This is a genomic window from Halanaerobium congolense (assembly GCF_004366375.1).
In the GTDB taxonomy this organism is placed as follows: Bacteria; Bacillota; Halanaerobiia; order Halanaerobiales; family Halanaerobiaceae; genus Halanaerobium; species Halanaerobium congolense.
In genome coordinates, this window is record NZ_SOEF01000023.1 from 1 (window position 1) to 52748 (window position 52748).

The window sequence follows — 52748 nt, forward strand, 5'->3', positions numbered from 1 at the left end:
CAACTCAAAAAGTTATTATTTAGTTCTTAAATTAGATAATTTTAGAGTTAAACCAGAGGAAAATTATATTTCGTGGTTGCTATGAATAATTCAGGTCTAAATAACTTTTCATTTCCTGCAGCTTTTTTTGATCTTTATCTAATTTAACTAATTGATTATAATGTTCTCCCCAGCTATCTACATGATCTCTGAATTCTGCAAAATCTTTTTCTAAGATTTCAAACAATTTTAAAGCTGTAGGATGAACATTTTTATTTTTAAATTTCAATAAATATTCTTTTTGCTTGCTATATTTATCATCAGCCTGATTCAACTTTAAATTATCTATTTTAAGCTCTAAAACCTCTAATATATTTGTAAATTCTTTTTCTAGATTATTTAGAATTATTTTTCCAGAACCATAGATCACTTTATTTAATTTCATTTTTAATTGATTTTTTAAGGATTTATTATAGTTAAAGGCATTAACAATTTTGTTAACAATTGAATTCACTTTTTTCGCCTTGTCTTCTATTTTTATTTCAGGCAAATTATTATCTATAAAATTAGCAGCAAAATTATCCCATTTGACAATAAGTTCTTTTTGAATAATTTTGCTTTCAATATATGCTTTAATCTTTTTCCAAGTCTCTTTTGTTTCTGGAAGTTCCTGATTTAAACGGACAGATTTAATAGCCTCTTTCTGCCCCTTATCTAATAGACCAAAGAAGCTTAAAACATTCCAGGCATTTTTCCCATTTTCAACTCTCTCAAGAGCCTGATCAATAAACTTCTGATAACTCTCGTAATCATATTTATCATTAAGCTCTATATTATCTGTAAAACTTAATTTTTCTGCCTCTTTTTGCATTTTATTATTTAACTCATTTATTTCTTTTAAACTTTTTTCAATATTATCCATCTCTTTTTTATTGTTTTCAATAAACTCCAGAGCCCAGCTTTCTTCAATATCAGAATAAATCTCATTTACTTCTTGAGTAAAATTATATGCTTCTTTTAAATCATCTAAATTATTTTTTAACTCTAAGCCCTCAAAATATTTATTAATATCTGCTTCTTTTTTTGCAATTTCATACTTGTTTTCTGCAATCTTTTCAAATTCTGCTTTGGTTATTATTTGATTTAGATCAGGTAGCTTATAATTTACCAAATCTTCCAGATTATCTTCAATATCTTTTCTAATTTTTAAAGCTTCACTGAGACTTTCAGCTGAAGGAATATTTGTCGAATGTAGTTTTATGATCTCTTCAAATTTAGTTCTTTTTTCTTCTATTTCATAGGCAGGAAAATCATTAAACCATTCATATTTATGTTCTTCATTTTTAACAAATCTCTGAGCATCAGCTGGATATAATTCTTTATCCATTGGTTCTATAAATACTGCCTTATCAGCATTAGATAATTTTTTCATATCTGCTTTGATAGACTCTAATTTCTTTCTTTTATGTTCAAATGATTTTTCCAGATTTGATCTCTTTTCAAATAATTGGGCTTCAGATGAGTTGGAAACTATATTAGTGATATTATCTATTACTCTTTCCAGCCTCTTAATCCTGTCATCATCATTTGATAAAACAGTCATACTTAATTTTTCAACAGCATCAGGCAGCATATCAGATAACACTCTTAAAGCCTGTTCTTTTTCACTGGTCACTAATACTCTTTTCCCACTGGCGACAAAATGAGAGACAAGATTGGCAATCGTGTGACTTTTACCAGTACCAGGAGGTCCCTGGACTACAACTCCCTGACTCTGCTGCAGATAATCTAAAATCCGTACCTGTTCTTGGTTGATTTTCTTAGGAAATAAGACCTTCTTATCCAAAGTGCTGTCCCACTCGGTGTGGGTATCAATTTGACTGTGATCAATTTTTTTATCTTCCGGTGGAGTTAAAATTTGTTCTAAAATTGGATTATCAATAGCTGAAGCATTTTTTATTTCCTTTTTAAATTCATCAATATCCTTTATCTGTTCAACAATTGTTTTTTTGCGGGTAAATAAAAGCCAGCCGTCAAAAATTTTTAAATCCTGACTAATCTTAGCTGAATCTAATTTGTCTATTTTTTTGACTTCCGCACCTGGAGCCAGTCCTTTTAAAAAATATAATAAATCAAGAAATCCCTCTTCAGTAGGATCTGAACTTACTAATTCATTGAAGACCTTTTTTATACTTTCTCTTTCTGACATAGATGTAAATTCTGAAAGTTGCTCGTCCTGTAACATCCAGCTTGCATCATCTGGATATGTAATTTTTATTTCATTTGATTTACCATCATAATTAATAGTCATATTGTGGGTAATAACTGGATAATTGAGGAATGAATTATCTTTCTGCCACTGCATTAAACCATAACCAACTACAAACTCAATATTATCCTGATAATCCAGAGCTTTTCTTTCCTGGAATAACTTATTATAAATATCTCTGATTTTTAAAACCGGCTCAATTTCTTCTAACCAATTTTCTAATTTATTTACATACTTCTGATAGCTTTCAATTCTTTGATCCTCATCAGAAAAATATATCTCTTCTTCCTCTCCAGTTTCATTAACAACAGATTTTTTATTTATTTTAGTTGGCAGAATGTATTTATCATTTTCTTCAAATTCAATCCATCCTTTTAATATTTCTGGTATTTCCGGTCTCTCTGGCTCATCTGGCCTCTTAATTGTTATTACTGGAGGAGATAATTCTGTTTCTTTTTCTATAGTAATAAATTCTTCAGACTGAAACTGATATTCGTATAATAAAAGGTTGTTGTAGTTATCAACATTATAGGTTACCTTATAACTCAATCGAATGACTTCTTCTAAATATTTAAAAAGATTTAATCCATTTTTTACAATATCCTGCATATATCATCTCTCCAATATAATTATTTAATAAACTTCTTTATTTTTTTCTTCTTTTTCTAATAGCGGCCTCTGAAAGATAAACTCAAAAGTATTGCCACTTTTAATAACTTTTCTAAATTCATCATACATCGGGAAATCACCAATACCACTAACTTCTAACCAACCTTTAGTTCTGCTTAGAGCTACAAACAATTGGTTTCTTAAGGCAAAATTACTTTCATCTTCTGCAATTTTATCCAGACCAATTACATAGACCATATAAGCTTCATTACCCTTGGCTCTGTAAGTAGTTGTAAAGGTAACTCCACCCTCATTCCAAAATTTATTTCTATCTTCATTAGGAAATTTGGGATAAAAAATATTATTTTTCAGTGCTTTAGGAATATAAATATCAAATCCTTCTTTATTGAGCCTTTTAGCAGCTCTGACTTTTAGATTATATGCTTCTCTACTCTCTCCTAAAGCAATAACTAAAATATCTCTACTTGGCGAGAGGCCATCGACTTCAATATTATATTTTATTTTTTCCACTAAATTGTTAAGCTCTTCCTTACGAGTATTATAGCTGTTAAATTTTATAATATCCTCCGGCCATAGTTCCGGTACCCGGTTGGGAGTCATTTCTTTAGGACGATGTAAGACTACCTTCTGTCCTACTGGATTAAAGCTCCCTTCCTTTATTTCATAACCTATATTTTCCCAGTCTTCCTGAGTTGTATAGCCTCTAAGCATTCCGTCTTTTCTTAAAAGCCCCATTCCTATTGCATGAGCTGCAGTTAAAATTGGGCCAGGAGTCCTGTAGCATTTATTCATAATTTCACTTTTTCTAATTCCACCGGGATGAAAACCACTGACCAATCTTTTAAAATGCGGATCATCCCCAAATAGCTGTGGTGCAGTAGGTATATTTAGTGAATTCAGACTCTGTGCTTCATCATAAGCCCAGATCAGACGTTTATCCTTATCTTTATCTATTGTTTTTAAGCTCTGATAAGCAAGCCAGTAAAATGGCTGTTTATTCTCATATTTTATTTCTTCATTATCAACTACTAAATCCTGAGCTTCATCTATTAAAACTGCATCATAAATTTCTTTTATTTCAGCAACATCTTCCAACAAATATTTGCAGGCATGAACTAACTTTTCATTTGGGGCTCCATCTACTAATTTTTTTCTTCTAGCACTTAATGGTTTTTTACCATGAGCCTTACACAATTCTCTATAAAATCCTGGCTGATCCTTAGCTCCCCAGGCGTGTAATACTTGTAAATTATTATTATTTGGATCATATTCAACCTTGCCATTACTAAATCTTTTAAGCCATTTATTTACCTCTTCGATGACGCTATCATATAGGCTGCGGGTAAAAAATACTAAAGCTATTTTCCAGTCAGGATGTTTCAAATGCATATGAGCAGCTTTTTGAGCTAAAAGTACAGTTTTACCTGAACCAGCAATTCCTCTAATCCGCTGGGGACCGGGTGGTATTGTTTTACCAATTACCTCCTGCTGCATATCTACTTCATAAAGATCCTCTTTAATTTTCTGTTTTATCTGACTGCGCTTTTTCAATTTATCCGATTCATTAGTGGAATTAATATCTGTAGAACTTTGAACACTGTGAGTAATCTGACCTGTTAATATCATTAAGATATCATTCCAGGCTTCACTGCTCAACTTTTCATTTCCTGCTAAAGTATCAATTTCTTCAATTCTATTCAAAAATTTCTTCGGTGTTAATTGATCTTTAAAAATAATTTTTTTATCATCAAAGTCTTGTTCTAACCATTGCTCTTTAGTTATCTCAGGTAAAATCACTGCAGAACTCTCTTTAATTCTTCTTAGGTTTCTATTACCCTGATAAAGACCCTTTAGTTCATATAAGTTATCTTCAACTTTATAGATCACTTCCTGGCTGCTGCCATTTTTAAAATTCCAGCGCTCATACTGAGCATTAGTCAGTTCATCTAATTTAATATCAATTATTTCTAAGACTACAACACCTAAATCTTTATCAATTATTGTAATATCAGGTTCTTTATGTTTTTCGCCTCGTTTAGAAAAAAGCGGATAACGCCAGTAGGCAAGACACTGTCTGCCGCTAAAAGCTCTTCTTACAGCATCCCAGGAGTCTTTATAAGCTGGTGTTTTATCTTCAATAGTATCTGTAGTTATAAACTTATATTCTGAACTAATTTCAATGCTGTTATCTTTATTAATTTTAATAATATTATTTTCATCAGCATTAAATACTAAATTGCTGCTTATTTCTCTACTTTTTTCTTTTCTGCCTTCTATTTCCTGACTGTTCTGATTTTTTTTCAAATCATCTATTTCCTGCTGTAGTTCTTCAATCAGACTATCATATTTCCTTTTAAGTGTTGTTAAGTCTGATGTTTGCTCATCATTTTTTTCGGGCAGTTTAAATTCTTCTGCTTCATAATTCCAGTCTCCATAAAGCTGCATAAACCAGACAGCAAGTTTATGGCTTAAAGAAAGCAGGGTTTTAGCAGTTTCAGTCGAATCTAAAGACTCATGTACACCTTTATTTCCTTCAATCCTTAAAGTATGGAATACATCTTCAATTTCTCCTTGAATTAATTCTTCTCTTTCCAGTAATTTTAATTTATTAAAAAAACTGTTTTCTTCAGGTTCTTCTAAATTATCATAGGCATATATATAATCTACAATCTGTTCTGTAAACATCCTTAATTTGACAATTGTAGTATTTGGGTCCTGATATAAGTTTTCTTCTGCCAGTTCAGCTATTTCTGCTAAATTTGACCACTTCGTCTTTAAAAAAGAGAAGTTACTCTGCATTTTAAACCACCTCATTCTAAATATTATGTCGATTAAAGTCGTAATTTGTCACATATATTTTTTATAATAACTTTTATTTCCTAATATTAAATATTCGTTAAATATTGGTGTTTTCCTGCTTTGAAGGTGTTTTTCTTTAGCCTAACATAAGGGTATGACAGCCTTATGTCGCGAACTGGTGTATAAATGCAAAAAACCCTCCTCAAATGAGAAGGGATAATTATAAATTATTCAAAATTAATTCAAATGCTTTTTCTTCAAGTTTTTCACTTATCCAAATACCATTGTTTCTCATATTATTAATAGCCTTTTTAAGACCAATATTCTCTCCATTATTTATTGCAGAAATAATTTAACAGCCATTGCCATTTTTGCTTCTCTTTCAAAAACTTCTGAACTTTCTTGAAGCAAATCAGGTAATGTGTCAGGATACTCTATTTCAATTTTTTTGTTCATATTAATTACCCCCATCAATACTTTTGATTTCTTATATTTATACTATAGCATTATAGTTTAAATGCAACAAGAAATTCTTAGCATTATTATTGATTTTAAATTAGTAGATCAAACATAATATTAAAATTATTGAGCTAAATCTATCCTGTAATCCATCAGCTTTTTTTCTATAATAATCAGAAAAATTCTTTTCAATAAAATCAACTAAATCCTCCTGTCTGGCCTGCCCAAAAGCCATTCTGTAGACTGCCAGTGATTTTTATTTTTTCAGTTGCTCTTAAGTGGCTGCTTTCCCTGCTCATCGGATAACAGGGGATATGTCTTTCTATTGCATAATTTTCTTCCTCTTCATTTTCAAAAATTCAGAATGGTTCTAGATCATTCATTTCTTCTTTTCTGTCTGCAGCTGCCTGACTTCCATAGATGTCAGTACTTCGATAATAGGGGGAAGAAGGGGGCATCCAGATTATAATCCCCAACCCCTTTGATATTTTCGCTGTGTAGCTTTGTTATAGGATGAAATTTTAATATACACTTCCAGTATACATTATCAATTTATCCTGGTCATAGACCGCCTCCTCTAGTATTCCTTCAAAGTATTGAAAAACATTTTCATGAGCTGCTATTACATCAGCTGTGGTTAATGGTCTATCAAACCATTCTACACATTCCAAGTCCTAACCTTTTCATCAATCCAGAAACTGCTGTCTACTTTATTAATTTCATATTTTCTTCCTTTTTGATAATTTTTTTCACTATATTAATAAAATCTCCTTTCTGAAATTTTATATAGCCTGTAAAATGTTAATTTATTACAATATTACTATAGTTTAAATTTCTTTTCAAAATAATTTATTACAATTTTATCAGTCTATTTAATTAAAATAACTATATAATATTATTTCTAAGCTATTAATATCTAAAGTATTTATATTCTGCAATTATTTTTTAAACTAAAACAGCTATTTTTATCCAAAATAATTAAATGATCTTTTATATCCATCTGTAAGCGATCTGCTTCAATAAAAAGAAATTTATTGAATTTATAATACTTATTATCTATATCCTTAATATTTTGAGGAGAATTATATGCTAAAATTATAGAAAATGCATCCAACATAAAAGCCTTATTAAATAAATCATCTGTTCCGATTTTTTTAAAAGCATTTTTTCCATGCATTAATTCTACTACAGCAGTCATTCTATTATAATAATCAAGTGTTATCATACCAACTACTTCTGTCTTCTTATTTATTTTTAATACCTTTATAAATATATCTATACTATCCGCTGATTTAATTATTTTGTTTTTAAGCAAATATAACAACTTCCTTTCTCAAATTATTTTATCATCATGTATAATATTGTTATTTTTAATTACAGCATCAATTTTCCCAGTAGATTTTTTCCCCTTATTTAAAACAGAAATATCGCTTAAACTACTAAATGTTTCATTAGCATACTTGTCTATCAAAATTTCTAAAAGTCGATTCTGTTCCATTTTAAGCAGTTCTATAGCTTTTCTTGGATCATTTGCTTCTACTGTTAACTCACCACTATGATATTCTGTCCAGTTACACTCAATTTTAATTTTTTTCATTATTGATCATTCCTTTCGTAATAAAAACATTATAATACATTTGGTTGTTTTGATCAAATGGTCATAAATTATATGAGTATTATTTTAAAAATAAAAAAAGCAGCCACAATTAAGCAGCCACTTCAATTAAATACTCTTTCAAAATTCGGAATGTATTTGTTTAAATCATAATTCTCTATTATTTCTAAGGTGCCAGATCTATTCTATAGTCCATCAACTTATCAATATAATACTCAGAAAGATTTTCTTCAATAAAATCAACTAAATCCTCCTGTCTGGCCTGCCCAAAAGCCATTCTGTAGACTGCCAGTGATTTTTTCAGCTGATCTAAGTGGCTGCTTGCCCTGCTCATCGGATAATAGGGGATATGTCTTTCTATAGCATAATTTTTTCCCTCTTCATTTTCAAAAATCCAGGATGGTTCTAGATCATTCATCTCTTCTTTTCTGTCTGCAGCTGGTATTTATTATTTTCTTTAACCACTTCATCATAATCTAGGGATACAGTTCTTAAACCTAGAGATGAAATAACACTTTATTATCTGCTTGATTTCTTACAGCAGATCCCACATATTTGCTGCTTCTCCATCATATAATTTTTTTGAAATTTTTAGAGAATCAATTGTTTCTAAAAAATATCGAAAGGGATAGATAATATTAAAAACAGGTAGCCCATTTTATTCATCTTTTATTGAAAGTACAATTCGATCATAATCAAGTTCCTGATTCCTTTCCAGTTCTGAATTAATCTTTTTGAGCAGCAGTTCTTTAACTTCATTTGTTTTCTCATCTATCTGATCACTGGCAATTGTTCCTCGATAGAGATCAGCAATCTCACTCAATTTAACTTCAACTGGATAAGCTGAATCCAGAGCTTCATTGACTGCAAGCACAAAGTCCTGATCAACAGCATCTAATATTTTTTCCTGCTGATAGACTTCAATATTTTTAAGCTGACGCAGTCTGCTTTCAGGCTGTTTTTCCAGATAGATATTAATCTGTTCAATAAACCTCTTTCCTTTTAATTTTTCTATATATTCTTTAATTCCAGCCATTAACTGTTCTCTAACTTTATCCAGACTGATCTCATTAAAGCTGTGTCCGAGAACATATCCACAGGCATGAATTGGTTTTTGATCTAAATTATCAGTTTCTAATCTAACACAATGTGGATAATAATTTTCTTTGATATTTTTCATTTTTTGGTCTAAAGTTGTAGAAATTTCTATCTTTTTAATTTCCTCCAGTTCTGAGAGTGTTTTATATTCAGCCAGATCCTTAACCCGCTCTAGAAAGCTCTGATATTTGCTGTGATACTTATTATGAGCTTTAATATATTTTTCTTTATAAGCTTCTTTAACTTTTTCACTTTCCCTTAATAATTCCTTAATTTTATCTGCTTTTAAAATTATTTCAGCTAAATTATCATATCTCTCTTTTATCTCTTCTACTTCTTCCAGCTTATAATCATAACTATCAATTCCTTTAAAATAGGTGTAATAGTTTAAGAGTTTAGAATCAAGGCGATCATCATTAATTATCGTAATTATTTTTTTCAGCTGATAGTACTTTTCTTTAAAAAACTGCAGGTCATTAAATTTCTTCAGCATGATTTCTCTAAACTTCCTCAGTCCATATTCTGACTCTCTTTCTTTGATTGAAGTAATTTCATCAAGAAAATCATTGAATTTTTTAAAGACATTAAATTTTTCTTTAAAATCAAGATACTGTTCAGTATGTCCACCCAGTCTGGCCAGATTATCCTTGGTTCTATTAATATCACCTTTTAGCTTCAAAGTGAACTGAATTAAAGTTTCCCAATTTTTATCCTGGTTGGCAGTTGTTTTAGTTGCTCTAAAATCTAAATCTAACACCTCAAATACTTTTTCTATGTCATTCCAGACTGTGCTGTTGACAAGTTTTCCTTTGCTGATAGCTTTAATCTTATCTGCTAAAGTTGCAGAACCACTGTTGAAATAGGTTATATTAAATTTCTCTGAATTAATAACATCATCATTTTTATCCCTGGCTCTAATGCTGCCGTAGGAAATTAAAGCGGCCAGTATGATTTCATAACTGTATTCCTGTAGACCCCATGGTTCTTTTCTAAACTTATTATATATTTCCTTACTGCTGTGCCATTCCTCATCACTTAAAATTTTAGTTATCTCTTCAAAAATTTCATTTTCAATTTTTAAGCTGTAGTATTTACCATTATAATTTACAATATCTAAAGGTTCTGCTATATTTTCAATTTCGCTTAGTTCTGCATCAGTTTTAAGTGGAATTATGAAATCTCTGATTAAGGAGTTGCTCTGCCTGCGGCTGATGCTTTTTTTGTAGTGTGGATGTTTAAGATAGAGATCATCTAAAATGTGATCCAGAAAATGTTCCATTATTCTCTTAACATCCTGAAAATGCTGTATATCATCAACTTCAGTATAGTGATTGATTAACTTTCCATTGGCATAAGCTCTTACAACTGCTTCTTCTATCTTGTTTTTTAGATTATCTCTTTCAGTTTTTAACTGAGCTAATTTTTGTGTTTCTTCATCACTGGCAGGATTAGAGTATTTGCCAATTAAATTATTGGCAGCTCTATATTTTTTGAGATCTTTTATTGTTTTTTGATCTAAATTTTGAGGTATCCAGAAAATCGTTCTCTTGTTATCCTGTGCTAACACTTCAGCCCTTTTGGTTTTAGAATTATAGTTATCATAAAAGGGAGTATCTAAAATTAAAGCAAATTCAATTCCTCTTTCTTCAGGCTTAAAGGATTTCAACTTCATCTCATCTGTAATTTTTTTATAATAGTTAATTCCTTTTCTAACTGTGTTTCTCCATAAAAATTCTTCTGACATCTGATTTTGATTTTGATGAACTTTAAAATTATGAAATGTTTTGCGGTTATTATTGATAAAGCTTGGAATATCAGGCATAATATCATTTTCATTCAGCAGATGTACAGCTTCTAATAATTCTGACTCAACATTAATTCCACTCGCATTAGGATTAACCTGCCAGTAAAATTTATCTTCTTCATCTTCAATGCTGATCATCTCTAACCCTTTTCCACGAACATCCTGATTAATCGTCTTTAAGATTTCTTCTATTTCTATATTAATCATGGAAAGTCCGACTCCCATTCCCATATCAGCCATTAAAAATTCTCCCAGCTGTTCTGCACTAACCGGCTCTTTATCTCTAATACCATAAATAATAAGAGCTTTTATAACTCTATCTGCCAGTTCACTGTCTTCATTAAATCCAGGTTTGATAATTGCTTCATGATAAACATTTTTATAGAGATCATAGTATTCTTTAAAGCTGTTGTAAATCACATCATCTTCAAAAATATCATAAAGATCATCAATTGTTATTAACTTTTTAGCAGAAGTGTTTAAACGATTACTGACTATTTCCCAGCTTTCTCTAACTGCTGCCCGCTGCCGGGAACCATAGCTGGAGAGCTGAACTAAGGAATTTACAAATTCATGGTGGAAGGGGTAGAGTTTAATAAATCTTTCCTGACTGATAGATTTTTCCAGATTGAATTTATTATTTTTAAGATCTTTATAAATAGATTTAATACTCTTGCGCTGATTTTCATTTTTTATAATAATCCTCTGATCAATAATTTCTTCGATATCAGCTTCACTCAAATTAATTGGTTCAAATCTGTCAAAAACTTTTTCTTCTTCATCTCCAATGTATAATTCTTCATCAATTATTTCAGCCGGGTTTTTCTGAACAGCAGCTAAAAGCCAGATCGGAAGCTCTTTAATTCTCTGACCAAGAGCCTGCAGTGTTTCTAAACTTTCTGATTCCTCATTTTTAGATTTCTTTTTCTGCAGAAATTCTGATAGTTCATCGATAAAAATTACCAACCCGTCAAAATTAGCAGCCAGAACACTGCTGATCTGCTCCAGACCCTCATTCATATTAGGATAAATAATTTCTCGATATTCTTTCTGACTGAAGGAGCCTCTCTCTTTTCTGTAAGCTATAATTATTTCTGCCAGTCTGGAAGTAGCATCTGCTTCTAAAGCTTCTTTCCATTCTGCAGCGCTGACATCTAAACTATTTTCTAAAATATCGTAGAACCATTCCTTTTTCAGTCCTTCATATTCATTATTTAAAAACTGTTTTACTATCTTTGCATCTTTTTTGATAGTCAAATTAACTCCATTATTTTTAAATTCTTTTTCTATCTCATCAAATAGTTTTACCTTTAAGTTATTAACCTCACTCAGAGTAAAGTTAACTGTTAAATAATTTTTATCGGCAAAAAAATCGAGATACTCTTCCTGTATATCATCAGCTAAATTGGCCCAGTACTTACTGCCCTGCAGCAGAACTGTAATATATGACATAAAATGAGATTTACCACTACCATAAGCACCCTGTACCCAGAATCCCTGGCCTTTATCTAAAGTCAAACTATGTAAAACATTTTTGAATTCTTTTTTAATTTGAGAGGTCACTACATAATCATTGATTACCTGTTCTCTGCTGTTAATAACTGCTTCATCCATTGTTATAACTTCTTGCGGCTTCTGACTTAATTCAAATAGATCACTGTAAGTTTTCATGTTTATGACTCCTCCTTAACTATATAATCTGCAAATTGCGCAGCGTTTTTATGTTTTAAAACATATTGATTTAATCCACCACGAGGCTCGTAGGATAAATATCCTTCCTTCCAGCCAGACTGCAGAAATGAATCAATAAAATTTGGATTTATTAGCAGCAGTTTAGGAAATTCTGCTTTTTCTTGAATATAGTCCAACGATGGATTTAAAATGTTAAATTTATTGTATTTTGAATTATCCCTGCTGTATTCGTTGTAAAGTGCATAGATTACAGTTTTTAATTCAGGCTGGTAAAAGTTAATTAATATGTCTTTCCCATCCTGTTCAGCCAGTCCAAAATCAACTAAAGCTTTTACAGAAGACTGAGCAGTTTTAGCAACTGTTGCCTGACTGTATTCCATAAACTGGTTTAAAAAAGTTGTTAATTCTTCTCTCTTAACACTTGTTTTCCCATTGTTTTGTAAAAGTTTGGGATATATTAATTCCAAAATTATCTTTCTAAAAGCAGCTTCTGTGTAAAGATAATTTAGGTACATTAATTCTTTTTTTAGAATTATATTGCTGTTAAAAAGTTTAATCATTGGCGAATATAATATTTTTTGATTCTGATTAAAATCTAAATATCTTTTTTTAATCTCACTCCAGCAGGTATTTAAGCTGCTTTTTGAATTTTGATCAACATCTACATTATCCATCAGTTTTTGATAATCTTCATATTTTTCGTCTTTTATCTGTTCTAAAACCTTAAGCCCCTCATTAAGATAAGTACTTTTAGTTATTGAATTTAATTTTGCCAAGATTATTAACCCCTTTCTAAAATCCTTTTAATATTTTTTTCTAGTCTCTCCGTTTTATATTTTGATTTATCAACTTTGGGTATCAAATCTAAAACTTTTTTCCCTAAATATTTATATTTTTCTTTATTTTTATTCTGCAGAAACTCATCAAATAATTTTAAATATGCCTGAAATTTTGCATCTCTATTCCAGCTTCTTGAACCATAATAATTATCAAATATTTTATAAAACCGATTGTAATCTTTCTTTATTTGATCTCTAAATATTTTTTTTGGAGTAGTAATTTTTTCACCTTCTATTAGTTTCAGAATTTCGGGGACATCATATGACTTTTCTTTTCTAAAATAAAGAAAATCCTGATAATTTCTTGGTAAATCATAGCTTATTTCCTCTTCCAGCAAAAACTCATATAACTCATCAAAACTGAAAATTTCTTTTTTAATATCTAATAATATTTCTACAAAAGATCGAAAATAAACACTTAGATTTGTTATTTTTTCTGCTTCTTCTCTGTATTCATTTAATTCTTCAGTTAAATAAAACTTAAATGTGTCATCTGCTTCATGTTCAATAATAGTAATTTTTTCATGATTTCTTAAAAATTCCAAAAGTGTTGATTCTGCAGTATCATAGGGATGAGGAGATAGAAAATTTAAGAGGTCTCTGAAATCCCTAAAATTTATAATTTTTTCGTATACATGTTCAAATCTGCTGTTTTCTTCCATTAATGATTCAACATGATAGGTTATTAATTCCATTTTATGCTGGCCGCAGTAATCAACAGCATCTTTTAAATTAAAAGTTGATCTGAATTCTGTGGCGCCCAGCCATTCTAAAACATAATTTTTTAATAATTTAGTTAAGATTCTTTTAGTATATTTTTCTGAATCAATTGAGTTTATGTACATTATACTCACCTTTATTTAATGGATATTTTATTAATAACTCTAAATATTCTGTCGATTTAAGTCGTAATTTGTCAATAATATTTGCTTGCAATAACTTTTATTTCATAATAATATTATTCGTCAAAAAATACTTAAAACCTCCTTTTCAGTTTATTATATACTAACATAGAAGGATGACAGCCTTATGTCGCGAACTGATGTATAATGCGAAAACTCCTCCTCAAAATAAGAAGGAGTCTTAATAATTAGTATTTAATAAATTTATTGATTTTCTTCTCTTTTCTTTTTGGCTGCATTTCTCATATTTCTAAAATAGATACCTGCTCCACCAATTTCAGCCGTCATCTGTCCATCAATAATATAATCAATTTTATCTTTGATCTTTCCCATTAGATCTTCCAGTTCTTCATCTTTTAAATTATAGAGATTATCTTTTATACTTTTTAAATCACACTTTAATTCCTCAACTGGCGGTTTAACTAAAAATTTCTTTCCATTTAATAATTTAATTACTGTCATTTCAAACTCAATTAATTTCATTTCAATTTCAAAAGTCTCCAACCCCTTATATTCCTTCTCCAACTCAGCAATATCTTTCTGTAGTTCTAATAACATTTAATCATCTCCTAATATTATTTTTAATATTAGAGAGATGGACCCGACTGAGCCAAAATCTTTATAGTCTAAACTAATAAAAACTCTTCTCAATAAGAGAAGAGCTCATAGATAATCATCAGCTTCTTTCTTATCTTTCAGCACAACTGCTGCGGAAATTAGCACCTTCCCTGACGGGGGTTGCTGGGTTTCACCGGGTCCGTTCCCTCCACCACTCTTAATAAGAGTAGAATTATTAAATTGTAATTATATATTAACATGGAAGTTAATAAATAGCAAAATATTTTTAATCAGCTTTATTATTAATCATTTTATTAGATTCAATTTTTATTATACTTTCTTGATTAGGATTTAAATTAATATTAGCATCTAAAGCTTTAGTTAATTTAAGTAATGTACTTAATTTAGGCAGCACTTCTTCTGATTCCAGCCTGGCAGTTGCTGATTGTTTTAGGCCAGATTTTTCCGCCAAATCTGTTTGAGTCATATTTTGTTCAAGTCTTAATCTTATTAAATCAGCTGAAATTTTAGATATTAAAATATGACGCTCATACTCTTCTTCTGACATAGATGACTTTACTATTTGATCAAATTCATCCCAATTTTTCATTATATTAGCCCCCTAATCTACTTTCAATATCTTCATCCATCATAATAAACCAGCTGCTTCTTCAGCCTTCTAATTCCACCTCTAGGATTATCAATATCTCCTTCATAGCGGGGTATAATATGCTGATGGATGTGCATTACAGTCTGGCCGCCGGCATAATTAATATTGAACCCGATATTGTAACCATCAGGAGTATATTCTTCCTCTAAGATCTTTTTGCACTCCTTTGTCAGTTGAAAAATGGCCATAATTTCTGCTTCAGTCGCTTCAAAATAATTGGCAAAATGCCGCTTTGAAATCACCAGTATATGCCCTTCATTGACTGGAAATTTATCATATATCGCAAATGCCAGCTCATTTTCTATAATATAATCTTTCTCTGGATACTCACAAAATACACAGCTCATTGTATTCTCACCTCTATTTTAAACGTCTATTGTAATATTTTAGTTTTCTAAGTTCTACTATATCTTTAAAATGCTCAGTTAAATCCTGGTTAATAAATTCTTCCAGCTTCTGATTTAAATAAAATTCCTTATTTACCTCATCATAATTAAAAAACTTCCGTTTAGAAAGATATTTTACAGGATTCTTTTCCGCTTCTTTGATAAATCTCTGCTGATCCCACTGCTGCCAGCCCTGATGTTTTTTCCCATCCAGATCTTTCTGCATTCTGGGATTATCGTGATAAAAGTTCAAAAATGACTGGCCAACTTCTTCTATCAGAGCCTTCATTCTTAACTTACCATCCTTAATCAGTGCTTTTAAAACTGGAATCTTATATAATTTGTTCATTCTTGTACTTTCTATTTCAACTAAAAACTCTTCCGCAATTGTATCAAACCAGCTTTTTTCAGCTGCAGTTAACTCATCTATTTCAGCCAGAAATCTTAAATACCCTTTGTCATAATAGCGGCTGTTTAAAAATTTTTTAATCTCAAGATCAGTTCCCTGATATAAATCAAGCCTCATCGGTCTTCTATTCAGTTCAGACTTTAATCTGAAGTATTCATTTTTCATTCTCTCTTCCAGAGGATCATTTTTCTTCATTTCTGCAAATAAATCTAAAAGCTGGAAATCAAAATTAACCCGACAGCCTTCAGGATATTCAAATTCTTCCGCCTGCTGATATCTCTTATTATCAGCTTCCATTGGGTTTTCTCCAGCTAAGAGCAGGGGCAGATAATGAGCCCGCTTATAATTACCGATAAAATCTAAAACTTTAAGCTTTTCCTTCCTTTCAACCTTGCGCAGACCCCTTCCCAGCTGCTGTAAGAAGACAACATAAGATTCTGTCGGTCTCAGAAAGAGTACCGTATCAAGTTCAGGTATATCTACACCCTCATTAAAGATATCAACCGCAAAAATCATTTCAATCTCAGCCTGACGCAGTTTTTTAACAGCCTCTTTACGCTCCATAAAATATGGACCCTGATCAGCCCCGGAATGAACTGTTACTGCCTTGACTCCCTGCTGATTAAAATACTCTGTCATATATTTAGCATGCTCAATTGAAGAACAGAAGCCTAAAGTTCTTTTACCGGATCTCTTCCTGTAATTATTATGGATTAAATCAGCTCTTTTGTGGGTAGAAAGTGCCTTTTCCAGCTCTTTTCCATTATATTTACCATTCTGATAGCTGATCCCTTCATAATCGACTTCCTGGTCATAGATACCAAAATATTCAAAGGGAACCAGCAGGTCCCGGTTGATTGCAGTCCTTAAGTCAATCTCATAGATCTTGTTATTGCTGCAGAGTTCAAAAATATCCTTGTTATCCATTCTGTAGGGAGTTGCTGTCAAACCGAGTAGAAAATCTGGTTCAAAATATTCCAGTACATTTAGATAGCTGTCAGATAAGTTTTCCCGACTCCCGTCGCAGCTGCCACAATTCCTTCCTGATATCCTTCTTCCCGGGCCAGCCTGAGCTCATAAAGAGCCTCTATCTGGGCTCCCCGGGGTTTAGGTTTTTGCTTCTCTTTCTGAACTTTATCTTTATGATCCTGATAATCTTTTTCCTTTTTTATGTAAGCTGCTTTATCAACTTCTCTGCTGATTGAAGGTTTAACCCAATCTGCAGCATAGTTCTTTAAAAGCTGATCTGTAATTTCTACTGAATAGTTATTATAGAGGTCATTAAATTCCTCTGTAAACTCCTTAAAAGCCTCCTCATCTTTTTCTCTTTCCAGTCGGTAGTTCCACTCAATTCCACCGTGAAGGGCAGAATAAGAAATATTTGAGGACCCAATAAATATAATTTCTTCACTTTTATTTTTAAAAAAATAGGCCTTGGGGTGAAAAGAAATATCCTGAGAATCCCTTTCCTGATCAGCAAAAAACTTAAGTTCTGCCAGATCTCCCAGTTTATCTTTTAAAAGATAGAGAGCTGATGGTTCAGTTATGTTTAAATATCTCGAAGTAAGGATTTTAATATTAGCTCCATTTTTTAGAGCTGCTTTTTTTAAGGGCCCTGCCAGAAGGTGAGCCCCAGATTCTCTTAAAAATGAAACAATGATTTTTATTTCTTCTGCCACGGTTATACCTCCTAAAATCTCTGCTAATATAATTATTCTTCAAAAAGAAATCTATTCCTTTTTTATTGATGATGATTAAAAGATAGTATAATAACTTTTTGAATAAGATTGTCTATAAATGAAAAAACCCTCCTCAAATGAGAAGGGTGCTTAAATAGTATTTTAAATATTTTTAGTGTTTAATATAATTAATAAATTCTTCTTCTGAATCAACAGTTAATATTTTTTCACTCAACTCTTCGATTTTCTCTAATTTAGCATTATTAATTAAAGAGATAGTTTCAGGATCTAAATTACCAAACTTAAAATTTATCTGTTTCAGTAAAATCCTTTTTGCTTCCTTAGTTCTTAATTTATCAGCTGCAGATATCACAATATCAGCCTCCTTTTTCATGCCTTCATATTTTAGTCTTTCATTTAAAATATAATAATTAAATTCCTCTCTACTATCAGCAATATAATTTAAGCCTAGATAAAAAATATCCCTATCTACACCATTTTCACTAATTACAAAAGAGATTATTTCCTGATAAACTACTTTTATATCTTTTATCTTTGAAATCTTAAAGAATTTTAAAGTCAACCGTACTTTTCTATCTCCTAATAAATTTAAATTAGCATCATTGGAAAAATCATAAAATACTGTTTCGAAATCTGGAAGATACTTGTTTAAATCATAATTTTCTATCATATTTTGATCAAAATATTCTGCAAAACTTTTTATTACTAGACTGCCGTTACCTCCGTGGTAAAATAAAATTGGAATAATAAAAGATAAGCTTTTTATTCTTTTAGTTCGTTTTTCGCGCATCCAGATTCTAGCCAAGTAATTAAAAATCTGCATTACTGACCATTTATCATTATAACTTTTGTGTTCAAACAGAAAATAAACTCCATATTTCTTATCTCCAATTTTTGACTTAAATAATAAATCAGAGTAATAACTATTCTTTCCAGTATACGAAATTGGTCTGGGATCAAGTTCACTGAAGTCAACAAATTCTCTCAAATTCTGCGGTAAATAACTCTGTAAAAAATTTCTGCTGATATCTACTCTGCCAAAAGTTTTCTTAAAAAAATCATCATGAGGTGTATTTGATTTTTCAGGCACGGCAATTTTCCCTTCTAAATATATTTTACCATAACTTAAAGCTCAAGTTCAATGATAATATAAATATTATACCATTAATTGTAAATTATAGCAAAATTTATTTATTCGTTATAATATACCATAATATATCAGATAATAATCAAAAGGCCCTATTAATTATTTTAATTCAGCAGTATAATTAGATATATAAAACAAAATTAAGGGGGATTAATAAAAATGAGAATTATATTAAATTCATTTTCAGTAGTAATAATTATCCTGATATTTATCTTAATCATAAAAACAACTGCACTGGCCCATATACCATTAGATACTTCTGATTCTGCAACTAAAGCAGAGCCAATATTTGTTGAGGATCATCAAATTTCCTGGGCCGCCTACAATCAATTAGATAATGCAGATAATGTTGATTATTCCAGTTTTAAGGCTGAGCAGGACCAGGGCAAATACACCCTTGCTATTGGCCGCAGAGAAGTCTGGACCTTCAGTGATCTGATCAAAATGCCAAAAATCTGGTGGGATACCAGAATATTTGTAGAAAAAGAGAATTCGACTTATATAATTTCAGCTTTATTTATAGCAGTAAGCTCCTTTATTTTATATAAATTTATTTTTTAAGAATAATCAATAATGTTTTTTAACAATCCCAGCTGCTAGTTTAGAAAGCCTGCATACAGAACTCACAAAAATTCAAGGTGGTGATAAAATGAGTGATAAATTAGTAGTAAAAGTAGATGCAAGAGGAAAGATCACAATTCCTAAAGAAGCGCTTAAAGCAGGTGATATTCTCTTTATAAATTTAAGCCCGGGCAAAGTAGAATTAACCCGAGCTATTGAAGACCCACTGGTAGAATTAGCCTCCTATGCAGAAAAAGAATATAAGAACGGGAACACTCAAAACCTAAGAGACTTCGCTGCGGAAGAAGGTATTAATCTAGATGACTGATTATACAATTGAAATTATCAATTCTGTAAAAAATGATTTATTTGGAAGCAAAAAGAAGAGTTGAAGTCTTAAAAAAATTAGATTAAATATTTAACTTATTGTAAATTTCTGGTATTTCCCAGCCAGTAATAATCCCCTGCAGTACTTCCTCTTTTTTTCCGTTTTCAGTTATTAAAAAAGCATCAATTTTATTTCCCGCTTTAATAATTGACTCATGCTTATCAATTAAGATATCCAGTTTGCTGTCTTTTGAAATAAATTCGCAGACTTCATCTTCTTCTGCATATTTTACAACTTCTTTTATCTGAGCATCTTCAATAATCAGATTACCGCCTTGATCTGACTTTAAATCTCCCATCCATCTAATGATCGTATTTGTGGTCAGTAATTCAATATACTTTCCCTTTTGATCTACTACTGGAATTTGAGTATAGTCATATTTATTCATATCTTTTATTGTTTTAATTATTGAGTTATCCTCTTTTATTACCATTAAATTATCATCAATAAAATCAATAATTTTAGGAGAATCTATTACTTTTTCTAAAATTTCTTCTAATAAAGTGTATAAGGAGCTGCTGGGTAAAAAATAATATTCATTGTTGTGGGCAATCGAGTTTCTAACTTTCCTTACCGTGTCAAGTTCATCTCTGTACTTTTTAATTATATAATCATTTTTTCGGCCTTTATACAGCAGACTGTAAAAAGAAGTCTCCCAGTCATTAACTTCTTTTAGATGTTCATAGAGTTCATTAAACATTTCGATAAATTTATCTTTTTTACTTTCCATAATTAGCACCTCTCATTTCAGTATAAGGAATAATATGCTGATAAAATTACATTAAAGTCTGTCCCCAAAATACAAAATTCATTTTATCCCTTCTACCTTAGTTAAATTTTTTTCTATTATAATTATTCTTCAAAAAGAAATCTATTCCTTTATTTCACCTCTAATTAAACAGTTCTTTAAAGGAGGAAAAGTAATAATTTTGAAGAATATAATTAATAGATAACAATAAAATAATATAGATAAAATAATGTAAATTATAAACATAAAACATAAGGAGGCAGACTATGAAAAGTATACAGGAATTTAATTTAAAAGAAATTACTGAAACAAGAGAATATCAAAAATCGCCGGAAGCATGGGATGAACAGATTTTTTATTTTCTGCTTGTAGATAGATTTGCATCTGAAAAAGAATATCCTCTCTATGACGAGAAAACTGATTATGAAAATGCATTGAAAACAGATAAAGATAAGCAGAACTGGCTGGACAGTGGAGAAAAATGGATCGGAGGCACTTTAAAAGGAATAACAGATAAACTTGACTATCTCAAAGAATTGGGAGTAAGTGTCCTCTGGATAAGCCCGGTCCTTAAACAGCCTGTTTACTCAGATAATTATCACGGTTACGGAACCCAGAACTTTTTACAGATTGATCCTCATTTTGGCACAAAAGATGAGCTCAAAAATCTGGTTGATGAGGCACATAAAAGAGGAATCTATATTATCCTTGATGTAATAATAAACCACACAGCTGATGTATTTCTTTATGATGCAGCAGATCCCTTCTATACCGGTCAGGAATATCCTGTTAAAGCATTCAGAGATAAAGATGGAAAAGCAGTTATTGACCCCAATAATCCTGACTACAGCACTACCTGGCCTGAGGGAGGAGTCTGGCCTGAAGAAATTTTTAATTTAACTACCTTCAGCAAAAAAGGTTATATTAGAGACTGGGAAAGTGACCCGGAATATAGGGAGGGAGATTTTTTTTCCTTAAAAAATATTAATACTGGTTCTGGAAAGACAGATGCCTATAAACCCTCAGAAGCTTTAAAAATTTTAACAGAATGCTATAAATACTGGATAGCATATGCAGACTTAGACGGCTTTAGAATGGACACAGTAAAACACCTGGATCCGGGTGCTGTACGTTTTTTTGTAACAGAAATTAAAGAATTTACTCAAACTCTAGGAAAAAAGGATTTTTATATATTAGGAGAAATTACAGGTGGTATGGAATTTGCAAAGTCCATCTGTGAAAACACAGGTCTTGATGCAGCTCTCGGCATCAACAAAATTCCGGAAATCCTTGAAAATGTAGCCAAGGGATATTCCTCAGCAGAAAACTATTTCTCGATTTTTACAAATTCTCAAATTTTAAGTGAAGGTGAAAACCAGTGGTATCATAAAAGAGTCATTACAATGTTTGACGACCATGATATGGTATATAAGCCTCAGCATAAGGAGCGTTTTACAGCAGATAAAAAAACAGCTTCTCTTCTTAAAAATGCTGTCTTCTTAAACTTTTTCACCGCTGGAGTTCCCTGCATCTATTATGGAACTGAACAGGGATTTGACGGCAGTGGAGACCATGACAAGTATGTTAGAGAATCAATGTTTGGAGGAGAGTTTGGTGCATTTAGAACCCGAAACAAAAGCTTTTTTAACAGGGAACATCCTGTATATAAGGAAATGAAAAAACTGGCTGAACTTAGAAACGAGTATATCCACCTCAGATTGGGCAGGCAGTATTTAAGGGAAATATCAGAACTAAAAACTAACAATTTCCACCTGCCTCAGGCAGATCAAACAAGATGCAGAGAAATTATTGCCTGGTCAAGGATCTTCAGTCAGGATGAATTTTTATTAGCAATAAACTGTGAATTAGAAAAAGCCCAAAAAACAAAAGTTTTAATTGACAGTGAAATTCATCTACCCGGCGAAAAATTTATCTGTGTCTACTCATCTGATGAGAAGAAAATTGGAGAAGAAATTGAGATAAAAGAAGCTGATAAAGGTAAAAATTATTTGGAATTAGAGATCCCGGCCAAAGGAAGGGCTATTTATAGGTCTTTTTAAGCTGCAGTTAATTTTTCATCAATCTCTGCTGCATTTTCTGCAAGCTCTATTATCTCAAAATGAGGCTCTATCTTTTCTTTCATATTATAATAGCTATCTTCTATATTTACTTCTATTACCTTTCCATTTTTGATTTCTTAATAAAATCTTCGTTAAAGATCGGTCGTTTCCTGCTTAATCAATCTTAACTTAAAAACATAATCATCCATGTAAAAGCCATTACCCCTATGTGTTAGGATAGTTGTCATGGGGTGTTTTTAACCAGCTTCATTATTAATCATTTTATTAGATTCAATTTTTATTATACTTTCTTGATTAGGATTTAAATTAATATTCGCATCTAAAGCTTTAGCTAATTTAAGTAATGTACTTAATTTAGGCAGCACTTCCTCTTTGCTCCCATTTTCTACTGGTAACTTATGCCTTTTAGTTCCTGTTCCTCAAACCGCAGCTTTGCCTCCAACTTCTTTCAGATTCCACCTCACAATGGACACCCTTGTCTTCCTAGCGGTTGCACTATTAACCGCCACATCAGACTTGCACTGATTGGCAAATATTCATGCCAGGCAAATTAAAAACTCTTCTCAATAAGAGAAGAGCTCATAGATAGTCATCAGCAATAAATTCATTTTAATCTTAATCGTTTTGATAAATATATTCTCTAGTCAGCGGCAGCTCAGTATTTTTCCCTTTTGAAAAAAGAATTTGATGAACTGAAGTTGAAGCATAACGGAAGGTAAAAACAACCCCCATTAAAAATGTCCTCCACATTCTATAAAAATGATCATCAAATTTTTCTTTAACCTGATCACTCACTTTTTCATAATTATCCAGCCATCTTTCTGCTGTTAAAGAATAATGATAACCAATATCTTCAGCATCTAAAAGATGAAAATTATTTTCCGGCAGCTCCCAGACTATTTCTCTTAGTGATGGAATATAGCCCCAGGGGAAGATATATTTCTGCAGCCAGGGATGAGCTGGTTGTTCTTTTAAATGAGTAATAGAATGCAGTAGTGACAAACCCTTATTTTTTAATAATTTATCAATTACTTCAAAATAAATTGGAATATTTTCTTTCCCAACATGTTCAAACATCCCCACACTTACTATTTTATCAAACTGTTCATTTTCTTCAGCTAAATCTCTATAATCCTGTCTTCTAATTTCAATTTTATCTACAAGTCCAGCTTTAGCAACTCGTTTTTTAGCTTCAATTTCCTGTTCCTTACTTAAGGTTATTCCCATTACATCTACTCCATATTTTTCTGCTGCTCTTAAAGCAAGTGAACCCCAGCCACAGCCAATATCAAGCAGTCTTTCCCCTGCTTTCAAATTTAATTTTTTTAAAATATGATCAATTTTCTGCAGCTGTGCAGCTTTTAGATCATCATCTTCATTCTTAAAATAGGCACAGGAGTAGGTCATTGTCTCATCCTGCCAGAGTTTAAAGAAATCATTTCCAATATCATAATGCTCTCGGACTCCTTTTTCCTCTTCAGCTGGAGACTCAGAAGTCTGGAAGTCTAGAACCTGATCAATTTTGTACTTTTCAATTTCTTCCTTAAGCTCAAAAACATTCTCACCAGCTGTCTCAATTAACTTTTTAATACTTCCCTCAAAGTTAATTTTGCCGTCCATATATGCTTCACCCATTTTGAGCTGTGGACTTTTTCTGATCTCATTAAGACTCAATTTTTCCGCAAAAATTATCTTAAAAGCGGGATCTGACTGCAGCTGCTGATTAAAAACTTTAGTTTCTCCATCCCAGTATTCTATTTCAAATTTCTGACCGTCAACTCTTTTAAATATAGCATCCAAAATTTTCTTTGTTAACATTATTAAAACCTCCATCTTTGATTTAATAATTATCTTTGAATTAGAACAAAATGTCCTTCGGACAATCTGTAATACAGTAAGGTTAAATTTTGTTGATAGCGGAAATTATGAAAACTATAAATATTATCCACAACAAACCATCACGTATAATTCCCTAGCTAATAAGAAAATCTACGCCCAATTTTAATAACAATTTTTTTCCATCCAGCAGGCATCTAGGAAAGTATCTTTTAGAATCAGCTGCAGCTTTTTTAAAAATTCTATTTATTTTCAATTACTTCCTCAACCCAGCTGGAACGGAGCTCCCAGACTGCTGCTCCTTTTATTTTAGAATTAAAGCCATCATATTCAACTTGAAAAAACTTCTGCCAGCTCTGCTTAATTTTATTTTTCAGAACAGGATAGTGGGGAGAAAGCATAACTTCTGAATCATCAGCTATCCCCATTTTTTCTAAAATATCCTGGTGCTGGTCTAAATCTTTTTTGTTCTCAGCAATATAGCTGAGATTTAAAATCTGATTCCATTTCTTTTTATCAAAAAATATTATTTTTTCTTTAGGAACCTGCAGTTTAATTAAAAAACCTTCCCCACCACTCAGTGCATTTTCTGGATCAGCTGCAGCCCAGAATGGATACTCAGCATCTTTAGGTTTTGCAACTATTTTTTTAGCTTTTTTAACAAAAAAATCATATGCTTTTAGAAATATCTCAGCTTCTGAACCATACTTCTGTTTGATATATCTTTTCTTAACCGTCACTCTTTCTTCTTTAAATAATAAGTTTTTGACCTTTCTGCTCTGCTGAGTCCAAATTTCAACCTCTGTACTCATAATCAACCACCCATTCCTCTTTCAGTTCCCAGCTTACTGCCACTTTTTTATCTGAAAGCTCTATATCTGAATCAAAAAGTCTCTCCCAGCTTGAAGTCATTTCTCTTTTCAACCTCGGATAAAAGTCCTGCAGATAAATATCAGACTCAACATTAATATTATTCTTTTCAAGTTTTTCTCTAAACCTTTTTCTATCCTCTTTATTTTTTGGCAGGTAGAGATAATTAACTATATAATCCCATTTCAAGAGATCAAAGATCATAATTTCTGCTTCTGGAATCTCAAGCTCAAAAAAGACCATCCCCTCTGCTGTAGGGAGTTTAAGTTTTTCTTCTGTGCTGAGCCAGATCGGATATTTTAATTCTTCTTTGATATCCATTCTTTTAGCTGCCTGATTCCGCAGCCATCTGTAAACATCAAGATAAATATCAGCACAGTCAGCAAGTTTTTTTCTAATATACCTTTCTTTTACTCTATAAGTCCCTTTTTCTTTAAGTATTTTTAGGACATTTTTGTGCTGTCTGGTCCAGACTCTAAACTTCAGCTTTCCATTTTCATCCGTTATTTTTTCCATAATCTGACCCACCCTCAGCATTATTTTTAAGAAATCTTAATTAAAAAGTACTCTTTTATCTCCATTCTTTTTAATCATTCTTTCTTTTTCAAATTTTTTCAGCAGAGCTAAAGCATATTTTCTGCTGCTTTCAATTAGATCTCTAAATTCACCCAGCTCTATTGCAGAATTTTCTTCTAAATACTCTTTTAATAATTTTTCTGCTCCCTCTACAGCCTGACTGTGAATTAATATCTCATTATTTAATCTGATTATAACATCATTAAGAATCAAATAATTAATAATTGAATTATACTTTTCTTCTTTTTGTTGGTCTATATCTAATTTATCCTTAATTTCTGCTGAACTTGGAGGAGTATATAAATTTATTTTAAACTCTTTAATAATTCTATCTTTCAACTCTTTTTCTGATTTATTAAAACTAATCTCAAAATCTAAAAGTGCTAAAGCATTTTCTTTTTCTTTAATTAGCTTCTTGGAAATTAAAATTTTAATAATTTTGTTAAATTCCTGATTATCAAAATTAAATTTAATTTTTGACCTCAGCTCTTCTTTACTGATGCCAGGCTCCAGATGATTTTTTTGATGATAGGAAGCAATAAATTCAAGTATTTGTTCTTCAACTTCTGCAAATTTATCAACATGAATCCATAAGCTGTTGTTAGCCTCTTTAAGGCAGATTATTTTTCCAACAGCTTCTAATTTGCTGAGAATTTTTTTAAGCTCAGTTTCTTTCAGTGATGATTTTTTCAATAAATACTCTTTGGAAGCCGATTCATACTTTTTAGAATTAATAAAAATTTCTATTTTTTTTTCCCAATCTCCTGCTTCAATTTTTTTAAGCATTTTAGTTATCTGCTTGTCATTTCTTTTTCTTGGAGGTGGGTCAACAATTATTACCCGGCCACCGCCAATAAGATCCATTGGTGAATATCTTCTAATCACAAATTTTTCTCCTAAGAAAGCTGCAATCTCCTCTTCCAAACTAAATAAAACATAAGCTTCTTCTTCAGGAAATAGTTGTTTTTGATCATAAATGTAGACTCTGCCGATAATTTCTTTGGCTCCAATATGAAATCGTATCTGATCACCATTTTTGAGAACAAAATTTAAATCTTTGAGCATTTTTAAGTTTGCCTCAAAATATTTTGTCTTAAAAAGTGAATTAACTTCTGCGAGTACATCTCCCCGCTGCAGCTCATCTTTATCAATACCTGAAATATTGATCCCTACTCTCTGACCCGGATATACTTTCTGAACCTGATCATTGTGAACCTGCAGACTCCTAACTCTAATTTTTTTAGACTGAGGATAAAGTTCAAGCTCATCTTCTACCTCAATAACTCCTCTAAAAAGTGTTCCGGTTACTATTGTTCCAAAGCCTTTAAGAGTAAAGACTCTATCTATTGGGAAATAGGTGTTGTTGTCAGTTTTTTTAGTGCTAATATTTTTAATAATTCTATTTAATTCCGCTTTTAAAGCATCTATCCCATTTTTTTCTACAGCAGAAACAGGAATTATTTTTGCCTCTTCTAAAAAGGAACCAGCCAGCTTTTCTCGAGTGTCATCCAGAACCAGCTCCTGCCACTCTGCATCTACTTTGTCAGTTTTAGTAAGGGCCACAACTCCGTGTTTAACTCCCAGCAGATCAAGAATTGCCAGATGTTCTTTGGACTGAGGCATCATCCCCTCATCTGCAGCAACCACTAAAATTGCAAGATCAACTCCAGCAGCTCCAGCCAGCATGTTTTTTATAAATTTTTCATGGCCGGGAACATCAATAATTCCTACCTGATTCTCGTTAGAAAGTTTAAAAGAGGTAAAACCAAGCTCAATTGAAATTCCGCGTTCTTTTTCCTGCTGCAGTCTATCTGTATCTGCACCGGTAAGGGCCTTAATTAAAGTCGTTTTCCCGTGATCGATATGTCCGGCTGTACCAATAATAAGATTCTTATCATTCATCAGACTTCCTCCTCCAGAATCTGATTAATCTCTGCAGCGAGTAATTCAATTTCAGCTGGCTGTACTGTTTTTAAATCAATTATTAACTTCTGATCTTTTATTCTGCTGAAAATAGGCATCTCTGCCTGACGTAATTTATAAGCTAATTTTTCTGAAGAAATCAGCTTGGAGTCAATTGTCAAAACATAGGTCTTGATTTCAGTCAGCGGATAACTACCTCCACCTATTCGCGCTGTACCTTTTTTAATTTTAATTTTAAATTTTTCATTTCTTTCCAGCAGATCGTACAGTTTTTCAGCTCTTTCCCTGATTTTTTCATCTGTCTCTGTCAGCATTTTAAGAGTTGGAATTTTAGCTAAAGCCTCTTCAAAGTTGCGGTACAATTTAAGTGTGGCTTCAAGTGCTGCCAGAGTAAATTTATCAACTCTCAAGGCTCTTAATAACGGATGGTATTCTAATTTCTCAATATATTCTTTCTTACCTACAATTATCCCGGCTTGAGGTCCTCCAAGCAGTTTATCTCCACTAAAGGTTACTAAATCAATACCTGCATCTATACTTTCTTTGACTGTAGGTTCATACGGCAGTCCATAAGACTGCAGATCAAAAATTATACCACTGCCTAAATCTTCTATAACAGGAATATCTCTCTGGTGGGCATCATTGACCAGTTCCTCAGCCTCAACAACCGCTGTAAATCCTTTAATTCTATAATTACTGGTATGTACTTTTAAAAAAGCACCAGTCTCTTCTGTAACAGCATTTATATAGTCCTTTAAATAGACTTTATTGGTTGACCCAACTTCTACTAACTTGGCTCCACTCTGCTCCATAACTTCTGGAACTCTAAATGACCCTCCAATTTCTACAAGTTCTCCTCGAGAAATCACTACTTCTTTATCTGCAGCCACAGCAGCCAGGACAAGAGTTACTGCAGCTGCATTATTATTAACCACCAGAGCGGCTTCAGCTCCAGTTAATTTTTTTATAATATTCTGAACTGAAGAATAGCGGTCACCTCTTTCCCCACTTTCTCTATCAATTTCTAAAGTAGAATAGTGAGTGGCAACATTATTAACCGCCTCTGCAGCACTATCTGCAAGCAGAGATCTGCCTAGATTTGTATGTATCACCACACCAGTTGCATTAATGGCAGCTGACATTTCTGGCTTATATATCTTTTTTAAATAATCTCTGGCTGAATCTAAAATATTTTCTGTCTTTAGTTTATCATTATCGAAATCAGCCTGCAAAAAATCATCAGCTAAAATCTTAGTTCTCAATTTATCAGTTACAAATCTGATTCCTTCCAATAAATCAGATCTAGAATAATCATTTTTTATTTTTTCTGCCTTTTTGTTATTCAGTATATCATTTACGGCAGGTATTGATTTTAAAAGCTCTTTCTTGCTCATAACCACTTCCTCCTAAAGTTAATAGCTCCTCTGCTAAAAAAATACATCTAAAAAGATTGTATAATCTAAGATAGATGTCAGAAAGGTTACAGATTTTATTGGCGGGAATGGATGGGAATCGAACCCACCACAGACAGGTCCGCCTGCCTGCCGCTGGATTTGAAGTCCAGGATGCTCACCATGAACATAACCACTCCCATATATTTTATTATTAATATAATTATAGCATTTATTTATCTGTTTTACAATTTAAAAAGGAAAAACAGAGCCTATTTAAAAGTCAATAAAATAGACTCTTTCCCAATAAAATTAAATACTTCTTTAATTAGAATACTAAAAAATCAATTTTAAGCAGCAGCTTATTCAACAAAACCAGCTTTTTTTAGTTCTGCTCTTGCCTCTGCTTCATCTTCTTCTGCAATTAAAATTACTGGACCTGTACATCCCATTCCGGTTTCAGCATAAATATCTTTTTTCCAAAGAGTTTCTTTAGCAGCATCAATTTCTAGAATATCAATACCTGCTATTTCTTCATCTGTAATTTTTTTTGTTGGTTCTTTAACTGCTTCAGCTTCTGCAGTTGAACTGCTGTTTTTTATTTCAGATATTATATTTTTAAGACCAGCATTATTGGCAGCTTTCATCTCAATTTCAGTAATTTCTAATAAATTACCCTTACTTACTTCTGCCATAAATTTAATTGCATTAGCAATTACTGGTGCTCCCGAAGCCCGAGAAATTATTCCAATCAGCTTATCATAATCTTCTCCAACTCCAGGACCATAACCATAACCAACTGCTTCATACTGACCACCTGTATTAAAGGCTGAAAATACTTTCATCAGCATATTTCCAGTTAAAGTATCAGTAACCATTATATCTGGAACTCCTAAAAGTAGGTCATTTCCTCTCATCACTGAACCACCATCTGCTCTCACAGAAGCTGCAAATTCAAATTCATACCCATTTTCTTTTAGCTTCCGCAGATTTTTTTCTACAAGTCTTGCTCCCTCAACATTTAAAATACCTACAGTTGGCTTTTCAATCCCTAGCGATTTTGCAGCTGCAATACCATAAATAGTATTTTTAAGCATTGATGGAACTCGATTAGTATCGGTAGTACCTGTTGTTGTAGCAATCAGCATTTCTTTTCCCTGACCAGGAGTTACTACTCTACCTACTGTTGAAACACCTAAAGGAAAATTATAATGAAGGGTTACAGCTGCATCAATTTCGTTTTCTTCAAGCTTCTGATCCATAATTGAGTGTGCATCTGCTAAACAGCTGCATTTGTCTCCCTCACAACCTATTAATTCTACTTCTAAATCATTATAGTTGTTTTCAGCCAGTCGAGCAGCCTTTTTTAATTCATCTATCCCATGTTCACTATCCAGTAAAGTTAAGCCAATTTTCTTTTTTTGACCAAACTGACCGGATTCAATGGCTGCAGCAACTTCATTAAAGACTCCGGCAACTCTTTCTTTTACTTTATCGGTCATTTTATCCACCTCACTCGGTTTCGCCGAGAAGATTATCTGCCATCTGGCGCATAGCACCGGCGATCATATTTTTAATTTCTTTATCACTTACACTGTTTTCCTGCTTTTTAACTCCAGAGTTCTTTTCAATTACAAAGGATACTCCATCAAAAAGATTGGTCATTCTGCCTAAGAAAAGACTTCCCTTACCAATGATCATTGCTTTTTCAATCTGGCCGTCTCTCATCATTTTTGCTGCCGGACCAATAAAGGGTACACCTGAAGGAATATGACCCTGAGTTGGAGCAAATCCAGGCATTCCGTGTTCTTTAACAAAGTTCATTAATTCTTTTCTTTCTAAATCGCCGCGCTTAACACCTAAAGCAGCAATCATCTTGTAATTTGATTCTGGCACATCTCCTGCACCTGCAGGTTTTGTAACTTCCGGATTCTGCATTTCTACAGAATACTTGTCAATATCTTTAATTCCTAAATTATTCTCATCTAAAGGATCAGTTACTAAAGAGCTAATTACAGCCTGAGGGGAAGAACCTGTTCCCACTTTATGACGTCCTATAATATCAGTTCTAATAACTGGACTGGCTCCATCATTATTAGAAATTAAAACTGCAAATCCGCCCAGTGTATCCTCTAAAATAGGCATCTCTTTTTTGATATGGTCTTTACCATTCATTCCAAGTTTGGCAACAGAGCCACCCGCTGCAACTACCACATTGTCATAAATTCCTGCCTTAACTAAAGCAGCAGCATTGACAACAGCGTGAGCTGGAGCTGCACAGAAACTTCTGACATCTGAACCGTTTGCATTAACACAGCCTGCCATTTCTGCTATAGCTTTAGCAAAGTTACCTCCACCACGCTGATTTATATCTCCACAGGCTTCTTCAGAACACTCTAAAACATAATCAACATCTGTTAAATCTAAATCATTTTTAAAAGCCATATTTTTTATTGATAATACAGCTGAAGCTTTGGCAACTAAATTCTCTAAAATAGTATGTGCATTAAGATTGACATCACTCTCGTGAGCTCTCTTTACACAACCTACCAGTTTTTTACCTAAATAAAGGGGTTCTGCATGATTATCTAATAGAGCTTCCAGTTCAGATAATTCTTCTCCTTCACCAAGCTCAATTTTCATTTCTTTTAAGATAGGATGCTCGGAAACTTTTGCTTCAATCTCTGCAATAAATTCTTTATTTAACTTGACTAAGTCAAATACATCAACATGTTTAAGCAGAGCATAAAACTCATCTTCTGGCATAATTTCGCCAAAATCTCCAAAGCGACCTCCTTCAATAAAGTTTTCTTTTTCATACCAGGGAGTTTCAATATTCTTTAGCTCATCCGGTAAAATATTACCGATATAAGCCTGATTGGGAGCATAGGAAACTACTTCTGCAAAAGTCCTTAAATAATCGTCCAACTTCTTTAAATATTCATCATCAGGATTTTTAGCTCTGGTTGTTGTCTGAGTAGAACCTCCCTCTTTTAATATATTGGGAGTATGTACCAAAATATATCCCGAAGCTTTAATTACTGGAAAATCCATTCAACTCACCTCCAAATTTTTTGAACAATTTCTCTGCCTAATTCAAAATTAGGCAGAGAAATTATTATCAGCTTATCTATTTATTTATGCTCTTGCTTCTAATTCTTTTCTAATGTCTTCTGGTTCCAGGTCTTCACCACTTAAATGCTCTACTTTTTCCCCATTTTCATAGAAAACAATTGAGGGCAGACCTAAAACTTTCTGACCAATAGCAAGTCTTCTATTCCCTTTAATGTCTAACTTTGCAAATTTAAAGTCATCTGCAAATTCTTCAGCTAATTTTTTTACCTCAGGCATAATCTCCATACAGTGATCACAGCTTTCACTCCAAAAATCAACAACTACCTTACCATCAAAGTTAAGTACTTCTTCTTCAAAATTATCTTTGTTAAGTTCAATCATTTTTATTCCTCCTCAAATTTTTTAAATTAATTCTTTAATCTCTTCTTTTTCAGGTTTGACAAGTTTAGAAACTACCTCACCAGCTTTAATTTTAAGCAGAGTTGGTATTTCTTCTACATCATATCTGTCAGAAATCAGTCTGTTTTTATAGGTATCAATTTTCAAGAATTTATAACCTTTATTTTCAAGCTCCATAGCTTCCAGCTGACTGATTAGATCCATGCTTTCTTGATCAGTAACACTCCAAAAAGCTACCAGAGCTGGTTTATCAGCATTAACAACATGATTCTGCCAGTATTCTTCTTCTTCAATATAACTCTGGGCCATTACAGCAGCTGTTGCTCCGTCACCGGCAGCAGTTATTACCTGACGTACAACTTTATTTCTGACATCACCAACTGCATAAACTCCAGGCTGATTTGTTTCCATCTGCTTTGTTGTTTTAACATAACCATGTTCAGTTAAATCAACAACACCTTCTAAAAAGTCAGTGCTGGGTACTCTCCCAACAAAGAAGAAAACTCCTGAACAGTCAATCTCAGATTTCTCGCCATTTTTGATGTTTTTAACTACAGCTTTTTCTACAATTCCCTCACCTTTAATTTCTTCTAAAACTGAGTTCCAGACAAATTCAATCTTGTCATTTTCCATTGCCTTTTCCTGCAGGATTTTTTCAGCATCCATTACACCTTCATCATGAATGACTATCATCGTAATCTTATTGACAAATTTAGTTAGATAAATTGATTCTTCAACAGCTGAGTTTCCATTACCAACTACAACAATATCTAAATCGGTAAATAAATCTGCATCACAGGTTGCACAGTAAGATACTCCCTTACCTTTAAATTCTTCTTCACCTTTAATTCCTAGTTTTCTAGGTTCAGCCCCTGTAGCAATAACAACACTTTTAGCCCTATACTCTTCGCCTTTTTTACATTTAATAATCTTTTCGAAACCATCAACTTCTAAAGATTTTACTTCACCTTTTTTAAACTCGGTTCCAAATTTTTCAGCGTGAGTGCGGAAATTTTCCATTAACTCTGAAGCAGTAGTCTCCGGCACACCAGGATAGTTTTCCATATCATGATATGTACTTGGCTGACCACCAGTTTTTCTCTTAGCTTCAAGTACCAGTGTTTTTAAACGTGAACGGGAGCCATAAATTGCTGAAGACATTCCAGCAGGTCCTCCGCCTAAAACAATTAAATCATATTTTTCGCTCATATTTTCCCTCCTAAAATAAATTCGTTACGTCAAATCTAATAGTTTTTTGAAAATATTTAAGTTTACAGATTTATATTCAGATGTTTTTTGAAATAAATATAATCTGCAGCATTCTTGCATTTTTTCAAAAGCTGTTGTATCCTTAAATACAGAATATTTAGCTTTTAAAACTTTTAAAGGATGTGTAATAATCATGATTGACTTTGATAATAAAGATATTAAGAAAAAACGAACACTTAAAGTGTTTATTGAAGCAGCTCGCGAACTAATTGAAGAAAAAGGCATTGAGCAAGTCACAATCCGAGAAGTTGCTAAAAAAGCTGGTTATAATAGTGCTACTATTTATAACTATTTTGATAACTGCAACCAGCTGATATTTTTTGCTTCACTTGATTTTCTGGGTGAATACAGCCGGGCAATGCCGGAATACATAGCAGATGCTGACGATGAAATTGATCGATTTATAAAGATGTGGGAATGCTTCTGTAAATATTCCTTTGAAAACCCCAAAATCTATTATGCAATTTTTTCAGATAATATTGGAGAGCATCCAGAAATTTTAATGAAAAAATACTTTAATATTTTTCCAGAAAAATTAGATACAGCCCCAAAAGATCTGCTGCCAATGCTCTTAGACCCTGATCTCTCTCACCGAGCTGCTATTGCTTCCAAGCCGCTGATCGAAAATGATTATCTCAGCAAAGAATTAGCCCGTCAAATGGATAATATGATAACCTATATTTATCACGGAATGTTAATCTTGATGGTCAATAAAAGAATTGCATACAGCAGTGATCAGGCTTTAAAAATTATCACTAAACAAATAAAATCAATTGTAGAAAATGCTATCTGCTGTCATCAAAAATAATTGGAAATAAACCCGGCATAATGCCGGGATTATTAATTTTTATTTCCAATTTATTGATATTTTAAATTCAGGATCTTTCTGCTGGAGCCAGTTCTTCTTCCTTCATATGATCAATTGAAACACCAGCCACTGTATTAATATCAACAACACCTTCTACTGCAGCATCAGCCTTTAAAGCTTTGATCATAGCTAGCATTGCAAAAATCATGATAAAAGCAAAGGGAAAAGCTGCTACAATTGATCCGGTCTGCAGCATACCCAATCCTCCAGATAACATCAGTGCCACAGCTAAGCCAGACTGAATTATTCCCCAGGTTACCTTCAGCTTTGCTGATGGATTTTGATTACCTTTATCAGATAACATTCCCAACACAAAGGTAGCCGAGTCTGCAGAAGTGATAAAGAATGTAATTAAAAGGATTACTGCTATAATTGAAATTAGTCCCCCAGCTGGATAATGCTGTATCACCTCGAAAAATGCTGTCTCGGTAGCGACAATAGCATCCTGAGCAACATCCATTCCAGTTTCCATTCCCAATGTACCCAGAATTGAAAACCAGACAAAAGAAGCAAGTGTGGGTGCAAATAATACTCCACCTATAAACTCTCTAATTGTTCTGCCTCTAGAAATTCTAGCAATAAATGTTGCCACAAAAGGTGCCCAGGCTATCCACCAGGCCCAGTAAAATATTGTCCAGGCCCCATACCAGGCTTCATTACCAATTTTGAAACTATCTCTAACTATACTTGAAAAATATAACCCAAAAGTATTGGTAAAGTTATTAATAATTAAGATGGTCGGACCAATAATTAAGCAGAGAACCATAATTATTCCTGCCAGAGAAATATTTGCATTAGATAAAAATTTAATTCCTCTATCAACACCAGTTATTGCAGAAATTATAAACAGCAGGGTAATAACTCCAATAACTATTAAGCGCACCAGGTTGGTTTCTGGTACTCCAAATAAAAAGTTGAAACCACTGGTAACCTGCAGTGTTGCCATTCCTAAAGAAGTTGCAACACCAGCAACAGTTGCAAAGATCGCCAATATATCAACAACTTTACCAATTGTTCCTCTTGCTTTTGCTTCTCCAATTAAAGGAATAAAAACACTGCTTATCTGAGCAGGTTTATCGTGTCTAAACTGCATATAAGCTAATGCCAGTGCTAAAACCCCATATGCTGACCAGGGATGAAGTCCCCAGTGTAAAAATGAAGTTTTTAAAGCAAAATCTGCTGCAGCTGCAGTTCCACCCTCCATACCCAGAGGATTAACAAAATGATTTAAAGGCTCTGCCACTCCCCAGAATACAAGTCCAACTCCCATTCCTGCACTAAATAACATTGCAAACCAGGAAATAGTACTAAATTCCGGTTTTTCATCAGGTTTTCCTAGTTTAATCTTTCCATAACGACTTAAAGCAACCCAGACACAAAATATTACAAAGAGAGTCATTGTTATCAAATAAAACCAGCCAAAATTATCAGTCAGATAATTAAATAAATTGTTTGCAACTCCACTAAAGCTGTCAGGCATTGCTATTCCCCAGAGAACAATTGCAAAAACAACCACCAGTGAAATAACAAATACTTCTCTTCCTCTTTCTTTAATTATGTTCCCATGTGCATCTTTACGTTCTTCCATCTACTCCACCCCTTATAGAATGTGTTATATTTTTCACTTAAATCTTATTTAAAGACCCCTACCCTTCCTTGTCCGGGAAGGGTAGAGACTTGATATTTGATTTACACTTCTACATCAAAGACTTTTTGCTCATCAATATCAGTTGTTAGAGCATCTAAAGCTACTCCAACCCTGTGATATCTTAGTTCCCACTGTTCTTCTTTACTTGTAGAAGGATCTCCTAATGGATAAGGGATAGAAATTGTTGGGACTATTCTATTAGCACCAACAGTTTTTGCTACAGGAATCAAGTTAGCCATCTGAACAATTGTAAAACCAGCTTTTTCAATTTCTTTCACCATTGTTGCACCGCAACGTGTACAGGTACCTCAAGTAGAAGTTAAAATAACTGCCTGAACATTGGCTTCCTGTAATTCTTGAGCTATTTCCTTACCCATTCTGGCAGCCTCTTTCTGAGTAGTACCAGTTCCTACTGTTGAATAGAAGTAATCATGTAATTTACCTATTTTACCTTCTTCTTCATATTTACGCATTGCATCAACAGGAACCACTACATTAGGATCAGCATCAGCTGCAGCGGGATCATAACCAGCGTGAATAGTTTTAAACATTCCAGAATCTCTATTTTCTAATTTATCCATACCACTAATATCATATTTACCCCATCTTGTAGCAGAGGCAGACTGAATTTTATCTGGATTGTCAACAGGTACAATACCTCCTGAAGTTACTAAAGCAATAGTTACCTCACTTAAATCTTCAATTGCGGGAGCAATTTCTACTCGATCTAATTCAGGTATGGGTAGTTCACTTTCAAATTCTTCACCATTAATCTTCTTCAGCAGCATATCAATTGCTCTCTCATATGCTGGAGTCTTATCTTCTAAGAAATATTGATGTCTGATACCGCGTTTATAATAACCTTCTTCTTCTGCAGGTAATAATTTTTCTCCATTAAGAATCTTATTACCAAAATCGGTCATCTTTTTAACGTCATCCCTCATTTTTGCAGCACTGTGTCCACCCGGGAAGATATAAATATCTTTTTTAAAGACTTCAACACCGGGGTTCTCAATATTCATTGATGAAATTACAGGTACATCAAATTCTTCTTTTACTGCTTTACCAATTTCACCACAGGCCATACCATAACGTCCAGCCTGAAAAGCAGGTCCGGCAAAAAAGATATCAAAATCTACATCTTTTAAGAAACCTAAAATAGTATCCACAGCTTCTTCAGTCCTGCTGCCCATAAAGTTATCTCCACAGATTACAGTATGAGTAACTTCTGCATCAAGCAGCTGATCATAAAGCATTGCTGCTCCAACTTTTTCTTCTCTTATTTCAGGAGCATGATCTGCAACATCTTCTCCACCTATCTGACCAAAAAATTGGTTTAAATATACGACTGCTTTTTTCATTTATTCCACCTCCCCGGTTTAAAATTCTTTCATTGTTTTTGGAGACCAGCCAGCAATTTGATCTCCACAGAACATTGCATTATTTTCCATAATAATTGAACCGTCTTCTTTAACTGAAGAGCCGAGAATCTCATCATCTTCCCAGCCTCCAGAAAGACCATCTCTGGCAAGTGACTCTAATTCGCCAATTACCTCATCCATCGGAGGTAATTCAATTAGTTCAGATACGTTTCCGGTAGAAACTAATGCATCTGCTTTGGGATCTAATGTTACTAATGGCTGTGAGCCCCCATCTCTTCCCGTTGCTTCATTACTAACACCGACTGTTTTTACTCCGGCGTCTTCTAAAGCTACAAGACAGCCGATGTAATCAGCATCTGGATTTCCGTACCCTTCTTCTGTTACTATTGCTGCATCAACACCAAGAGATTTGGCCATCTGAGCTACAAATAGTGCTGAACGCTCTTTCTGCTCAAGCGCAACATTTAAGTTTGACATAATCACACCAACAAAGTTAATTGTCTTTCCGTGTTCTTCATAAAGCCTCCTGATTAACGGAAAATTCTGAAAGTCATAAGTCGACCATTTTGAAGAACAGGGCATAAAGCTGCCTGAAATCATAGCTCCATCTAGAATCTCATTTGGATTCATCAGAGTTGGAAGCATTCTATTTGTATCCCAACCATAGTTGAGGTCATTATAACCTTTTTCTTCCATCTGAGATTGAGGCTGCATAACTATTGCGACATTTGGCAGTTCTGAAATTTCCTTAGATCTCTTAGTTAAAGGCTCAAGCTCATATGTATCTTTATCTTCTGGCTCTAAATCCTTAACTGCCTCACCTAAATATTCTGCAAGTCTCATTCCAGCCCATCTTAAGGCATGATTTTTTTTCTGCTGTTCCCGCTGCTCAAATTCTTCATCTGTATCAGCAACTAAAACAACATTTTTTAAAGAGGAAAAATAGGTATATTTTGCTCCTTCTCCTCCCATGTCAATTAGTCCGTCCTGGAAACCGCCCCAGTGTTTTCCTACAACTAAAACACTCATATCTTTCAAGCAGCGAGTTTCACCTTCACCAGCCTGCATAAGTTTTCCAGTCACACCAGGAAAAACAGGTCCTCCCCCTACGCGGAAGCGGGGTTCAATTGCTTCTTTAACTGGTACCAGACGAACCATATCTCCAGGCTTAACTATTCTCAAATCGGCCTCAATAATATGCTTGTCTTTAAAAACTACTTCTAGTGCTTCTTCTTTATTGATGGTCAATATCCCATCATTAAAAGCAGTTTTGGCACCGAACTCAATATCTTTTACATAAAAATTTCCGAGTTCAAGTTTCACCGCGGTCCACCCCTTTCTTAGTAATTATTTCACAATCTTATTCAGAATGGTCTTTTACTTATATTCTGAATACTTCTCGCGATAGGTTTTTACCTCTTCTATAATAGCATCAACATCTAATACCATTTCCATCATACTGATTTGATCATCATAAACCTGATCATCAATTTCAGCTTTAATCTCTGGCTCCACGACATGATAACACGCGAGTCCCAACGGAACTCCTGCTAATGGTCCTGCAAAGGTTGGATCACCATTTGTTACAGTTTCACAGGCTAATCCAGAAGCTTCTGCTTCTGCACCACCTAAGATAACTACAAGGTTCTCCGCACCGTGTTTATCAGCAAGATCTTTTATTCTCTGCTGATTTTCCAGGTCCATAGCTCCTGCGCTTGTTCAGACAAAGCACTCAGTTGTAGTAAATACAACTTCGTCTGCACCAGTTGTTTCTATGCATTCTTCAATAGCTGGCCCAGGAATTCCATCGCGATCACCTAAAATGGCAATCTTTTTACCTTCTAACATGAGTAACACCTCCTTTTCATCATTTTCACAATTTTATAATAACATAATCATGATTATATGTCAATCATGATTGTGATATTTTTTACTACTTTTTTAATAATTTTCTGTTTTTTTTAATTTAATTGATATCTTTAAATCTTTGTAGTAAACTGAAAGTTATAAAATAAAGATCTAATAACTCAAACTCCGCACTAGCAAAATGGTTATCTATGTGCGAAGTTTGAGTAACCTTCTTACTTATATTTTAGTCAAAATCTTATGCATCTAATAACTTTTTATCTTCCTCATCTATATATTCATTAAACTCTTTAAAAATAGAGGGGCTTAAAGCTAACACTGCTATTAGGTTAGGTACAATCATCAAACCATTCATAGCACTAGCAATAGCCCACACTACATCTAAATTACTAACTGCACCAAGAAAAACTGCTGCAACCCAAATGTAACGGTAAGGCATAATTACTTTTGAACCAAAGAAATATTCAAAAGACTTCTCTCCATAATAACTCCAAGTTAAAATAGTAGAGAAAGAGAAGAAAATTAATCCAAATGCAACAATAAAACCGCCAGGTCCAGGTAAACCTATATTAAAAGCTTTAGATGTTAAAGCTGCTCCAGTAATACCTGAATCCCAAGCTCCAGTCATAATAATTATTAAAGCTGTCATAGTACAAATAACAATTGTATCTAAAAATCCACCTAACATTGCAACGATACCCTGTTTAGCTGGTCTATCCACAGTAGTAGCAGCATGAGCAATAGCAGCACTACCAAGACCTGCCTCATTAGAGAAAACTCCACGAGAAACTCCATATCTAATTCCCTGTAATACAGCAGCTCCAGCAAAACCACCAGTAGCGGCATGTCCATTAAACGCACTATTAAAAATTAATTTAAATGCTGGAATTAAATCTTCAATATTGAAAAGGATAATAATAATGCTTCCTATTATATAAACACTTGCCATTATAGGCACCAATTTTTCTGTAACATCAGCAATTCTCTCAATACCACCAATAATTACCACATAAGTTAGAACAGCCAAGGCAATACCAGTCACATAACCAGGCACTCCAAAATTACTGTGTACTGCTTGAGCAACAGAATTTGACTGAACAGTACAACCGATTCCAAAAGCTGCCACTCCAGCAAAAAGAGCAAAAGCTGAACCTAGCCAGTTCCAATTATCTCCCATACCATTTTTAATGTAATACATTGGTCCTCCGGCAAACTTTCCTGTTTCTTCATTAAGTTCTCTGTGCATGACAGCCAAAACTGCTTCTCCCATTTTAATTGCCATTCCAAATAAAGCGGTAACCCACATCCAAAAAATTGCTCCAGGACCACCAAGAAAAATAGCAGTAGCTACTCCAGCAATATTACCAGTTCCTACTGTTGCCGCCAAAGATGTCATTAAACTCTGAAAAGGAGTAATATCTCCTTCACCTGTTTGACTATCTTTATCTCGACCAGCCATTAATATCTTAAAAGCCTGAGGAATTCTAGTTAATGTTCTAAATTTAACACCTATGGTTAGATAAACACCTGTACCTACTAAGAAAATTAACATATACGGACCCCAAACAAACCCACTGACAATATTAGCAATCTGCTTTATAAGTAATTTTCCCTTTATAAGTATTTAGACCTTTAAGTAATGCTTCATCTTCTAATAATGCTTGCTTATATCCTTTATTAGCAATATCAATTGCATATGGTAAAGTTACATTAGTTAAAGCATAAGTAGAAGTTCTTGCTACTGCTCCTGGCATATTGGCAACTGAATAGTGAACTACTCCATGCTTAGTAAATACTGGATCATCATGAGTAGTTGGATAAGTTGTTTCTACGCAACCACCTTGATCAATTGCAACGTCAACGATTACTGCTCCTTTTTTCATATCTTTAATCATATCTTCAGTAACTAAATGAGGAGCTTTATCACCAGGAATTAAAACAGCACCTACTACTAAATCAGCTTCTATTATTTCTTCATAAATATTATATTTATTAGACATTCTAGTCTTTATCTCTCCCCGAAAAATATCATCTAAATATCTCATTTTAGCAGGATCAACATCCATAATTGTAACATCTGCTCCTAAACCTTTTGCCATTTTAGCAGCATTGGCTCCTACAATTCCACCACCAATAACTACTACTTTAGCTGGAGTTACACCAGGTACTCCACCAAGTAATACTCCTCTTCCTCCTTTTGGTTTTTCCAAAAACTTAGCCCCTTCTTGAGCAGCTAATTTCCCTGCAACTTCACTCATCGGAGTTAATAATGGAAGTGAATTATCCTCTAATTCTACTGTTTCATAAGCAATAGATACAACATTCCTTTCTATTAAAGCTTCAGTTAATTCTTTTTCTGCTGCTAAATGAAGATAAGTATAAAGAATCTGCCCCTCTTTAAATAAATCATACTCTTCAGGTAACGGTTCCTTAACCTTCATGATCATATCGGAGTTTGAAAATAATTTTTCCTTATTTGCTTCTATCTCAGCTCCTGCTTCAGTATAATCACTATTTGATATTCCACTACCTAATCCTGCATCTTCTTCAATAATTACATCATGTCCTTCACTTACTAAAGCTTCTACTCCTGGAGGAGTAATCCCTACTCTGTTTTCGTTATTCTTAATTTCTGCTGGTACGCCAATAATCATTATTAATTCCTCCTTTAAATAATTACTTTTATTTTAATAGAACAACTACACCTTTATCAGGTCAACAATTTAGATCTGATAAATTTAAGCTATTTTTATACCTCCGTATATATTACTGCTATAATTTCAGCTGTCACTATAATAAATTTCACCCCTTTCCTCATACATAAATTTTTTCTAATCTTTCACTTAAATTACAAACTATCTCATAATTTATTGTCCCACAAATTTCAGCAATTTCCGCTGCTGATATTTCTTTTTCACCCTGTTTTCCAATTAAAACCACTTCATCTCCAACTTCAACATTTTTGATATGGTCAACACTAACAATGGTCTGCCCCATACAGACTCTGCCCCGAATTGGAGCTCTTTGCCCATTAATCAAAACTTCACCCTGGTTTGATAAAAGTCTCGGATAACCATCTTTATAACCAATTGGTAAGACTGCAAGTTTTTCTTTGTTTTCAGTCTTATAAGTTGAACCGTAACCAATAGCAGAACCTGCAGAAAGTTGTCTCAGCTGCACAACTCTTGTTTTAAATGATAAAATAGGAGTTAAAGCAGCTTCGTTATTTAAATTTTTGGAGGGTAAAAGTCCATACAGTATAATTCCCGGTCGAACTAAATCTAAAAAACTTTCTTTTAAATCAATTATAGCAGCACTGTTGCCAATATGTATTAAAGGCAGCTTAAAACCTGATTCTCTAATATTATCTAAAGCAGAGTTAAATTTCTGCAGCTGCTGATAGGAATAAGTCTTATCTTTTTCATCAGCTCGAGCCAGATGTGAAAAAATTCCATCTATTTTAATATTTTTTAATTTTTTGGCTAACTGATAAGCTTCATTTAACTGATCTGGAAAAAAGCCTATTCTTCCCATCCCGGTATCAACCACTAAATGAACTTTAACCTTTTTTTTAGCTTTAGCTCCCAATTTATCTAAAGCAGAGATAGTTTCTAAACTAGCTGCCGCCTGAGTTAAATCTCCCTTTACAATTTCAGAATATTGAGTTTCTAAAACTTCAGCCAAGACTAAAATAGGTTTTTTTATGCCAGCTCTTCTCAATTCAATTCCTTCATCAGGACTACTAACACAAAAATATTCAACTCCTAATTGAGATAATTTTGGTGCGATTTTAGCTGCACCATGACCATAAGCATTAGCCTTTACAACCGCAGCAATTTTAGTCTTTTTATCAATTCTGCTGCGGATGAAATTATAATTTTTTTCTAAAGCTTTAAAGTCAATTTCTATCCAGGCTGGTCTTTTTAATTCTACTCTCATCTTTTCAGCCTCCATCATCATTTTAATAACTAATTTTAATTATTCTTTGTCATCAGAAAAAACTGTCTGCTCATTAATATCAGTTTGAAGAGCAATTAATGCTTTTTCGACAATATCTTTTCTTAGCTGTTTTTCTTCGGTTTCACCTAAGTCTGGCTGTCCTAATGGATGTGGAATAGCTACAGCTGGAACAATTCTATTTGCTCCTACTGTCATTGAAATCGGAACTACTGTTGCCACATGAACAACCGGAATACCTGCTCTTTCAATTTCTTTCACCATTGTTGCACCGCAACGTGTACAGGTACCTCAAGTAGAAGTTAAAATAACGGCCTGAACTCCATCAGCAAGTAAATTTTCTGCGATCTCCTGGGCATATGCTTTTGCATTGGCCACAGATGTACCATTACCCACTGTTGTATAAAACTTATTGTGAAGCTCACCAATTACTCCTTCTTTTTCAAGATCTCTCATAACATCTACCGGCAGAACACGGTCGGCATCCTTATTGGCGCATACAGGATCATAACCACCGTGGGCTGTTTCATAATTTTCTTCATCAAGATCCATTACACCTTCTAAACTATACTCTCCATATTTGGAAGCACTAGAAGATTCAATATGATCTGGATTCCCTTTAGGAACAATACCTCCAGATGTAACAAGAGCAACTTTTGTCTTAGGCATATCTTTGATTGGATCAACTGGATCTACTCTGTCAAAAACTGGCATTGGATATTCAGTTTCAAAATCTTCTCCCTCCAGTTTTTTTAGCATCATTTTGATAGCTCTAGCTGCTCCTCTTTCTTCGGCGAAAATATTTTTTCTGATTCCACGAGGCATATATCCTTCCTCTTCCGGACTGCCTAATTCACCATTTTTATCAATATAACTTTTAACAATCTTTATCATATCGGGAATTGCAGACCTCATTCCTGCTGCAGAATCAGAAGTTTCTACAAAATATGCATACTGTTTAAACATTTCATAACCTGGGTTTTCTGGGTAAATGCCTGAAACTACATCAATTCCTAATTCAGTTTTAGCGATTTCTGCAACAGTTCCACAGGCTACACCATATCGGCCTGCATTAAAGGCAGGTCCTGCAATTAATAGGTCAGGATTTATAGCTTTTAGCATTTTTTTGATTTCGCTTTTGCTTTCTTCCAGATTTTCATTAAAGAATGTATCACCACAAATAATTGTATTAACAATTTCTGCATCTTCACCTAAGGAATTATTTAAAGCAGCTCCGGGACCAATAGGTCCATCTTCTCTGCGTGGTGGAATACCTGCTTTATCTTCGCCCCCAATTTGTCCAAAAAACTGATTTAAATAATGAACAATTTTAAGTTTATTACTCATATCTGGCCCAGGAATTCCATCGCGATCGCCTAAAATTGCAGTTTTTTTACCTTCGAGCATTATCTCATACCTCCATATTTTTTATGGGATTATTATTTCGAATTTTTAATAAATTCTAGCTGTTAAATTATTAAATCCTAATTCATTTGTTGAACCAGTAATAGCTTGGATTTCAACTGAAATAGAGCCATCAGCTTCGAGACTTCCATCAAATCCACCAGCAATTACATCAGCAAAATTTTGATGTCCAATGACTTTTTCCATTGGTGGCAGAGTGATTACTTCATTTGCATTTCCTGCAGTTACAACTGCATCAGCAGAAGGATCTGCATCAGCAAGTGACTGTGACGCTCCATCTCTTCCAGCATATTCATCAGTTATAAGTACAGTTTTAATACCTTTTGCAGCCAACTTTTTACTGTTCATAATTAAATCAGCATCAGGGTTTCCAAAACCTTCTTCAGAAACAACAGCTGCATCTAATCCTAACATTTCTGCTAATTTTGCAGTGAAATTAGATGACCTTTCTTTATCTGCCAGGGTAACATTTTCATTTGTGATAATAACTCCCATAAAGTTGTATTTTTCTCCATGATATTTATAAAGTTCCTCAATTACAGGATTATTTTGATGTACATAAGTTGCATTTTTATCACAGGCAGATACACAATTTCCACTTAAGATAGCTCCATCCATTATTTCTGTTGGAGACATTAATGTTGGAAGGATTTCTTTGGCATCTACTCCGTAAACATAAGTGTCATGAAGTAACCCCTGACTCTGCAGCATATAAACATATCCAACTTTAGGAAGACTAGGATAGTCTGCAGCAGCTTCTACAAATGGCTTATGTTCATAAGTTTCTAATTCATCTGGTTCTACATCTTTAGCAGCTTTTCCTAGATAACTTGCAGTCTTTAGTCCAACCATTCTTAAAATTTCTTCATGTTCATGCTGTTTGATGTTTTCTTTTACATCACAATCAACAACTAAATTATGAAATCTAGAAAATGGAGTGTACTCAGCTCCAGGACCAGACATATCAATTATGCCTTCTTGAAATCCAACAATCTCTCCCGTAGTAACAACTGCAGCACCTTTAAGTACATGGGTGCGGCCAGAGCCAACCATTTCTTCGCTGCTAATAAAGCCGGGGAATACTCCACCTGGCCCTTTAACTTTAACTCTTGGTTCAATAACGTCTTTGACAGGAATAATTCGAACACTGTCTCCAGGGTGAACTATATCTAAATTAATATTAGTAATTCTGCTGTCTTCACCTATAATTTCTAAAAGCTCTTCCTGATTAATAAAAAGTGTGGAGTCAAAAACTTTAGTTTCAGCAGCAAACTGAATATCTTCAATTTTGATTTTACCTAATTCTAATTGCATTATTTAGCCTCCTTTCTAATAGTGATTTTAATTCTTCAGGGCAGAGTTTATCAATGTTAGATCAATAACCTGATAATCCTCTTTTATTTTTTGCGAATATTCCCTCTTTTTGTGATCTTTCTTAAATTGATTTAGTTTTTGAATAGCATTTTCTATGGTATTTAAACTATAAAAATCTAATTTTTTAGTTGGAGCTAAAATTATACTCCTATAGGGATTTTGTGCAGGTTTAACACTACCTGCCAGCGGGTGAGACATTAATTTCCAATCTTGGTGTACTAAATCCCTACTTTTACTATAGACATCAGAGAGATTATCCACAAAATCAATTTTTAGTTCTTCAAATTTTTCTTTTATTTTAGGATTATTTGTAATAATAACTAAATCTTTCATAAACTCCTCCTTTTTAAACAAAAAAACAGAGCAGCATTGGGAAAATAAACCCATTACTGCTCTGTCCATGAACCTGAGAGATTATCTGTGTAAAACAGACTGCTCCGTCGGTGTTTTGAAATAACAAACTTTCCAGAGTTATATCCAGATACGGTCCTTTTACCTGAGAGTTTCAATTTTTATTTTGAGCAAATAAAAATTTTACTCCTTCGGCGGCATAAAATCATGCTCTCTCCTGTATCCTTCAACCATAATATTCTACTTTTATATAATATTTCTTCACAATTGATTACATTTGTTATTATACACACCTCAAATTGTTTTGTCAATTTATTTTCAGAAATTTTTCAATATTAAATTTTTATTAAAACCCTGCTAAAGAAAATCCAACTAAATCATAGATTTAGTTGGATAAGTTTACTAATCCCATTTTATCTTAATTCCTTTTTCCCCTTTTTCAGCTTTTGCAATCACAGCTGCCTCAATATCTTCAGTATAAAGATCAATTAATAAATCTGCAGCATCTTCTTCTGCCACAGAAATTAAAAGCCCGCCTGAAGTCTGGGGATCATACATTAAATCATAAAGTGTCTGATCTCTTTCTCCACTTTCAGCCACAAATTTTTGATAGTTATCTCTATTTTTATAAGCACCAGCAGGCAGCAGTCCAAATTCGCTAAATTCTCTTGCGTCTGCAAAAACAGGGATTTCTGCAGCATCAATTTGAATTTCTAAACTGCTGTTTTCAGACATTTCAAGTAAATGTCCAATCAAGCCAAAACCTGTTACATCTGTACAAGCATTTATCTGATACTGATCAAAATAGTTTAAAGCTCTGTTATTTAAAGTTAACATCGACGTCACTGCTGGATTATTCTCAGCATCTGCTATAAAACCACCTTTAAGTGCAGAAATTATAACACCTGTTCCCAGTGGTTTCGTTAAAAGAATAAGATCTCCTTCTTTAATTCCAGAGTTACTGAGCAGATCATCTGGATGAACTATCCCTGTCACAGAAAGTCCATATTTAGGTTCTTCATCTACTACAGTGTGACCACCACATAGATTGGCTCCTGCTTCTTTTACTTTATCAGCACCACCCTGTAGAATACGCGAAAGAATTTCTCCTTCTAAACAGGAAGGAAAACCTACAATATTCATTGCTAAAATAGGCTGACCCCCCATCGCATATACATCACTTAAAGCATTTGCAGCAGCAATCTGACCAAATAAATAAGGATCATCTACAACTGGAGTAAAAAAATCAAGAGTCTGAATTAAAGCAATATCATCAGTTAAACTATAAACAGCAGCATCATCTGCTTTATCTAAACCAATCAGTAATTTTTCAGGATCAGCAGGAAAATCAACGTGACGCAGAACCTGCGCCAGAGCCCTAGGGCCCATCTTGGCTGCTCAACCAGAAGTTTTACTATAATCAGTTAATTTTATTTTTTCCATTATAACACCAACTTTCTAGTTGTAAATTAAATTATCTCAAAAAAGTTAAAGCTTGCTTTAACTTAAATTGTGACAAGATCTTCTCGGTTTAAGTTATCAGCTATTTCAAACATATTACTTATTTCTCCTACCTTTATTTCTTCCTGCAGTCCATAATAATCAACACAGGTTCCACAGAAAAATATTTCAACCCCCAGCTCCTCAAGTTCTTTTAAGTAAAAAATAATATCTTCTTTTGTAGCTAATTTAACTCCAGAATTAAGGAAAATAATTCTTTTAGGTAAGGGGTCTAACTCCTTAATAGTAGAAATAAAACCCTTAATTAAGATTTGACCCAATTCTCGCTCTCCATCTCCCATAGTATCTGCTGAAATTAAATAAATTTTAGCTCCACTATTTTCTGCAGCAGATTCATTGTTTTCGCTGTCACTACTTTTTGATTTTTTAAACATGACTCTAAATTCTGTTTCTGATTCTTCCACAACTGAAACTTCAGCTCCCATTTTCTCTCCTAATTTAGTTAGATTTGAAGCGGCTGTTTGATTGTCAACAATGACTAATACTTGCTGATTAGAATTTATAGCTTTTTTTGCCAGCACAACCGGTTTAGGGCAGGCTAAGCCTTTAGCATCAATTTCTTTCATTATCAATTCCTCCAATTTTCTGATTTATTTTTTTAATTATTAACAGCTTTTTTTTCTGCTTCAACAGTCATATTCAAATTCTGATAGTTTTTATAAAAAAAGCTGCAGTATTTTATGAAAACAAATAAAACCATCACAACCGCCAGCAGTTCAGTTAACCTTGCTGGATATTTAAGCCAGAACAATGTCGAATTAGCATCCCAAAATTTCACAGCCATTTTCAAACCGATTGCACTTATAACATAAGGAAAAGTAAAAGCTGAAAAACTAGGGTAAAATCCAACTTTAAGCATTTTCGGCAAATAAATGGTTACCCCGATTAACATGGCCAAAGTCAGACTAGTAAGTAAACCAACCATCATAATATTTTTTTCAGAAAAGGAACTTAAATAACCTGCCAGACAAAGTCCAGCCGGAGCTGTAAAAATAGTAATCGTTGGCAAAGCAGGATCTTTTATGTCTTTAACCCAAAAAACACGATAAATAACTACTGGTAAAAGCACCAAATAAGCAGCAAAACCAAAATAAAAAATACCCTGACCTAATTTCAAATTATTAAAAGCAGGTGCAGTTACACTGGCAACCACTAATCCTACATAAACAATAAAATAACTGGCAAACACCTGTTGGATTTTAAAATTAAAGATAAAACTGATTGTAAACCAGATAATCCAAACTATATGTAAGATAATAGCGAAATACCAGATAGAAGAAGCCAGATTAGGAATTATATTTAATAAATAAGTAGCAAGAATCATCAAAGCCATAAAAAAAGTAGGAGTAACACTTGCAATAACTGGATTTCTTAAATCAGGCCCAAAACTATCTCTGGCTATTAAAAAACGTCCAACTAAAAATAATGCTGTTAAAACTGATAAAATTCCTGCCAGATAGCGGTAATAGATATTATAACCTGCTACTAAGTTACCTAAACCTGCCAGTCCAAGCATCAGACCAGCAATCGGAATAGGAGTTTTTTTAATTAAATTTTTCATAACAAAAATTCTCCTTTTTAAATTTTATTTGTTTTAATTATTCAACCAGTCCATCTTCAATAAATCTTTCCATTACCCAGGCCGCAACTTCACCAGAAATTTGAATGCAGTGAGCTGCTCTTTCTGGACTGCCAAAATCATCAAAATCTTTAGTCAGGACTCTGCAGCAAGTCGAACCATAAGTCTCCTTTATGTAGTCATGTAGAGAAGCGTTTGCAGGAAAACATTTTTCTGGCATTTCTGCTCCTGGTTCAGTTCTACCATATTTTAAACCAAGGGCCATAACCCCACCGCTGACTGCTCCACATAAACATTTTGATTTGCCAATTCCTATTGGAAATCCAGAAGCCAACTTAACAATTTCTGGATCAACTTCTTTACCTAATAATTCATTTATTGTTGTTAAAACTGCTTCTGAACAATAGAATTCTCCTCTACGAAAATAACCTTCTGCTCGTTCCCTTGCCTCGTTAACTAACTTCTGTTGTTTGTTATTCATTAATAATCTCCCCTCTAAATAAATATTTTTTAATTATCTTATTATAGTCTGAATCAAAATATAATCATGATTATTCTTAATTTCACAATAATTATAGCATAGTTGGTTTTAATTATAAAGTATTTTTATAATTTTTATAACTTTTCTTTATGATTTGGTTTCAAGAAACAGAAAATAAATGTTAGATTATTATGAAAATATAGGCTGCAGGTGTCTATGATATTAATTTCAAAAAACTTAAAGTAGATTTATTGGCTTTTACAGGTCATAAAGCTCTGATAGAACCGACCGAAACCGGTTAAATGTTTTAAATGATATTTTATAAAATATTTTTAGCAGCTTCAATAAAAGTATTAATCAAATAGTCATCATGGCGATTTTTATTATAGGCTAAATAAAAATTTCTTTCATATTCTGCATCGGCAACTTTTATTTCAACAATTCTTCTACAAGCAGCAGCTTTTTTAGCTGCTATTTTTGAAATAAAAGAAATACCAAGTCCAGATTCAACAGCAGAAATAACAGCTTCTGTACTTCCTAACTCACTTATAATATTAAAATCTTCCAGTTTAAAAGCAGCTTCTTTAAAAGCTACAATAGTAGCTTTTCTGGTTCCTGAACCTTCCTCTCTCATTAATATACTATGATTCTGAAGTTCTGCTAAAAACACTTTTTCTTTTCCCGCTAAAGGATGATTTAAAGGTACTATTAAACTCAAGTTATCACTGCAGAGTTCTATTGATTTAAACTTATTGTTTTTGGGTTTATAACCAACTATTATCAAATCCACTTCATTATTTTCTAATAAATTAATCATTGACCTGCTGTCACCAACTGAAACTTCTGTTTTTAAATCATCAATATTTTTATTTAGAATTGAAAGTATCTCAGGCAATAGATATGCAGAAGGAATCGTACTGGAAGCAATTTTCAGCTGCTTGGTCTGCATATTTTTTTTACTTTCAACTTTCTGTTTTAAATATCCCCACCTTTTAACAATTTTCTTACCTTCTTGATAAACTATTTTGCCAGCAGGACTAAGAATAATCTGACCTTTCTCTTTATAAAAAAGCTCTGTATCAAAATATTTTTCAAGCGATTTAATCTGCATACTTACTGCTGGCTGACTAATTTCAAACTTTTCAGCTGTCAGCGAATAACTTTCCAAATCAACTAAAGTAATAAAAGTTTTTATTCTTTCAATCTTCATTTAATCATTCCTTTATTATTAAGTACCAAATTTGATATCTTTGATGCTTTAAAAGATTGTTTAAAGTTCTTAGAAAAAGAAAGAGTTCTGCTTCAGATTATCCGGTGACAGGACAGAATATTATCTGGCCTTAATTTCACCCCTTGGTGTTCCGACAAACTCTTCGGATAATTTGTCCTTATACATCTTATCATCAGCCTTTTTTAATATTTCGTTTATATCCTGTTCTGGCTTTTCTTTTGTTGCCTCACCCAAAGCAATAGAAATAGGAATCGGATTATTATTTATTTTTTTACATTTTTCTTTTATTCTTTTATTAATTTTCTCTGCAGTTTCTTTTGTGGTGTTTGGAAGCAAAACTGCAAACTCATCTCCACCATATCTAGCTAATATATCTTCTTCACGCAAAGATTCTTTTAATATTTGGGAAGCTTGAATTAATATCTCATCTCCTTTTTTATGACCATAACTATCATTAATTATTTTAAGTCCATTAAGATCTGCTATAATAATACTTATTGGTAGTTTTCGTTTAGTATCCAATCTCTTTATTTCATTTTCAAAATATCTACGATTATACAAATTTGTTAACTCATCATGAAAAGAAAAATATTTTAAATTTTTTTCAATTTCTTTTTCTCTACTAATGTCATTAGCTGCTATAATAATTTCTGATCCATTTTTTTTAGATAAAATAATTTCAATTTTATATTTCAAAAAAACTTTTTTATCCCAATTTGTAGTATATTCAAGATTACCCTCAAATATATCTTCATTTTTAGATGATAAAAAATCATTATTCCAAATATCTTTAATTTTTTCAATATTATTTAAATTAAATTTTTTAACTTCTTTTTTATTGGGAGCACCCAATAATTCTATCATTTCCTTATTTACTTCTAGTATGTTTCCTTTTATTTGACCCTCCTCGGGGCAAGCCCTCGAGGATTCCTGCTTCTTAGAAGTGGTAACCCACCATCTCCACAGGCTTAAAATCCTGTTAGCCCAACAGT

Annotated in this window: 47 protein-coding genes, 1 tRNA gene and 3 riboswitches; of the genes, 4 read left to right on the forward strand and 44 right to left on the reverse strand. The window is 33.1% G+C overall.

Annotated elements, in window-relative coordinates; translation table 11 throughout:
* Nucleotides 1-79 precede the first annotated feature (79 nt).
* The 16 genes from C7954_RS09020 to C7954_RS09085 all read right to left on the reverse strand — a co-directional run bounded on the left by C7954_RS09020 (nt 80) and on the right by C7954_RS09085 (nt 18899).
* Nucleotides 80-2857, reverse strand: a complete 2778-nt coding sequence (locus tag C7954_RS09020; RefSeq protein ID WP_134059641.1) for an AAA family ATPase — start codon at nt 2855-2857, stop codon at nt 80-82.
* 24 nt (nt 2858-2881) lie between these two features.
* The gene (locus tag C7954_RS09025) at nt 2882-5677 is read right to left on the reverse strand and encodes a DEAD/DEAH box helicase (RefSeq protein ID WP_166667706.1); all 2796 of its coding nucleotides are present in this window, start codon (nt 5675-5677) and stop codon (nt 2882-2884) included.
* Between the two features lie 556 nt (nt 5678-6233).
* Complete coding sequence (locus tag C7954_RS13675) at nt 6234-6371, reverse strand: hypothetical protein (RefSeq protein WP_166635514.1); 138 nt, start codon at nt 6369-6371, stop codon at nt 6234-6236.
* Nucleotides 6372-6657: 286 nt separating this feature from the next.
* Nucleotides 6658-6807 (reverse strand): hypothetical protein, encoded by a 150-nt coding sequence (locus tag C7954_RS13680; RefSeq protein ID WP_166635513.1) that lies wholly within the window; start codon nt 6805-6807, stop codon nt 6658-6660.
* Between the two features lie 254 nt (nt 6808-7061).
* Nucleotides 7062-7451, reverse strand: coding sequence for a JAB domain-containing protein (locus C7954_RS09035; RefSeq protein WP_166667707.1), 390 nt, complete (start codon nt 7449-7451; stop codon nt 7062-7064).
* Between the two features lie 18 nt (nt 7452-7469).
* On the reverse strand, nt 7470-7733 hold the full coding sequence (locus C7954_RS09040; protein ID WP_134059650.1) for a hypothetical protein: 264 nt from the start codon (nt 7731-7733) through the stop codon (nt 7470-7472).
* A 184-nt stretch (nt 7734-7917) separates the two neighbouring features.
* Nucleotides 7918-8169 (reverse strand): hypothetical protein, encoded by a 252-nt coding sequence (locus C7954_RS09045; RefSeq protein ID WP_134059652.1) that lies wholly within the window; start codon nt 8167-8169, stop codon nt 7918-7920.
* 240 nt (nt 8170-8409) lie between these two features.
* Entirely contained in the window at nt 8410-12324 is a 3915-nt protein-coding gene (locus C7954_RS09050; RefSeq protein WP_134059654.1) for a DUF6079 family protein, read from the reverse strand.
* A 2-nt stretch (nt 12325-12326) separates the two neighbouring features.
* Nucleotides 12327-13121, reverse strand: a complete 795-nt coding sequence (locus tag C7954_RS09055; RefSeq protein WP_134059657.1) for a hypothetical protein — start codon at nt 13119-13121, stop codon at nt 12327-12329.
* A 5-nt stretch (nt 13122-13126) separates the two neighbouring features.
* Entirely contained in the window at nt 13127-14029 is a 903-nt protein-coding gene (locus C7954_RS09060) for a hypothetical protein (protein WP_134059660.1), read from the reverse strand.
* Nucleotides 14030-14290: 261 nt separating this feature from the next.
* On the reverse strand, nt 14291-14644 hold the full coding sequence (locus C7954_RS09065; RefSeq protein WP_134059663.1) for a hypothetical protein: 354 nt from the start codon (nt 14642-14644) through the stop codon (nt 14291-14293).
* A gap of 127 nt (nt 14645-14771) precedes the next feature.
* Nucleotides 14772-14871, reverse strand: a riboswitch (SAM riboswitch).
* A gap of 59 nt (nt 14872-14930) precedes the next feature.
* Entirely contained in the window at nt 14931-15254 is a 324-nt protein-coding gene (locus C7954_RS09070) for a helix-turn-helix domain-containing protein (protein WP_089656104.1), read from the reverse strand.
* A 32-nt stretch (nt 15255-15286) separates the two neighbouring features.
* Nucleotides 15287-15661, reverse strand: a complete 375-nt coding sequence (locus tag C7954_RS09075) for an HIT family protein (RefSeq protein ID WP_089720185.1) — start codon at nt 15659-15661, stop codon at nt 15287-15289.
* Nucleotides 15662-15674: 13 nt separating this feature from the next.
* A complete protein-coding gene (locus C7954_RS13900) occupies nt 15675-17036 on the reverse strand; it encodes a DEAD/DEAH box helicase (protein ID WP_234971261.1) in 1362 nt (453 codons plus the stop codon).
* A gap of 59 nt (nt 17037-17095) precedes the next feature.
* Entirely contained in the window at nt 17096-17788 is a 693-nt protein-coding gene (locus tag C7954_RS13905; protein WP_234971262.1) for a phospholipase D-like domain-containing protein, read from the reverse strand.
* 172 nt (nt 17789-17960) lie between these two features.
* A complete protein-coding gene (locus C7954_RS09085) occupies nt 17961-18899 on the reverse strand; it encodes an Rpn family recombination-promoting nuclease/putative transposase (RefSeq protein WP_073159297.1) in 939 nt (312 codons plus the stop codon).
* A 216-nt stretch (nt 18900-19115) separates the two neighbouring features.
* Here C7954_RS09085 and C7954_RS09090 point away from each other — a divergent pair, with 216 nt between their 5' ends.
* Both C7954_RS09090 and C7954_RS09095 read left to right on the forward strand, forming a co-directional pair.
* Nucleotides 19116-19517 (forward strand): hypothetical protein, encoded by a 402-nt coding sequence (locus C7954_RS09090; protein ID WP_073159299.1) that lies wholly within the window; start codon nt 19116-19118, stop codon nt 19515-19517.
* Nucleotides 19518-19605: 88 nt separating this feature from the next.
* The gene (locus C7954_RS09095; protein WP_073159301.1) at nt 19606-19845 is read left to right on the forward strand and encodes an AbrB/MazE/SpoVT family DNA-binding domain-containing protein; all 240 of its coding nucleotides are present in this window, start codon (nt 19606-19608) and stop codon (nt 19843-19845) included.
* Between the two features lie 82 nt (nt 19846-19927).
* Here C7954_RS09095 and C7954_RS09100 read toward each other — a convergent pair whose 3' ends face one another.
* Complete coding sequence (locus C7954_RS09100) at nt 19928-20635, reverse strand: CBS domain-containing protein (RefSeq protein WP_073159303.1); 708 nt, start codon at nt 20633-20635, stop codon at nt 19928-19930.
* A gap of 284 nt (nt 20636-20919) precedes the next feature.
* On the opposite strand from C7954_RS09100, the gene C7954_RS09105 reads away from it, so the two are divergent.
* Nucleotides 20920-22713, forward strand: a complete 1794-nt coding sequence (locus C7954_RS09105; RefSeq protein WP_134059666.1) for an alpha-amylase family glycosyl hydrolase — start codon at nt 20920-20922, stop codon at nt 22711-22713.
* 257 nt (nt 22714-22970) lie between these two features.
* On the opposite strand, the gene C7954_RS14070 is transcribed toward C7954_RS09105, so the two are convergent.
* The 11 genes from C7954_RS14070 to trxB all read right to left on the reverse strand — a co-directional run bounded on the left by C7954_RS14070 (nt 22971) and on the right by trxB (nt 34013).
* Nucleotides 22971-23099: a hypothetical protein gene (locus C7954_RS14070; RefSeq protein ID WP_256208176.1), complete on the reverse strand. Its 129-nt coding sequence runs from the start codon at nt 23097-23099 to the stop codon at nt 22971-22973.
* A gap of 250 nt (nt 23100-23349) precedes the next feature.
* On the reverse strand, nt 23350-24552 hold the full coding sequence (locus C7954_RS09110) for an SAM-dependent methyltransferase (protein ID WP_134059669.1): 1203 nt from the start codon (nt 24550-24552) through the stop codon (nt 23350-23352).
* Between the two features lie 260 nt (nt 24553-24812).
* Nucleotides 24813-25382, reverse strand: coding sequence for a DUF3841 domain-containing protein (locus C7954_RS09115; protein ID WP_089656108.1), 570 nt, complete (start codon nt 25380-25382; stop codon nt 24813-24815).
* Entirely contained in the window at nt 25366-25956 is a 591-nt protein-coding gene (locus C7954_RS09120) for a DUF3841 domain-containing protein (RefSeq protein ID WP_073159307.1), read from the reverse strand. Before C7954_RS09120 ends, C7954_RS09115 begins: the two co-directional genes overlap by 17 nt.
* Nucleotides 25957-25992: 36 nt before the next feature.
* Nucleotides 25993-27918 (reverse strand): selenocysteine-specific translation elongation factor, encoded by a 1926-nt coding sequence (gene selB, locus C7954_RS09125; protein WP_089716515.1) that lies wholly within the window; start codon nt 27916-27918, stop codon nt 25993-25995.
* Nucleotides 27918-29333 (reverse strand): L-seryl-tRNA(Sec) selenium transferase, encoded by a 1416-nt coding sequence (selA, locus tag C7954_RS09130; RefSeq protein ID WP_073159309.1) that lies wholly within the window; start codon nt 29331-29333, stop codon nt 27918-27920. Before selA ends, selB begins: the two co-directional genes overlap by 1 nt.
* A 99-nt stretch (nt 29334-29432) precedes the next feature.
* A tRNA-Sec gene (locus C7954_RS09135) sits at nt 29433-29531 on the reverse strand.
* Between the two features lie 161 nt (nt 29532-29692).
* Nucleotides 29693-30832 (reverse strand): glycine/sarcosine/betaine reductase complex component C subunit alpha, encoded by a 1140-nt coding sequence (grdD, locus tag C7954_RS09140; RefSeq protein WP_134059672.1) that lies wholly within the window; start codon nt 30830-30832, stop codon nt 29693-29695.
* A gap of 10 nt (nt 30833-30842) precedes the next feature.
* The gene (gene grdC, locus C7954_RS09145; RefSeq protein WP_110301113.1) at nt 30843-32384 is read right to left on the reverse strand and encodes a glycine/sarcosine/betaine reductase complex component C subunit beta; all 1542 of its coding nucleotides are present in this window, start codon (nt 32382-32384) and stop codon (nt 30843-30845) included.
* A gap of 84 nt (nt 32385-32468) precedes the next feature.
* Nucleotides 32469-32786, reverse strand: coding sequence for a thioredoxin TrxA (trxA, locus tag C7954_RS09150; RefSeq protein WP_073159314.1), 318 nt, complete (start codon nt 32784-32786; stop codon nt 32469-32471).
* A gap of 21 nt (nt 32787-32807) precedes the next feature.
* Nucleotides 32808-34013: a thioredoxin-disulfide reductase gene (gene trxB / locus C7954_RS09155; RefSeq protein WP_089716512.1), complete on the reverse strand. Its 1206-nt coding sequence runs from the start codon at nt 34011-34013 to the stop codon at nt 32808-32810.
* Nucleotides 34014-34206: 193 nt separating this feature from the next.
* Here trxB and C7954_RS09160 point away from each other — a divergent pair, with 193 nt between their 5' ends.
* Nucleotides 34207-34881 carry a TetR/AcrR family transcriptional regulator gene (locus C7954_RS09160; RefSeq protein WP_073159318.1) on the forward strand — a complete coding sequence of 225 codons (675 nt, stop codon included), beginning with the start codon at nt 34207-34209 and terminating at the stop codon, nt 34879-34881.
* A 67-nt stretch (nt 34882-34948) separates the two neighbouring features.
* Here the strand turns inward: C7954_RS09160 and C7954_RS09165 are convergent, their stop codons facing one another.
* The 16 genes from C7954_RS09165 to C7954_RS09240 all read right to left on the reverse strand — a co-directional run bounded on the left by C7954_RS09165 (nt 34949) and on the right by C7954_RS09240 (nt 52620).
* Entirely contained in the window at nt 34949-36529 is a 1581-nt protein-coding gene (locus C7954_RS09165) for a BCCT family transporter (protein ID WP_110301273.1), read from the reverse strand.
* A gap of 101 nt (nt 36530-36630) precedes the next feature.
* Nucleotides 36631-37950, reverse strand: a complete 1320-nt coding sequence (grdH, locus tag C7954_RS09170) for a betaine reductase selenoprotein B (RefSeq protein ID WP_081374581.1) — start codon at nt 37948-37950, stop codon at nt 36631-36633.
* A gap of 18 nt (nt 37951-37968) precedes the next feature.
* Nucleotides 37969-39294 (reverse strand): glycine/sarcosine/betaine reductase component B subunit, encoded by a 1326-nt coding sequence (locus tag C7954_RS09175; RefSeq protein WP_134059675.1) that lies wholly within the window; start codon nt 39292-39294, stop codon nt 37969-37971.
* A 54-nt stretch (nt 39295-39348) separates the two neighbouring features.
* Nucleotides 39349-39819 (reverse strand): glycine/sarcosine/betaine reductase complex selenoprotein A, encoded by a 471-nt coding sequence (grdA, locus tag C7954_RS09180; RefSeq protein WP_081374582.1) that lies wholly within the window; start codon nt 39817-39819, stop codon nt 39349-39351.
* Between the two features lie 256 nt (nt 39820-40075).
* Nucleotides 40076-41389: an alanine/glycine:cation symporter family protein gene (locus C7954_RS09185; protein WP_134059678.1), complete on the reverse strand. Its 1314-nt coding sequence runs from the start codon at nt 41387-41389 to the stop codon at nt 40076-40078.
* 31 nt (nt 41390-41420) lie between these two features.
* Entirely contained in the window at nt 41421-42491 is a 1071-nt protein-coding gene (gene ald / locus C7954_RS09190) for an alanine dehydrogenase (protein ID WP_134059681.1), read from the reverse strand.
* Between the two features lie 160 nt (nt 42492-42651).
* Nucleotides 42652-43776: an alanine racemase gene (gene alr / locus C7954_RS09195; protein ID WP_081374583.1), complete on the reverse strand. Its 1125-nt coding sequence runs from the start codon at nt 43774-43776 to the stop codon at nt 42652-42654.
* A 39-nt stretch (nt 43777-43815) separates the two neighbouring features.
* Nucleotides 43816-45141 (reverse strand): glycine reductase complex selenoprotein B, encoded by a 1326-nt coding sequence (gene grdB, locus C7954_RS09200; protein WP_134059684.1) that lies wholly within the window; start codon nt 45139-45141, stop codon nt 43816-43818.
* A 105-nt stretch (nt 45142-45246) separates the two neighbouring features.
* The gene (locus tag C7954_RS09205) at nt 45247-46533 is read right to left on the reverse strand and encodes a glycine/sarcosine/betaine reductase component B subunit (protein ID WP_110301269.1); all 1287 of its coding nucleotides are present in this window, start codon (nt 46531-46533) and stop codon (nt 45247-45249) included.
* 27 nt (nt 46534-46560) lie between these two features.
* Nucleotides 46561-46926 carry a GrdX family protein gene (locus C7954_RS09210; protein WP_089656118.1) on the reverse strand — a complete coding sequence of 122 codons (366 nt, stop codon included), beginning with the start codon at nt 46924-46926 and terminating at the stop codon, nt 46561-46563.
* 59 nt (nt 46927-46985) lie between these two features.
* Nucleotides 46986-47064, reverse strand: a riboswitch (glycine riboswitch).
* Nucleotides 47065-47067: 3 nt separating this feature from the next.
* Nucleotides 47068-47174: riboswitch (glycine riboswitch) on the reverse strand.
* Between the two features lie 172 nt (nt 47175-47346).
* Complete coding sequence (gene selD / locus C7954_RS09215) at nt 47347-48387, reverse strand: selenide, water dikinase SelD (RefSeq protein ID WP_081374584.1); 1041 nt, start codon at nt 48385-48387, stop codon at nt 47347-47349.
* Between the two features lie 62 nt (nt 48388-48449).
* The gene (yedF, locus tag C7954_RS09220; RefSeq protein WP_089716507.1) at nt 48450-49031 is read right to left on the reverse strand and encodes a sulfurtransferase-like selenium metabolism protein YedF; all 582 of its coding nucleotides are present in this window, start codon (nt 49029-49031) and stop codon (nt 48450-48452) included.
* Between the two features lie 32 nt (nt 49032-49063).
* On the reverse strand, nt 49064-50026 hold the full coding sequence (locus C7954_RS09225; RefSeq protein WP_073159345.1) for a TDT family transporter: 963 nt from the start codon (nt 50024-50026) through the stop codon (nt 49064-49066).
* A gap of 37 nt (nt 50027-50063) precedes the next feature.
* Nucleotides 50064-50525 (reverse strand): C-GCAxxG-C-C family protein, encoded by a 462-nt coding sequence (locus tag C7954_RS09230; RefSeq protein ID WP_073159348.1) that lies wholly within the window; start codon nt 50523-50525, stop codon nt 50064-50066.
* Between the two features lie 319 nt (nt 50526-50844).
* On the reverse strand, nt 50845-51735 hold the full coding sequence (locus C7954_RS09235; RefSeq protein ID WP_089716506.1) for a selenium metabolism-associated LysR family transcriptional regulator: 891 nt from the start codon (nt 51733-51735) through the stop codon (nt 50845-50847).
* 120 nt (nt 51736-51855) lie between these two features.
* On the reverse strand, nt 51856-52620 hold the full coding sequence (locus C7954_RS09240; protein WP_073159352.1) for a GGDEF domain-containing protein: 765 nt from the start codon (nt 52618-52620) through the stop codon (nt 51856-51858).
* Nucleotides 52621-52748: the final 128 nt, after the last annotated feature.

Bases quoted from the DNA above. Each gene is read 5' to 3' on its own strand.
- C7954_RS09020 (WP_134059641.1), bottom strand. From the start codon at position 2,857: ATGCAGGATATTGTAAAAAATGGATTAAATCTTTTTAAATATTTAGAA.
- C7954_RS09025 (WP_166667706.1), bottom strand. From the start codon at position 5,677: ATGCAGAGTAACTTCTCTTTTTTAAAGACGAAGTGGTCAAATTTAGCA.
- C7954_RS13675 (WP_166635514.1), bottom strand. From the start codon at position 6,371: ATGGCTTTTGGGCAGGCCAGACAGGAGGATTTAGTTGATTTTATTGAA.
- C7954_RS09040 (WP_134059650.1), bottom strand. From the start codon at position 7,733: ATGAAAAAAATTAAAATTGAGTGTAACTGGACAGAATATCATAGTGGT.
- C7954_RS09045 (WP_134059652.1), bottom strand. From the start codon at position 8,169: ATGAATGATCTAGAACCATCCTGGATTTTTGAAAATGAAGAGGGAAAA.
- C7954_RS09050 (WP_134059654.1), bottom strand. From the start codon at position 12,324: ATGAAAACTTACAGTGATCTATTTGAATTAAGTCAGAAGCCGCAAGAA.
- C7954_RS09060 (WP_134059660.1), bottom strand. From the start codon at position 14,029: ATGTACATAAACTCAATTGATTCAGAAAAATATACTAAAAGAATCTTA.
- C7954_RS09065 (WP_134059663.1), bottom strand. From the start codon at position 14,644: ATGTTATTAGAACTACAGAAAGATATTGCTGAGTTGGAGAAGGAATAT.
- C7954_RS09070 (WP_089656104.1), bottom strand. From the start codon at position 15,254: ATGAAAAATTGGGATGAATTTGATCAAATAGTAAAGTCATCTATGTCA.
- C7954_RS09075 (WP_089720185.1), bottom strand. From the start codon at position 15,661: ATGAGCTGTGTATTTTGTGAGTATCCAGAGAAAGATTATATTATAGAA.
- C7954_RS13900 (WP_234971261.1), bottom strand. From the start codon at position 17,036: ATGGATAACAAGGATATTTTTGAACTCTGCAGCAATAACAAGATCTAT.
- C7954_RS09090 (WP_073159299.1), top strand. From the start codon at position 19,116: ATGAGAATTATATTAAATTCATTTTCAGTAGTAATAATTATCCTGATA.
- C7954_RS09095 (WP_073159301.1), top strand. From the start codon at position 19,606: ATGAGTGATAAATTAGTAGTAAAAGTAGATGCAAGAGGAAAGATCACA.
- C7954_RS09100 (WP_073159303.1), bottom strand. From the start codon at position 20,635: ATGGAAAGTAAAAAAGATAAATTTATCGAAATGTTTAATGAACTCTAT.
- C7954_RS09105 (WP_134059666.1), top strand. From the start codon at position 20,920: ATGAAAAGTATACAGGAATTTAATTTAAAAGAAATTACTGAAACAAGA.
- C7954_RS09110 (WP_134059669.1), bottom strand. From the start codon at position 24,552: ATGTTAACAAAGAAAATTTTGGATGCTATATTTAAAAGAGTTGACGGT.
- C7954_RS09115 (WP_089656108.1), bottom strand. From the start codon at position 25,382: ATGAGTACAGAGGTTGAAATTTGGACTCAGCAGAGCAGAAAGGTCAAA.
- C7954_RS09120 (WP_073159307.1), bottom strand. From the start codon at position 25,956: ATGGAAAAAATAACGGATGAAAATGGAAAGCTGAAGTTTAGAGTCTGG.
- selB (WP_089716515.1), bottom strand. From the start codon at position 27,918: ATGAATGATAAGAATCTTATTATTGGTACAGCCGGACATATCGATCAC.
- selA (WP_073159309.1), bottom strand. From the start codon at position 29,333: ATGAGCAAGAAAGAGCTTTTAAAATCAATACCTGCCGTAAATGATATA.
- grdD (WP_134059672.1), bottom strand. From the start codon at position 30,832: ATGACCGATAAAGTAAAAGAAAGAGTTGCCGGAGTCTTTAATGAAGTT.
- grdC (WP_110301113.1), bottom strand. From the start codon at position 32,384: ATGGATTTTCCAGTAATTAAAGCTTCGGGATATATTTTGGTACATACT.
- trxA (WP_073159314.1), bottom strand. From the start codon at position 32,786: ATGATTGAACTTAACAAAGATAATTTTGAAGAAGAAGTACTTAACTTT.
- trxB (WP_089716512.1), bottom strand. From the start codon at position 34,013: ATGAGCGAAAAATATGATTTAATTGTTTTAGGCGGAGGACCTGCTGGA.
- C7954_RS09160 (WP_073159318.1), top strand. From the start codon at position 34,207: ATGATTGACTTTGATAATAAAGATATTAAGAAAAAACGAACACTTAAA.
- C7954_RS09165 (WP_110301273.1), bottom strand. From the start codon at position 36,529: ATGGAAGAACGTAAAGATGCACATGGGAACATAATTAAAGAAAGAGGA.
- C7954_RS09185 (WP_134059678.1), bottom strand. From the start codon at position 41,389: ATGTTAATTTTCTTAGTAGGTACAGGTGTTTATCTAACCATAGGTGTT.
- ald (WP_134059681.1), bottom strand. From the start codon at position 42,491: ATGATTATTGGCGTACCAGCAGAAATTAAGAATAACGAAAACAGAGTA.
- alr (WP_081374583.1), bottom strand. From the start codon at position 43,776: ATGAGAGTAGAATTAAAAAGACCAGCCTGGATAGAAATTGACTTTAAA.
- C7954_RS09205 (WP_110301269.1), bottom strand. From the start codon at position 46,533: ATGCAATTAGAATTAGGTAAAATCAAAATTGAAGATATTCAGTTTGCT.
- C7954_RS09210 (WP_089656118.1), bottom strand. From the start codon at position 46,926: ATGAAAGATTTAGTTATTATTACAAATAATCCTAAAATAAAAGAAAAA.
- yedF (WP_089716507.1), bottom strand. From the start codon at position 49,031: ATGAAAGAAATTGATGCTAAAGGCTTAGCCTGCCCTAAACCGGTTGTG.
- C7954_RS09225 (WP_073159345.1), bottom strand. From the start codon at position 50,026: ATGAAAAATTTAATTAAAAAAACTCCTATTCCGATTGCTGGTCTGATG.
- C7954_RS09230 (WP_073159348.1), bottom strand. From the start codon at position 50,525: ATGAATAACAAACAACAGAAGTTAGTTAACGAGGCAAGGGAACGAGCA.
- C7954_RS09235 (WP_089716506.1), bottom strand. From the start codon at position 51,735: ATGAAGATTGAAAGAATAAAAACTTTTATTACTTTAGTTGATTTGGAA.
- C7954_RS09240 (WP_073159352.1), bottom strand. From the start codon at position 52,620: ATGATAGAATTATTGGGTGCTCCCAATAAAAAAGAAGTTAAAAAATTT.